Origin of the sequence: Pseudoclavibacter sp. Z016 (assembly GCF_002931215.1) — a bacterium.
Lineage (GTDB): Bacteria > Actinomycetota > Actinomycetes > Actinomycetales > Microbacteriaceae > Pseudoclavibacter.
The window spans coordinates 1082690-1138126 of the sequence record NZ_PSTU01000011.1 but is presented as its reverse complement, the minus strand read 5'-3'; the positions used below and the strand labels follow the sequence as shown (position 1 = coordinate 1138126).

The window sequence follows — 55437 nt, the reverse complement described above, 5'->3', positions numbered from 1 at the left end:
GACGGCGGCTGCCGCCTCGGGGGAGAGCTCGACGAACTCGGAGCCCGTCTGGATCGCTGCCGTGCTGAGGTCACCGGCGGCGGATGCGTCGAGGTAGCCGATGGTGCCGTTGCCGGAGGTCAGTGCCTGCTGGACACCGGGGGTCTCCTGGGCGCCTTCACCGCCCGAGATGGGCCAGTCGTCGCTGTCCTCGAAGGTCCACACGTCGGGAGCAGCTTCGACGAGGTACGACGTGAAGTTGCCCGTCGTGCCGGACGTGTCGGAGCGGTGGACCGGCGTGATGGCGAGGTCGGGGAACGTGACGCCGGCGTTGAGCGCGGCGATCTCGGGGGCGTTCCAGTTGGTGATCTCGCCCTTGAAGATCTTGGCGAGGGTCGCGGGGTCGAGGTTGAGCGAGTCGACGCCCTCGACGTTGAACGCGACGGCGATGGGGGAGATGTAGGCGGGGATCTCGACGAGGTCGGTGCCGTCGACGCAGTTGCCGAAGCCGCCTGCCTCGATCTCTTCCATCTTGAAGGCGCGGTCGGAGCCGATGAAGGCCGAGGTGCCGTTCGTGAAGTCGGTGCGGCCGGCGCCGGAGCCGCCGCCGGCGTAGTTGATCTGGATGTTCGGCTGGACGGCGGCGAAGCCGGCGATCCAGGAGGTCTGTGCGGTGCCCTGCGACGATGCGCCGGACGCGGCGAGGGTGCCCGTGAGCTGCGCTTCACCTTCAACTGCGGTTCCCGGCTCTGCTGCGGTTGGCTCGTTGCTGGCGCAAGCCGCAAGCGTGAGTGCGGCGATTGCGGCCATGGCGACCGATGCGCCTACTCGCGTGAACTTCATGGAGTTTCCCTTCGGGGACAGGTGACATTCCTTGGGATCAGTTGCGATCCGTCGGTGACGCTATGCGCGAAGGGTGACGAGGAGGGGCGGGGAAAGTGAACGGGGGGTGAACGGGCTGGGAATGCGCGCAGATTTCTTGCCGCTCCCGCTTACTTCATCTGCTCCAGGACGGGCTCGATCTGCGTCCGGAGCGCATCCGAGATGGGAGCGGAGCCGGCGGCCTCTGCCGAGGCTGACTGGCCTTCCTCGCTCACGACGAAGCTGAAGTAGGCCTTGGCGTTGGTGCCGACTGAGCTGTCGGCGTACTCGGCGCAGCCGATGAGGTAGGAGACGAGCACGATCGGGTAGACGCCAGGCGTCGTTCGGTTCAGCTCGAACGCGAGGTCGGTCGGAGCGCGTCCCGTTTCGATGGTGGAGTTGTCGACGACCGCGGCGGCCGCTTCTGGCGAGAACGGCACGAACTCGCCGCCCGTCTCGACGGAGGCGGTCGTGAGGCCGTCGGCGGCGGACGCATCCATGTAGCCGATCGTGCCGTTGGCGCGCAGGGCCTGCTGCATGCCTGCGCTCTCCTGAGCAGCCTCGCCGCTGTTCACGGGCCACTCGTCGACCTCGCCGTAGCTCCAGGCGTCGCCAGCTGCCTCATCGAGGTACGCCGTGAAGTTGCCGGTCGTGCCCGACTTGTCGGAACGGTGCACTGGCGTGATGGCGAGCGCGGGGAGGGCCGTGTCCGGGTTGAGGGCCGCGATCTCCGGCGCATCCCACGAGTCGATGTCGCCGGAGAAGATGCCGGCGATGGCGGCTGCGTCGAGTCGCAGCTCGTCGACTCCCTCCAGCGCGAACGCGACGGCGATGGGCGAGATGTAGGCGGGGATCTCGACGAGGTTGCTGCCGTCTGCGCAGGCGCGGAACGGGCCTTCCCCGATCTCGTCGATGTCGAACGCGCGGTCCGAGCCGATGAAGGCGGAGGTGCCGTTCTGGAAGTCGGAGCGGCCCGCGCCTGAGCCGCCGCCCGCGTAGTTGACGCGCACATCCGGCTCGATGGGGTAGAAGCCTGCGATCCAGGCCGTCTGCGCGACGCCCTGCGATGACGCACCGGATGCGCTCAGCACGCCGTCGAGGTGCTGCGACCGCGGATCCTTGCTGACCGAGATCTCGTTGAGCGCGCATCCGCTGGTCACGAGGGCGGTGGTTGCGAGGAGCGCCAGGGCGGCGAGTGCTCGGGAGTGGTGCATCGAGATCCTTCTGCCATCAGGGGTCAGGCGAGCCCGGGTCGACCGGGATCGAACTAGGGCCTGAATCAGTATGGACGAGAAGTGGACGCGACGTGACGTGCAGGTGAACGGCGGCGGGCGCGAGGGCTCGCAACCGCGGCCGCGGCTCAGGTGATCGGCCCGTGCGTCTCCGCCGCCACGACGCCCGCTCGCGGGTGGTTGACGGGGACGTGGATGACGGAGCACTCGCCGGTCGACAGCATGGCGTGGCGCGCGAGGGAGCTCGGGCGCGTCGCCGTGTGCAGGGCGATGGAGCGGATGATGGCGGGCATGACGGGGGAGTGGCTGCAGATGACCGTGCTGCGCCGTCTCGAGATGAGCTTGCGCACCACCTCGTCGAGCTCTTCCTCGTCTTTCGTGTACGAACCCTGGGCGATGCTGCGCTCGACCTGGGGGGTCAGGTCGAGCAGTGAGCTGATGGGGGCCACGGTCGAGCGGCAGCGGACGGCATTCGAGGTGATGACCGCTTCCGGGCCGAACGAGCGGAGGATGGGGACGACCGTCTCTGCCTGCTCCAATCCTCGGGCCGTGATGGGGCGCGAGTCGTCGTCGCCCGGCCACGACTGCGGGGGCACGGCCGTCGCGTGGCGGAGCACGAGGATCGCGAAGGTGCGGTGCAGCCCGCGCCGGTACCGGTCGGCGAAGATCTCGAGCACCTCGCGGTCTCGGTCGTAGCTGAGGAGCTTCTTGGCCTTCTTGAGCGATACCCAGTCGATGCCGTCGACCTCGTCGTTCGGCTCGAACACGTGCCCCTCGTACGCGGCGTCGTCGACCTCGGCGGTCCAGTAGTGCACCTCCTTGGGCCTGCCATTCGGCATGACGTACTCGACGTACCCGAGGGGTGCGCCGAGGGTCGCCCGGTAGCCGGTCTCCTCTTCCACCTCTCGGGCGGCCGTCTCCGGGAGCGTCTCTCCGGGGTCGACCTTGCCCTTGGGGAGGGAGTAGTCGCCGTGCCGCCCGCGGTGGATGATGAGCACCTTGAGCTTGTCGTCGGCGATGTCTTCGTGCCACAGCACAGCGCCTGCCGCGTAGACGGTGCGCGAGGCGGCAGGGATGTCGATCGTCATGCGGCTAGGCCAGCGTCGTCGGCCTGCGACGCTTGCTGATGCGTCGCATCATCTCGTCGTGCAGGTCGGTGAGCCGGTCGCCGTTCTCGTCCCTGGCGTGGCGGATCCACTCGGCGTCGGAGCCGAGGTGCCAGGTCGCGGTGGTGTCGGCCATCGCGAGGTCGAACATGCCGCCGATGTCCGCCGCGTGGTTCTCGTCGGTGATGCGCACGAGCGCCTCGATGCGGCGGTCGAGGTTGCGGTGCATCATGTCGGCTGAGCCGATGAACACGCGCTCGTCGCCGTCGTTCGCGAAGCAGAAGATGCGGGAGTGCTCGAGGTAGCGCCCGACGACGGAGCGCACTCGGATGGTCTCGCTGAGGCCGGGGACGCCGGGGCGGAGGCCGCAGATGCCGCGCACCCAGATGTCGACGGGAACGCCAGCCTGGCTGGCGCGGTAGAGCGCGTCGATGATCTCCTCGTCGACCATGGAGTTGACCTTGATGCGGATGCGGCTCGGCTTGCCGTCGAGCGCGTTCTTGCGCTCCTTGTCGATGAGGTTGAGGAGGCCGGGGCGGAGGTGCATGGGGGCGACGAGGAGGCGCGTGAACTTGCGCTCGATGGCGTAGCCAGAGAGCTGGTTGAAGAGGCGCGTGATGTCGCGGGAGATCTTCTCGTTGCACGTGAAGAGCCCGAGGTCCTCGTAGATGCGGCTCGTCTTCGGGTTGTAGTTGCCGGTGCCGATGTGGTTGTACATCTTGAGCTCGTTGTCTTCCTTGCGGATGACCTGCAGCAGCTTGCAGTGGGTCTTGAGCCCGACGGTGCCGTAGACGACGTGCACGCCGGCCTTCTCGAGCTTGCGAGCCCAGACGATGTTGTTCTGCTCGTCGAAGCGTGCCTTGATCTCGACGAGGACCAGCACCTGCTTGCCCGATTCCGCGGCCTTGATGAGGGCGTTGACGATGGGGCTGTCGCCGGAGGTGCGGTACAGGGTCTGCTTGATGGCGAGCACGTTCGGGTCGGCCGCGGCGACCTCGAGGAAGGCCTGCACGCTCGTCGAGAACGCCTCGTACGGGTGCTGCACGAGCACGTCGCGGCGGGCGATGGCGCCGAACATGTCGGCCTTCTCGTCGCTCTCGGACGTCCGGAAGGCGGCTGCGGTGACGGGCACGTGCGTCCGGTACTTGAGGTCGGGCCGGTTGATCGCCCCGAGCGCGAAGAGGCCGCCGAGGTCGAGGGGGCCGGGGAGGACGTACACCTCGTTGTGGGTGATGTCGAGCTCCGTCATGAGCAGCTCGAGGGTCTCGTCGTCCATGTCGTTGGAGACCTCGAGGCGGATGGGCGGGCCGAAGCGGCGGCGCAGGAGCTCCTTCTCGAGGGCCTGCAGGAGGTTCTCGGTCTCGTCCTCCTCGATCGTCATGTCCTCGTTGCGGGTGAGGCGGAACGCGTGGTGGTCGAGGATCTTCATGCCGGGGAAGACGTGCCCGAGGTGCTGGGCGATGAGGTCCTCGAGGAGGATGAAGCGGGCCTTGCCGTGGTCGGACTGCAGCGGGTAGAAGCGCGGCAGCACGGGGGGCACCTTGAGGCGGGCGAACTCCTCCTTCTCGCTGCGGGGGTTGTAGACCCGCACGGAGATGTTGAGGGAGAGGCCCGAGATGTAGGGGAACGGATGCACGGGGTCGACGGCGAGCGGCATCAGCACGGGGAAGATCTGCTCGTCGAAGAGGTCGCCGAGCTCGACGCGCTCGGCGTCGGAGAGCTCGTCCCAGCTGACGATGTGGATACCCTGGTCGGCGAGCTCCGGGCGCACGCTGCCGTTGAAGATCGCGGCGTGCCGCTTCTGCAGCTCGTAGGCCTTCGAGCGGATCGTGTCGAGCGCCTCCTGCGGCGGAACTCCCGCGGGGGTCGGGACGGCGAGGCCGGTCGCGATGCGGCGCTTGAGGCCCGCGACTCGCACCATGAAGAACTCGTCGAGGTTCGACGAGAAGATGGCGAGGAAGTTCGCGCGCTCAAGGAGGGGCGTCGAGGGGTCCTCGCCGAGTTCGAGCACACGCTGGTTGAACGCGAGCCAGCTCAGCTCGCGGTCGACGAAGCGGCTGCGCGGCATCTCCTGCGAGTCTGCACCGGCCTCGGGGGCGCGGAGTTCGATAGTCATGCGGTCATCCTTCCAGGTGTGCGGAGAGGAACGGCGTCTTGTCGTCCGAGTCTCGCGGGAGTTCGTCCCTGTCCTGCAGGAATCGGGGGTTCCTGCCGGTGAAGATCAGCAGAGTCACGCGAACGGATCATGAACGGGTGCGTCGGTACTGCACGTCGATCGAGAGCTGCTCGTAGCCGAGAGAGCGGTAGAGCGAGAGTGCGGCGTCGTTGTCGCCTTCGACGTAGAGGGAGGTGCGCTCGGCACCTGTCGCGTGCATTCGCTCGAGGCCTGCCTGCATGAGCGCTCGGCCGAGCCCGCGGCCGGCGGCCTGGGGGGCGACGCCGACGACGTAGATCTCGACCTCATCGCCTTCGCGCTTGAGCCAGTTGTAGCCGAGCAGCGTGCCGTCGGCGTCGCGCAGCAGGAGGAAGTCGTCGGCGTCGAACCAGTCGGTCGACTGCCGCGCTTGGAGGCCGGGGGCGTCGAGCGCGCCCTGCTCTGGGTGGCTGCGGAAGACGATGGCGTTCAGGGCCAGGAAGGCGTCGGCGTCGGCGGGGGTGAAGGGTGAGATCGAGTATCCCTCGGGGGATGGCGCCGCCTCGGCGTCCGCCGCGGTGAGGGGGCGACCGAGCTTCAGGAGCGTGCGCACGGCGTCGAGGCCACGGGAGGAGGCGAGCGCGGAGGCGCCCGCCAGGTTGCCGTGGGCCCAGAGGACCGGCGCGGCCTCGCCCTCAGCGGCGACGGCGTCGAAGAGCTCGCCGCCAAGGCCTCGCCGCCGGTGCTCCGGATGCACGACGAGCTCTCCCTCGACGGTTCCGTCGTCGAGGTCCCGCGTGAGGGCCGCGGCGATGAGCCTGCCGGCATCGTCGATGGCCGTCAGTCGCCGCTCGCCGAGCGACAGGAGCGTGTCCTCGTTGAACGGGGCGACACCGTCAGCCGCAGTTGCGGCGTCTGCGAGTTCGCGGACCTCCGCACTTCGAGGCGCAGCCGATGCGGCAGTGGAGAGATCGGGCATCGGTGCTCCTAGGGGGTGGTGGCGTCGTCGAGCGATGAGCCGCCGGTGGGGACCGGCTCGTCCCGTGCCGCTTCGCCGTTGCGCAGGAGCCGGTAGCCGACGTTGCGCACCGTGCCGATGACGCTCTCCTGATCGCCGAGCTTGGCGCGCAGTCGTCGCACGTGCACGTCGACCGTGCGCGTGCCGCCGAAGTAGTCGTAGCCCCACACCTCGCTCAGCAGCCGCTCACGCGTGAACACGTGGTCGGGGTGCGAGGCGAGATACCGCAGCAGCTCGAACTCCTTGAACGTCAGGTCGAGGGTGCGCCCTCGATACCTGGCCGTGTAGCTGTGCTCGTCGATCGTCAACGGACCGATGGCGATCGTGCCGCTCGGCTCCTCGACCGCCGCCTGGGGGCGGAGGAGACGGATGCGCGCATCCACCTCGGCCGGCCCGGCCGTTCGCAGGATGACGTCGCCGATGCCCCAGTCGGAGGAGATGGCGGGGAGGCCGCCTTCCGTGATGGCGAGCAGCACAGGAACGGACGACTCGATCGTGTTGAGCACGCCGCACAGGCGCTTCGCGCTCGGGAGGTCGCTCGTGCCATCGATGATGTTCGCGTCCGCCTGGGGAGCGGATGCGAGGGCTGACGCGGTCGGTGGGAGCACCCGGACGCGGTGCGCCAGAAGTGTGAGGGAAGGGAGAGCGTGCTCGACGCCGCCGGCGCTGAACAAGAGGACGTCTGCCAAATGTGGCCTCCTCGATGTTTGGTCGGACTCGCTGGCTAGTCTACGCACCCTCGGGACAGCTCCAGCGTGCACAATGGGGCAATGACCCGCGAACGAGTGAGCATCGGCATCGTCTGGCTGGCTGCAGTGGTCGGAGTGTTCGGCGTTGCGATCCTCGCGGATCCCTCGCGGCACCTGGTCTGGGTGAGCATCCTCATGCTCACGCTCATCTGCCTGACCTGCCTCCTGCAGCTGCGCCTGCAGGAGAGCGACGGGTTCATCATGCGGATGAGTCTCAGCCTGGTCGGAGCCCTGGTCGTGCTTGGCGTCGCCTCGCTCGGCTTCGCGATGCTCGGCGGCGACGCGGTCGTCGGAACACCGAGTCACAGCTGAACCGCGCCGCCCTTCGCGCGCGGCCGCAATGGCTAGGATGGACGGCATGGACACCGTGCTTGTTATCGAAATCATCTTCACCGGCTTGCTGGTGCTCGCGCTCATCGCCATCAGCTTCGTCTCCGTGGTTGTGCTGAAGAACCTCTTCAAGGGTCAGAACTAGCCAGCCCCGTAGGGCGCCGCAGCTGCTGGATCGAGAGGAAACCCCCGATGGTGTACGACATCCCAACTGACCTCCCTCCCGAGATCGTGCCGCTCTCCTGGCTGCTCGGCGTGTGGGAGGGCACTGGCCACGTCGAGTACAAGGTGGGCGAGGAAGTGCGCGAGCAGGCCTTCCGCCAGCGTGTGAGCTTCAGCCACGACGGCCTTCCCTACCTCAACTACTCCGCGCAGCTGTGGCTCGAGGAGGGCACGGGCGACGAGCCCGTGCAGGTGCCGCTCACGGGCGAGACCGGCTTCTGGCGGCTGGCGCGCACGAGGGACGACGGCGACGTCGGTCCCGGCTACCTTCCCCCGACGGCCCCCGCCACCATCACCGATGCGGACGGCGTCGAGGGGCTCCGCGACGACGAGCAGGCGTTCCCGCTCGAGGTCTCCATCGTGCACCCGACCGGACTCCTCGAGCGCTACAGCGGCAGCGCGCGCGGGCCGCGAATCGACTTGAAGACCGAGGAAGTCCTGCTCGCGCCCGGCGCGAAGGAGTTCACGGCGTCCACCCGCATGTACGGCTACGTGGCGGGGGAGCTGCTGTGGGCCTGGGACATCGCCGCCCTCGGCCAGGAGCTCGCGACCCACGCGTCGGCGAAGCTGGCCAAGCTTGACTGAGCACCCCGTCTCGAACGAGCCCTCGTCTGTCGCCGACGAGCCTCAGCCGGACCGTTCGCCCTTCCTCGCGCTCCCCGGCGCGGTGGATGGTGTCGGCATCGACGCGGGTGTCGCCTGGCACTACGGGCAGGTGACGGCCGACCAGCGTGAGCTCGCAGCGGGCCGCTCCATCGTGGATGCCTCGCACCTCGGTGTCATCCGCCTCACGGGCGCCGACCGGCTCACCTGGCTCGACTCGCTCACCTCGCAGCGGCTCACGACCCTCGAGCCCGGGCAGAGTGCTGAGACGCTGCTCCTCGACATCCAGGGGCACATCGAGCACGGTGCTGCCGTGCTCGACGACGGTACGGCGACCTGGCTCATCACCGAGCGCGAGTCGGCTCCCGTGTTCGCGGCCTGGCTGAACCGGATGCGGTTCCTCCTCGACGTGCAGGTCGCCGAGGTCACGGACCAGTTCGCGGTCGTCGCGACGCTCGGCCAGCTCGACCTCGGTGCGGCGGCCCCCAACGGCACGCCCCTCGTCTGGAACGACCCGTGGGCCACTCCTCCCGCACACGGCTGGAGCTACTCGCAGTTCCCGGTCATCCCCGCCGACGGCGCGGTCGACGCGCACCCCGGAGCCGACTTCCCGGTGAAGCTGCATGTCCTCGAGCGCGCGAGCCTGCAGGGGCTCGTCGACCGCGCACTGGCGGGCGAGCTGCCCGTCGCAGGCATGCACGCGTTCGAGGCGCTCCGCATCGCGGCGCTCCGTCCCCGCCTCGGGGCTGAGGTCGACTCGAGGGCGATCCCGCACGAGTTCGACTGGCTCCGCAGCGCCGTCCACCTCGAGAAGGGCTGCTACCGCGGGCAGGAGACGGTCGCGAAGGTCCACTTCCTCGGTCGTCCGCCGCGCAGGATCGTCCTCCTCGACCTGGACGGCTCGCTCGGCGAGCTTCCCGTGGCCGGCAGCACGCTTTCGGTCGAGGGCGATGCCAAGGCGCAGACGGTCGGACGCATCAGCTCGGTCGCGATCCATCACGAGGACGGCCCCATCGCGTTGGCGCTCGTGAAGCGCTCGCTCGCGGAAGACGCCTCGCTTGTCGTGGAGCTCGCCGACGGGCAGCAGGTCTCGGCGAGCGCGACGACGATCGTGTCGCCGACGGCTGGCCGCGCGGCAGACGTGCCGCGCCTGCCGCGCCTCGAGCGTCGCGGGCAGTAGACATGTCGGCTCCGGCGGCTGGCGTCGGGGCCGCGTTCGCCCGTCTGCGGGCCTCGCTTCCGGCGGTGCTGCAGATCACGGCGGCGGCCTTCGCCGCCTACGCGATCGCGCACTGGGGGCTTGGGCATCCCATCCCGTTCCTCGCCGTGACGGTCGCGATCACGAGCCTCGGCCTGCAGCGCGACGCGCGCCCGCGTCGGGTCTTCGACACGGCGCTCGGCATCACCTTCGGGGTGCTGCTCTCCAACCTCTCGCTCCTGCTCTTCGGGCGCGGCGTGTGGCAGGTGACCGTCGTCCTCGCGGTCGTGCTCCTGCTCGCGCGGCTCGTGCACCCGAGCCCCGGGTTCGCGATCGGCGCCGCCGTGCAGGCGTCGCTGGTGCAGCTCATCCCCGTCCAGGGCGTCGGCGAGTACTCGCGCCTCCTCGACGCGGTCATCGGGGGAGCGGTGGCCATCGCGGCGACCGCGCTCATCCCGCGCAACGCGTCGGCGCTCGCGAAGAACGAGGCCAAGGGGCTCATCGGCGCGCTCGCCCAGGCGCTCGGCGATATCTCGCAGGCCCTGCGCAGGGGAGACAGCGACGCAGGCCTCGCCGCGCTCGAGGAGCTGCGCATGACGCAGGCCACGCTCGACGCCTGGTCGACCGAGCTCGAGAGCGCCGCATCCATCGCCCGGATCTCGCCGTTCATGCGCCACCATCGCGGGAGGGTCGAGCGGATGGCGGAACTGCGCACGAGCATCGACCTCGCCACGCGCAATCTCCGGGTGGTCGCGCGGCGTGCCTGGTCGCTGTCGTGGGATGGTCGCCACCGCGAGGAGCTCGCCGACCTCCTCGGCGACATCCAGTCGGGGATGCTCGAGCTGCAGCTCGGTCTCGACGACGACGCGATGCTCCACCAGTCGCGCCAGACGCTGCTCATCGCGGCGGCCAGGCTGGAGCCGGAGCACCTGCATGGAGCGCAGCTCGGCGACTCGGTGCTGCTCATGCAGTGCAGGCCCCTCGTCGTCGACCTGCTCATCGCGAGCGGCATGGAGGCGGAGGCCGCTCGCACGGCCCTCCCCGAGGTCCACTAGCCGCCGCGCCGTGGCCCCGACGCGCGGACTACGAGGGTGCGAGCGCGCCGGAGGCGGGGGCAACGGCGTCCCACGAGACCGTGATCTCGCCGAGGCGCCAGCGCTTCCGCGAGTCGGCGAGCGGCCAGCCGGCCGCGCGCATCCGCTCGCACACGGCGATGAAGCGCTGCCTCGCGCCGAACGTCTGTCGTGGGGCCTCCCGCTGCCAGGCGTCGTCGAGTGCCTTCAGGTACTCGTGCACGCCTTCGCCAGGCACGTTGCGGTGGATGAGGGCCTTCGGCAGTCGTTCGGCAACCACGAGCGGAGACTCAAGGCTGGCGGTGTGCAGCGAGACCGTGAACGTCCGAGGCCCGGCCGCGTCGACGCCGATCCAGGACGATACGCGGCCGACCTCGTTGCACGTTCCCTCGACGAGCAGACCGCCTGGCGCGAGTCGACCGGTCATCCGGGCCCAGGCCTCGGCGACTTCCGACTCGTCGTACTGCCGCAGCACGTTCATGGCTCGGATGACACTCGGCTGCTCGCCGCCGGGGGTCGGCACCTCGAAGCCACCGACGGCGAAGCTCATTCGGCCCGCGAACTCTGGCCGATCGGCGAGCTGCGCTCTGGCGAGCGCCACGCGCCCCGGGTCGATCTCGAGGCCGTGCACTCGCACCTCGGGCGAGGCCCGTCGGAGGCGATCCGCCAGCTCGAATGCCGTCGCGCCGCTCGCCCCGTAGCCCAGGTCGACGACAAGCGGGCGCGGGGCGGACTGCAGCGCGGGGTGCTCCGCGATCCAGCGGTCGACTCTCCGCAGGCGGTTCGTTCCCGTCGTTCCGCGTGTGAGTCGACCCAATGGCATGCGACGAGACTATTTCAGCTTCGGTCTCCTCGCCGTCGCACGCGGGTCACCCCCACTCGGTACGCTTGGACCATGACTGAAGCGCTGACCCTCATCCTGGTCCGTCACGGACAGAGCGAATGGAACGAGAAGAACCTCTTTACCGGCTGGGTGGATGTTGAGCTCACCGAGCAGGGCCGCGAAGAGGGTGCCCGCGCGGGCCGCCTCATCCGCGAGTCCGGCCTCAAGCCCAACGTGCTCTACACGTCGCTGCTCACGCGCGCGATCGACACCGCGAACCTCGCGCTGAAGGAAGCAGGCCGCGGCTGGATCGACGTCGAGCGCACGTGGCGCCTCAACGAGCGCCACTACGGCGACCTGCAGGGCAAGGACAAGGCCCAGGTCCGCGACCAGTACGGCGAGGAGCAGTTCATGGAGTGGCGCCGCTCCTACGACACACCGCCGCCCGCCCTCGACGACAGCAGCGAGTTCTCGCAGGCGCACGACGAGCGCTACGCGGACCTCGGCGATGAGCTGCCCCGCACGGAGTGCCTGAAGGACGTCCTCGTTCGCTTCCTCCCGTACTGGGAAGAGGAGGTGCTGCCGACGCTCGTCAAGCGCGGCACCGTCATGGTGGCCGCCCACGGCAACAGCCTGCGTGCGCTCGTGAAGCACCTCGAGGGCATCAGCGACGACGACATCGCCGCCGTCAACATCCCGACCGGCATGCCCCTCGTCTACCGTTTCGACCCCGAGACGCACGAAGTCCTCGGCAAGGGCGAGTACCTCGACCCGGAGGCAGCAGCGGCAGGAGCTGCCGCGGTCGCGTCGCAGGGCAAGTAGCACCGGGCCTCGCTGCACAGCAGAACGGCGGATGCTCCAGGAGAATCTCCTGGAGCATCCGCCGTTCTGCTGCTGCTCAGAGCCGGGCCGTTTTTCACCCTCGGGCTGTCACGCCCGGACCTGAGGACCCGAGACGCCTAGGCGCCGGGGGTGACCGGGGCGACCGGAGTGGAGGGCTCCTTCTCCTGCATCCACTCGCCGCTGGTCAGGTACTGCACCTTCTGGGCGATCGAGACCGCGTGGTCGGCGAAGCGCTCGAAGTAGCGGCTCGCGAGCGTCGCGTCGACGACCTCGACGCTCTGCGCCTGGATGTCGTCGGACAGGAGCGCGTCGAACGTGCTGCGGTGCAGGTCGTCGATCTGCGTGTCGCTCGCCTTGATCTCGTCGGCGATGCGGTTCGTCTCCTCGTCGTTGCCCGCGTCGAGCAGGGCGACGAGCTGACGGGCGACGGCCACGTCGAGGCGGCTCATCTCGGCGAACACCGGACGAAGCGTGTTCGGGCCGACGCCGCCGGGGAAGCGGTAGCGAGCGAGCGCCGCGATGTGCGCCGCGAGGTCGCCCATGCGCTCGAGCGAGGAGCTGATGCGCAGCGCGCTCACGACGAGGCGCAGGTCGCGCGCGACGGGTGACTGGCGGGCGATGATCTCGATGGTGTGCTCATCGAGGGCGATGGCGAGCTCGTCGATGCGGGCATCGTCGGAGATGACCTGCTCGGCGAGGGCGACATCGGAGGTGGTGAACGCAACGGCGGCGCGCTGCATGGCGGACTCGACGTGGCGGGCGATCTCCACGAGGCCGTTGCTGACCTCAGCGAGTTCCTGCTGGAAAACTTCGCGCATGTTTATCCTCTTGTTTCGTGGCAACGGGCGATGTGCCGCTGCCCGCGTTTCTGGGCAGACCGGTCGCCCAGTCCCTCTGGGAGTGACTCTGCTCTCACGGGCGATTCTACGGAGCCAAGGTAACCGACTCGTGTACGACGGGTGTCGAGTCCGCTGGCCCATATGCTGGGCACATGGACTCGTCCGTCGCAGTGGTCCTTGCGATCGTACTCGGCTTCCTCTTGGGTGCAGGTTTTGTCTGGCTGCTCCACGTCGCCTCGGTACGTCAGGCAAAGGCAAGAGCTGCATTCTCCCCCCGCCTCCCCGAGGGCATCGAGCATCTGCTCGGCGCCCTCGACTCGATCGTGATCGTCACCGACCCGTCCAGGAACGTCTACCAGTCCTCCCCGGGGGCTACGTCGAAGGGGCTCGTCCGTGCCGGCGGGCGCCTCGACGAGCGTGTCGGGGCCGTCGTGGATGAGGCGAGGCGTCAGGGCGAGGCGGTCACCAAGGACCTCGAGATCGCCCGTGGCCCCTTCGGGCGCTCGGAGATCCACGTGAGGGTGCGTGCGGCGCCCCTCTCGACGCGGTTCTTCCTGGTGCTCGCGGAGGATCGCACGGAGGCGCTTCGCGTCGAGAGCGTGCGCCGGGACTTCGTGGCCAATGTGAGTCACGAGCTCAAGACCCCCATCGGCGCGGTCACGCTGCTCGCAGAGGCCATCGCAGAGTCTGCGGGTGACGTGGAGCAGGTCAAGTACTTCACGGGGCGGCTCAGCAAGGAGAGCCTGCGCCTCGCCTCGATCACCAACGAGCTCATCGAGCTGTCCAGGCTGCAGTCGAGCGACTCCCTCGCAGACCCGGAGCTCCTCTCGATCCACGAGATCCTCTCGCTCGCCGTCGACCAGTCGCGCGTGCCCGCCGAGGTGGCCGGCGTCGACATCGTGCTCGGCGACGACGTGGATGCGTTCGTCTACGGCGAGCGGGCTCACCTCCTCATGTGCTTCACGAACCTCGTGTCCAACGCGGTCCAGTACTCGTCGCCGAACTCGCGGGTGGGGATCGGCACGCGACTCGTCGACGACACCGTCGAGGTCGCCATCTCAGACCAGGGCATCGGCATAGCCCCGGAGGATCAGGGGCGCATCTTCGAGCGCTTCTTCCGCGTCGACCAGGCCCGTTCCCGACGCACCGGCGGCACGGGCCTCGGCCTGAGCATCGTGCGGCACGTGGCCGAGAACCACGGCGGCGACGTGCGCGTCTGGTCGCAGCCCGGGAAGGGATCGACGTTCACGGTTCGCCTCCCCTCCGCCGATTCCGTCGTCGCGGAGATCGACCTGCAGCGCTTCACCGAGCGCCGCTCAGCCTGAGACGCGTCGGGCGGCCCCGACCGACGGCACGCCGTCGAACGGGCGCGGCCCTTGGCACGTCACTCAATGTTCACGAAAGATATGCACAATGGCCTCCGTGACCCGCATCCTCCTCGTCGAAGACGAATCCGCACTGCATGAGCCGCTCTCCTTCCTCCTCGGACGGGAGGGGTACGAGGTCGCTGTCGCCGAGACGGGCCTCGACGCCCTCGACCTGTTCGACCGTGATGGTGCCGACCTGGTGCTCCTCGACCTCATGCTCCCTGGCGTCCCCGGGACCGAGGTGTGCAAGCAGATCCGCCTCACGTCGAAGGTGCCCATCATCATGCTCACGGCCAAGGACAGCGAGGTCGACATCGTCGTCGGTCTCGAGCTGGGTGCCGACGACTACGTCACGAAGCCGTACTCCACGCGCGAGCTGCTGGCCCGCGTGCGCGCCGTGCTCCGCCGCAACGAGCAGGAGGACGAGGGCGAGGATGACAGCATCATCGAGGTCGGCGAGGTTCGCATGGACCTCGACCGGCACACTCTGCAGGTCTCGGGCAAGGTGACCCCCATGCCGTTGAAGGAGTACGAGCTGCTCGAGTACCTGATGCGGAACTCGGGGCGCGTGCTCACGCGTGGGCAGCTCATCGACCGCGTCTGGGGGCCGGACTACTACGGCGACACCAAGACGCTCGACGTGCACATCAAGCGCATCCGCAGCCGCATCGAGGAGAAGCCGTCGACCCCCGTGCGCCTCGTGACGGTGCGCGGGCTCGGCTACCGCTACGAGGGCTGAGCGACTTCCAAACGGCGCAACACGAGAAGGGCGCATCCACTCACGTGGATGCGCCCTTCTCGGCATTCTGCGTGCGTCGGCTAGGCCGTGCCGCCTTCTTCCGGTACCTCGGTGGGTGCCGGCGTGGGGGCGATGCTCGGCGGTGCCGCGGGCGGCTCGGTCTGGGCGGGGCCGGGAACGAGCGTCGAGTACTCCGGCAGCGTGCCGTCGAGCACGGGGACGGTCACTGCCTGCATGGTCTGGACGCCGTCGAGGGTCGCCGTGAAGTCGACGTCGTGGGTGGAGCCCGGGGTGAAGTCCATGCCTTCGAGGAGCACGGTCGCGCCCTCGCCAAAGCCCACCTGCGTGACGCCTGCGGATGCGTCGACGGGAACGGTCACGACGACCTCCTGCTCGACGCCGTTGATGAGTCCCGTGTACGTGATGTCGAGCGAGCCGGCGCTGCCCGTGTGGTTGACGACCGAGAAGATGAGGTTCGCCCGGTCGGTCACGTCGGTGCCGACCAGCGTGTCGGTGATGAGGATGGCGTTGCGGACCTCGAGGTCGCCGACGTTGGCGTTCGTGCCGTCGCTCGCCGAGTACTGCGTCGTGGTTCGCTGGGGGGAGATGTAGTTGCAGCCGGCAAGCCCAACCGCGACTGCGGCGGCAAGGGTGACGGACGCGACGGCGCGGATCTTCACGTCTGGAGCCTCCAGGTTCGGACCGTGCGGCTGTCGCCGCACGAATTCACAGGATGCAGGAAGCCTATCTGATCCAGGTGCCCCTCCTGGACGAAGCGGCGGCGGACTCTACCACCCCAGTCCTCGAATGAGCCGTTTTGACATGGTACTCTTAGGTGCCGAAAGGGGCTTGTATTTATGCAGTTTGAGGTCGGGGAGACAGTCGTCTATCCCCATCACGGCGCGGCCACCATTTCAGAGGTGAAGATCCGAGTCATCAAGGGCGAAGAGAAGATGTTCCTCAAGTTGAACGTTGCACAGGGAGACCTCGTCATCGAGGTTCCTGCTGACAACGTCGACCTGGTAGGAGTACGCGACGTCATCGGACAGGACGGTCTCGACCGTGTGTTCGAGGTGCTGCGCGCCCCCATCACCGAGGAGCCGACGAACTGGTCCCGCAGGTACAAGTCGAATCTTGAGAAGCTCGCCTCCGGCGATGTCATCAAGGTGTCGGAGGTCGTGCGCGACCTCTGGCGACGCGATCAGGATCGGGGCCTCTCTGCGGGTGAGAAACGAATGCTCGCGAAGGCCAGGCAGATCCTCGTCTCGGAGCTCGCGCTCGCCGAGAAGACTGACGAGGAGAAGGCCGGCGACGTCCTCGACAAGGTCCTCGCTTCCTAGTCAGCACTCCGGGTGGTTCTGCGGCTCGTGAGGGTCGTTCAACGCACACCATGCGCTTTGCCGTCAGGGCCGCGCGGACGTCCATTCGTCCGCGCGGCCCTGACGCGTATGCTGGTGCAGTGAATCAGCGCATCTACGACACGCAGACGCAAGCACTCGGCGACTTCACGCCGATGGTGCCAGGCGAGGTCTCGATGTACGTCTGCGGGCCGACGGTGCAGTCAGCGCCCCACGCTGGTCACCTCCGTTCGGCGCTCGTCTACGACCAGTTCCGGTCATGGTTCGAGGCGAGCGGCCTCCGGGTGACGCTCGTGCGCAACGTCACCGACATCGACGACAAGACTCTTGCCGGAGCCACCGCTGGCGAACCGTGGTGGGCACTCGCGTACCGCGTGGAACGCGAGTTCAACGCCGCCTACGCGGCGCTCGGCATCCGCCCACCCACGTACGAGCCTCGCGCGACGGGGTCCATCCCGGAGATGCAGGAGCTCATCTCGCTGCTCATCGAGCGCGGCCACGCGTATCCGGCCGCCGACGAGAGCGGCGACGTGTGGTTCGACACCGGCAGCTGGCCGAGCTACGGAGAGCTCACGCACCAGCGCCCCGAGGACATGGCAGAGGGCGAGGCGCCGAGCCGCGGCAAGCGCAGCGCCGCCGACTTCGCGCTCTGGAAGGGGCGCAAGCCCGGCGAGCCGGAGTCGGCCGCCTGGGCGTCGCCCTGGGGCTCAGGCCGGCCGGGCTGGCACATCGAGTGCTCGGCGATGTCGACCAAGTACCTCGGGCCGACGTTCGACATCCACGGCGGTGGGCGTGACCTCCGCTTCCCCCACCATGAGAACGAGCTGGCGCAGTCGCGCGCCGCGGGCCTCGAGTTCGCTCGCACGTGGGTGCACAACGGCCTCGTCTCGGTGGCAGGGCAGAAGATGTCGAAGTCGATCGGCAACACGGTCTCGGCGCTCGACCTCCTGTCCTCCGCTCGCCCCGTCGTGGTCCGCTACTTCCTCGGGTCGGCGCACTACCGCTCGACCATCGAGATCGGCGACACCTCGCTCGAGGAGGCAGCCGCGTCGTTCGCGCGCATCGAGTCGTTCCTCGAGCGCGCGGAGCGGGCCGGCCTCCCGGTTCCAGTCGAGCCGGCGGGCACGGTGCGATTCGACGGCCTCCCCGCTGCGTTCGTCGCCGCGATGAACGACGACTTCGCGGTCCCGCAGGCCATAGCGTCGCTGCACGAGACGGTGACCGCCGGCAACCAGGCGTTCGACACGGGCGCGGCGGATGCGGCGGCCCGAGCAGCACGCGAGGTCACCTCGATGCTCGACATCCTCGGCATCAACCCACGCGCTGAGCAGTGGAGCGGGGGAGCGGATGCGGCCGGCGACACGGCCCTCGCGGCGCTCGTCGACTCGCTGCTCGTGGAGCGCAAGCAGGCCCGCGGTGCGAAGGACTTCGCCCGCGCAGATCAGATTCGAGACACGCTGGCAGCAGCCGGCGTGCAGATTGAAGACTCGCCGAACGGCAGCTTCTGGACGTTGGAGAAGGCATGAGCACGAATTCGCGCGGCAACCGCAGCAAGAAGGGCCCCACGAAGGGCACCGGCGGCAACGGCCGCAAGTCCCTCGAAGGTCGGGGCAACACGCCGCGCGCCGAGGACCGTTCCTGGCACGTGGCCGGCAAGCGCAAGGCCGCGAAGGAACGCCTGGAAGCCGCTCGCGGTGGTTCCAAGCCGCGTCCGGCGCAGCGTGAGGGCGGCGCCCCGCGCCGCGCGCGGACCGACGACAGCACGGAGCTCGTGACAGGCCGCAACTCGGTGGTCGAAGCGCTGCGCGCCGGCATCCCCGCCACGACGCTCTATGTCGCCGCGCGCGGTGAGATGGATGAGCGCGTCAAGGAGATCTTCAAGATCGCCACCGAGCGCAAGATTCCGATCCTCGAGGTCATGCGTCCCGAGCTCGACCGCATGGCGGGCCGCGACGCAGTCCACCAGGGCGTCATCATCAAGGTGCCGGCGTACACGTACGCCGACCCGATGGAGGAGCTCGACCGCGCCATCCAGCGTCGCCGGAACCCGCTGTTCGTCGCGCTCGACGGCATCACGGACCCTCGCAACCTCGGCGCCATCGTGCGTTCCGTGGCGGCGTTCGGCGGCGATGGCATCATCGTGCCGCAGCGACGCTCGGTCGGCATGACGGCTTCCGCGTGGAAGACGTCTGCCGGCGCCGCAGCGCGTCTGCCCGTCTCCATGGCCTCGAACCTGACGGCCACCATCAAGGCGTACAAGAAGGCCGGCGTCTTCGTCATCGGCCTCGACGGCGACGGCGACGTCTCGCTGCCGTCGCTCGAGCTCGCGACCTCTCCGCTCCTCGTCGTCGTCGGCAGCGAGGGCAAGGGCCTCTCGAGGCTCGTCACCGAGCACTGCGACGCGATCGTCTCCATCCCGATCGACGGGGCGACGGAATCCCTCAACGCGGGCATCGCGACGAGCATCACGATGTACGAGGTCTCGAAGCTGCGGGCCGCCAAGCGCGCCGCCAAGTAGGCGCAGCAACTGCGATCAGATGGGCCTCACCTGCGGGTGGGGCCCATCGTCGTATCTGGTCCCAGGTCGTGGAGACGGGTCAGCGGCACCACGAGGTCAGGAAGCCGGTGAGGCGGCGGAGCTCCGCGCCCGTGGCGATGTCGATGACGGTGGTCGTCGACTGCTTCATGCCGGGAAGGACGGCGTAGCCGTCCGGCCCCTGCGCGCCGAGGCCCGTCTCGACGGCGAGGTACTGGCCGTTGGGGGAGACGCAGATGTCGCGCAGCCACTCGCCGCTGTCGCCCGGGTCGAAGAGCGTGCGCTGGCCGTCGGCGTCGGCGAACTCCACCGTGACGTCGGCCAGCCCGGCCGCCGCATCCGCGACCGCGGAGATCTGGGTTCCCTCCGGGTCGAGCACGCTCGTCTGCGTGAGGTACTGCGTCTCGCTGAGCGTCATCGGAGCCGGGGTGAGCTGCTCCGCGGTCCCCGAGCTCAGATCGAAGAGGGTGTAGCCGCCGACACCGGAGGTCACGGCGGTGGCCGTGCCGGGAACGAAGCCATGGAAGTGCTGCGCCTGGCCGATCGGCTCGGCTGGGGTGCCGGCGAGCACGTTCACGAGGTACAGCTGCTCGTCGAGGGTCTGCGCGATGAGCGCCCCTGTGCGGGGCGCGAACGCCCACGTCGAGACCATGAGCGGTGTGCCGTCGGGGCCTGCCACCTGCTTGGGGCGGAACGACGTGTCGCTCGTGTCGAAGGCGAACAGCGAGCGCACCAGCTCGGTCTGCCCGTCGGCGTGCACGCCGTCGACGACGAAGCCGATGAGGCCGCTCGCCGCATCGGCGGCGAGGCTCGAGAAGCTCCCGGTCGCGTCCACGTTCAGCGGGACAGCCGGTCCGGGCTCAGCGCGGGGCGCGACGCCGACCGTGCCGAGGCCGGCGGAGTCCTGTTCGATGACGGCGACGAACGCGTCCGTGAGGGCATACTCCTGGATGCGCGGGGCGGTGAACAGGATGCTTGGCTCACCCCCGCCGGAGACGTTCGTCTCGATGACCCGGTCCTCGAGCGTCCCGCCGGTCGAGATAGCCCCGCGGACGAGTGTCGACACCTCGAGGGGCGGAGTCGTGAACTCGGTCTCGAGGGTCGATGAGACGCCCGTCGAGGAGCTCACGGCGTCCGTCACTGTGAGGGTGTAGCTCGTGTCGTAGGCGAGCAGTTGCTCGAACGTCACCGTGATCGTGCCGTTCTCCTCCGTGAGGCTGTAGTCGGCGGCTGGCTCGAGGACGACCTGCGCGGGGTCGATCTCGCGGAGGCGCTGGTTCGGTGTCAGCACGAGGCGCGTGCCCTGCTGCTCGACCGTGCCGATGGCGTTGACCGCCGTCGACGCGACTCGCGGGCCCTGCAGGATGTTGCCGACGGCGAGCCCCGCGGCGAGCAGTGCGAGCACGATGACCGCCAGGATGAACGTCCTGCGGAAGCGGCGTCCGCCCGAGGCGAGATCAGTAGACATAGGGATCGTTCGGCTGGTCGATCGCGGTGATGGTCGTCGGCATGAGTGCGACGCGCTCGGCGCTGGAGGCGCTCGGGTTCGTGACGAACGCGCCGTCGACCTCGACCCAGGAATCGACGGGGTAGCTGCCCTGCCAACCGGGCTGGTGCACGGCGACGCCGACCGGGGCGGCGTCGATCGCGCAGCAGTTCACGACGAAGCGCGCCAGGATGAAGGCATCCGGCGAGTCCGGGTCCTCGGTCACGAACCCGACGAGCTTCGCGCGTTCGCCGAGCACCTGCTGCTCCCCGTCGCCCTGGCGGAGCATCGCGGCCCAGTCCTTGACGGTGAAGGAGCTGGTGTCGCGGCCCCGGAGCGTCTCGCCCTCCGAGATCGGGGAGTCCACGGTCTGCGCGTTGGCGTTGAGGGAGCGGTTCTCCACCGCCGCGGAGCTGAGCGTCACCGGCGGCGCGATGATGAGCGCCACGAACGCCGTCGCGACGACGACGAGCGTGACGGTCATCGAGGCGATCACGGCGATGCGCTGACGTGCGCCGAGCCGGGGGCGGCGGTTGCTCCGCCGTGTGGTCGATGTGCCGAGCGCATCCGACTCATGCGAGTGGTCGTGGTCATGTCCGTGGTCGTGGTCGTCGCGACCCGGAGTGACGGCGATGGCCGCGATCGCGAGGACGCCGCCGATGACAGCCATGATCGAGGTGAACACGAAGTAGCGGGGGTGGATGTAGAGCGAGAGCCCGCCCGTCATGGAGAGCCACACCGTGGCGACGACGGTGAAGAGCGTGAGCGCGACCCCGCGCCATCTGGAGAGCAGTCGTTCAAGCAATGAGGTTCACTCCGAGTCCGAGGGTGAAGGCCGACAGCGCGACGATGAGGGTGATGCGCGCGAGGACCGCGCTCGTGTAGGTCGTGCGCATGAGCGCGAGCATCTTGACGTCGATCATCGGCCCCATCACGAGGAAGGCCACGATCCCGCCGGGCATGAACGTGCCGACGAAGGACAGGGCGAAGAACGCGTCGACGTTCGCGCAGATCGAGATGACGAAGCCGAGCGTCATGAGCACGAGCACCGAGAGCACGGGATGCTCGCCGAGCGTCGTGAGGAGATCGCGTGAGACGCCGACCTGGATGGCCCCCGCGATGGCCGACCCGATGAAGAGCGCGGGGAGCATCGTGGAGGTCTCGGCGCCGAACATCGACGCGCTCGCCCGCAAGCGGTCGCGGACGCCGGAGCGGCCCCCGTGTCCGTGCTTCGCCTCCAGCTCGCAGGTTGCGGCGAAGCTCGGCGTGAGCAGCTCCTGTGGTCTCGGGTGGCGGCTGAACAGGAAGCCGATGACGTTGGCGATGACGAAGCCGCCGATGATGCGGGCGGCCAGGATCCCGTGGTCCCAGCCGAACGCCTGGTACGTCGTGACGATCGTGATGGGGTTCAGGATGGGCGCTGCGAGCAGGAACGTGATCGACTCGGCCGGCGTGAAGCCGCGGAGCACGAGGCCGCGGGCGAGGGGCACGTTGCCGCACTCGCAGACGGGCAGGGCGATGCCGAACAGGGAGATCACGGCGCGTCGGAGCCAGGGGCTCTGCGGCAGGATGCGCATCAGGAAGCCCGGCGGGAGCCAATGCTGGACGACGATCGAGAGCAGGATGCCGAGCACGATGAACGGCATGGACTCGATGACGACGCTCAAGGAGAGCGTCACGAAGTCGCTGATCGGGCCGAGGGCCGGTGCGTCGTCGAGCGAAGCCGTGAACGTCCTGATCGCAATGAGCGTGAGGATCAGGCCCGCGCCGATGGTCAGTCCGAGCACACCGCGACTTGCGGTCGTGCGCTGAGGGCGCGGTGCGCGCTGCGCAGTCGTGTGCTCGTGCATCCAGCCGAGTATAGTTCGGGCCGCTTTCGGAACACGGAGGCAACGAGGGACTCGCGCGGGGCGGTGAGGATTCTGGAGCCGACTGCGAGGTTCGAACTCGCGACATCCGCTTTACAAGAGCGGTGCTCTACCAGCTGAGCTAAGTCGGCCTGCTGCAATCGCAGCGGCACCATCATAGCCATGCGGTGCGCGAGGCGCGCACCGCATGGCCACTCGGGTGCTGCGCTCCTTACTCGGAGGGCGTCTCGTCGTCCGGGGTAAAGGAGAGCGAGAGCGAGTTCATGCAGTAGCGGTCGCCCGTCGGGGTGCCGAAGCCGTCGGGGAACACGTGCCCGAGGTGGGACCCGCAGTTCGCGCAGCGCACCTCGGTGCGCACCATGCCGAGCGAGCGGTCCTCGAGCAGCTGGACTGCGTCGGGGCGGACCGACTCGTAGAAGCTCGGCCACCCGCATCCGGAGTCGAACTTCGTTCCGGCCTTGAAGAGCTCGGAGCCGCATGCGCGGCAGGTGTACAGTCCGGCGCGCCCCTCTTCGAGGAGCTCTCCCGTGTAGGCCCGCTCAGTGCCTGCCTCGCGCAGCACGTGGTACTCCTGCGGCGTGAGCTCAGCGCGCCACTCGGAATCGGGCTTGTTGACGGCGTAGGACACCGTGCCTCCTGGAGATCGACGAGACCGCTGGGAGCGGTCAGGGAGGAACGAGCATACGCGCGTTGCGTGAGTCCAGTCCGTGAGCCGTGCTCGTACACTTCCTGCATGGAACGGGACGTGGAGCTCAGCGACCTCGAGCGCGCCCTGCTGGATTTCGAAGACCTGAATCCGCGGCAGAACGCAGCGAAGACGGCGGCGATCAGGGATCGCTTCGGCTGGTCGACGACGCAGTACTACCGAAATCTCGCTACGCTCATCGAGACACCAGCTGCGCTCGCTCACCAGCCGATGCTCGTCGGCCGCCTACGGCGTGCGCGCGAGCGGCGGGCGGATGAGCGCCAGCTGCGGCGCGAGCAGCGCATGTCCAGCGCCTCTCCCACCTCAGGACGGATTCGGTAAAAACGTGGACTACCCCAAGGATCGCTTCGACGACATCCCACCCGGCCTCGACAGGCGCGGCGCGCATCGCGCGCCCCGAACCCGTCTCGCCAAGCTCGCCTCGTGGCTCTGGGGCCTGCTGGCCGTCGTCGTCATCGTCGCCGTCGCGGCGGTTGCCATGCAGATCATCAACGGCGCCGTCTCGTTCAGCCCGTCCGCCGAGCCCGAGACCAGCGAGACGCCGGCCGAGGCCGCCCCTGTCGAGGAGGCGCCTGCCGAGGTCGTGCCGCAGCTCGACCCGAACGTCGCCGTCCGCGTGCTCAACGGCACCGAGCTGGCTGGCGTCGCCGGCGGAACGACCACCGAGCTCGCTGACGCCGGCTGGAATGTGACGGAGACGGCGGATGCACCGACCTCCGACTACGCGACGACCACCGTCTCCTACAACGACCCCGCTCAGGAGGCTGCTGCCCTGGCGCTCGTGCAGTCGCTCGGCGGGGGCACCGCGGTGCTGGATCCGAACGTCGCTGCCGCTGGGACGATCGTCGTCATCGTCGGCCTCGACCTCGCCGGATAGGGGCGAAAGCCCCGGGGGTTCACCGGGGAATGCGCGCCTTGTGTTCCACGAATGTGAACATCTGGAGACAAAACGTCGCCAGGTGACGTGATCGCGGTTTTCGGCTTCCACGCTCAACAGGTCGCGACCTAGTATCTTGCTCGAGTCCTGGGCACCATCGTTCGTCCCCCTCGCACGCATGCAGGGCTCCGCCGGCTGGCGCTGGCGAGTACTACTGAGCAATGGAGACAAACATGGCGAACGGAACCGTGAAGTGGTTCAACGCTGACAAGGGCTACGGCTTCATCACTGTGGATGCGCTCGACGGCGCTGCTGCACAGGATGTGTTCGTGCACTACAAGGCCATCGAGATGCAGGGCTACCGCGTTCTCGAAGAGGGACAGAAGGTCGAATTCGAGATCGGGGCCGGCGACAAGGGCCCCCAGGCGGAGTCCGTCCGCGCACTCTGATCCCCGACGACAAGCGGCGTCGACCCTCTGTGGGGGTCGGCGCCGTTTTCGGTGCAGGGCGCGGGATCTCCCGTCCTCGTTCGCCCGCAGCGAGAAGGCGTCGGGGCGGCTTGCACTCGACAGGGCCGAGTGCCAATATGGACTTGCACTCGCCTCGTTCGAGTGCCAACCACGAACCTCACGAACCACGTCCGGAAAGGACGCAGTACACATATGTCGAAGATCATTGCTTTTGACGAAGAGGCCCGTCGCGGGCTTGAGCGTGGACTGAACACGCTCGCCGACGCGGTGAAGGTCACGCTCGGCCCACGCGGCCGCAATGTCGTGCTCGAGAAGAAGTGGGGCGCGCCCACGATCACGAACGACGGCGTGTCCATCGCCAAGGAGATCGAGCTGGACGACCCGTTCGAGAAGATCGGTGCCGAGCTCGTCAAGGAGGTCGCGAAGAAGACCGACGACGTCGCCGGTGACGGCACGACGACGGCTACCGTCCTCGCTCAGGCGCTCGTCCGCGAGGGCCTCCGCAACGTCGCAGCAGGCGCAGACCCGATCTCGCTCAAGCGCGGCATCGAGAAGGCCGTCGAGGCCGTCGTCGCCGAGCTGCTCGCATCCGCCAAGGAGGTCGAGACCAAGGAGCAGATCGCTGCCACCGCATCGATCTCGGCTGCTGACGCGCAGATCGGCGAGATCATCGCCGAGGCGATCGACAAGGTCGGCAAGGAAGGCGTCGTCACCGTCGAGGAGTCGAACACGTTCGGCACCACGCTCGAGCTGACCGAGGGCATGCGCTTCGACAAGGGCTACCTCTCGCAGTACTTCGTCACCGACCCCGAGCGCCAGGAAGCCGTCTTCGAAGACGCCTACATCCTGATCGTCAACGGCAAGATCTCCAACATCAAGGACCTCCTTCCTGTTGTCGACAAGGTCATCCAGGCTGGCAAGCAGCTCCTCATCATCGCCGAGGACGTCGAGGGCGAAGCTCTCGCGACGCTCATCGTCAACAAGGTCCGCGGCATCTTCAAGTCGGTTGCCGTCAAGGCTCCCGGCTTCGGCGACCGCCGCAAGGCCCAGCTGCAGGACATCGCCATCCTCACGGGTGGACAGGTCATCAGCGAGGAAGTCGGCCTCAAGCTCGAGAACACGACGCTCGACCTCCTCGGCACGGCCCGCAAGGTCGTCGTGACGAAGGACGAGACGACGATCGTCGAGGGCGCTGGCTCGCCCGAGCAGATCGCCGGCCGCGTCGCCCAGATCCGCGCCGAGATCGAGAACAGCGACAGCGACTACGACCGCGAGAAGCTCCAGGAGCGCCTCGCGAAGCTCGCCGGTGGCGTCGCCGTCATCAAGGCCGGAGCAGCGACCGAGGTCGAGCTCAAGGAGCGCAAGCACCGCATCGAGGACGCAGTCCGCAACGCGAAGGCTGCCGTCGAAGAGGGCATCGTCGCCGGTGGTGGCGTCGCCCTCATCCAGGCTGGCGCACGCGTTCTCGACAAGCTCGAGCTCAAGGGCGACGAAGCGACCGGCGTCAACATCGTCAAGGTCGGCATCCTCGCACCGCTCAAGCAGATCGCGACGAACGCTGGCCTCGAGCCTGGCGTCGTGGCCGAGAAGGTCGCCGGACTCGAAGACGGCTGGGGCCTCAACGCCGCAACTGGCGAGTACGTCAACCTCATCGAGGCTGGAGTGCTCGACCCGGTGAAGGTCACGCGCTCCGCGCTGCTCAACGCAGCTTCGATCGCTGGTCTCTTCCTCACGACCGAGGTCGTCGTCGCTGACAAGCCCGAAAAGGCTGGCGCACCGGCGATGGACCCGGGCGCTGGGATGGACTTCTAAGCACCACGCGCACGACAACAGGCGGGCGGCTCCTCACGGAGCCGCCCGCTTCGTCGTTCCCGCCTCGCCGCTCGACGCGATGGGTCGAGGCACCGGCCAGGCCAAGCCGCCGAGTGCAGAGCCGGTCAGACGCTGAAGAGCCGCCGAACATCGCCTTCCACGGTGCCGTAGCTGGCGCTCGCGCTGCCCAGAGCGCTATTGATGGTGGAGATGCTCGACTCCACCTGGGCCTGGGTCGAGCGCCACTGCTGCACCAGGCCCTGGAAGGCTGCCGCCGCCTCCCCGCTCCACGACCCCTCGAGTGCGGTCAGATTGCCGAGCAGTGCGGCGACCTCTGCCTGCACTCGCCCGATCGACGACTGCGTGTTCGTGACGGCGAGCTGCAGCTGCTCGCTGTCGACCATGTAGACGGCCATATGAGTGTTCCCCCTTCTTCGGCCACCGGGTGGTTCCGGCGGCACCTCGTGAGAAGGCTAGGAGCAGCTGCGGGGGAGCGGGGATCAGCTGTTCGGGGCTGTGGAGAGAGCGCTGTCCACAGGCGCGGACATGAGCAGCGGGAACTTGAGGCGGAACGTCGCCCCGCCTCCGGGGGTCTCGAGCACGTCGACCTCGCCATCGTGCGCCTTCATGATCGCCGAGACGATCGAGAGGCCGAGCCCGGAACCGCCGGTCTCGCGTGCGCGGGAGGTGTCTGCGCGCCAGAACCGCTCGAAGATCTTCTGCCTGATCTGCGGGGGGATGCCCTCACCGTGGTCGATGATGTCGACGATGGCGAGCTGGTTCTGCAGATCCACCGTCACGCCCACCTCGAGGGGCGACCCCTCCGGCGTGTACCGCATGGCGTTGCCGAGCAGGTTCGAGATGGCCTGCCGGACCTTGTCCTCGTTCGCGTGCACCATGGCGGGCACATCTCCGAGGTCCTCGTCGGAATCGGCGGCCTCGATCCCACTCGGCTCGGCCCCCTTGCGCCTGATGGGGAAGCCTCGCAGCGCCGGGCGCGGCAGCGAACGCCGTCGCCACAGCGCGCGCTTCGCGGCCGCACCTTCCGGAGCGCTGGCGGACTCGTCGGCCGGGACGATGTCCGCCTCGACGGCAGCAGGCAGCTCGCCGGTCGTCTCGGACCCGAGGGGCTCCGCCTCGTCGCGGGTCTCCTGGATGATGTTCACGGGGAGAGCCCGCACGACGCGATCCTTGGCGGTCGCGTGCGCATCCATCGCCGCGTCCTCCGCAATCGGCTCGAGGTCGATGACGTCCTTGACGAGCTCGCGCGTCTCGTCGAGTCGAGCGAGCTGCAGGAGGTCCTCGACGAGGCCCCCCATGCGGAGCGCCTCCTTCTCGATCCGCTCCATCGCCTGGCCGACCTTCTCGGGGTCGTTGAGGGCACCCATGCGGTAGAGCTCGGCGTAGCCGCGGACCGTGACGAGCGGCGTGCGCAGCTCGTGGCTGGCGTCGCCGACGAAACGGCGCATCTGCGCGATGGTGCGCGTGCGCTCGTCGAAGGCGTGATCGATGCGGACGAGCATGGTGTTGAGCGACCGGGAGAGGCGCCCCACCTCGGTGTTCGGGGTGCCGGCGGGCAGGCGCTGGGAGTAGTCGCCAGAGGCGAACTGCATGGCCGTGGCCTCGACCTGCCTCAGGGGGAGCAGGGTCGCGGAGACGAGGACTCTCGTGAGGGCCGCGCCGAAGATCACGACGGTCAGCCCGAAGCCGAAGAAGATGGCGAGGAAGTTCACCATCGTCGCGTTGACGCTCGTCAGCGGGGCCGCGATGAGCAGCGTGCCGCGCACCTGATCGGCGGCGTACTCTCCCTCCGGCACGGTGATGGTCCGCCAGGTCGCCCCGAGCGGGTCCTCCATGTCGAAGAGGCTCTGGCTGCCGCGGACCGCGGCGTCTGCTGGCACCTCGGGCGCGATCGCCTGCGGCCGCTGCCACTGCCCCCAGTTGTCGACGACGACCTGGCCGTCAGCATCGAGGACGGCCACGTAGATCGTGGACGGGGCGATGCGGATGGCGTCGTAGGTGATGAGCCTCGACGAGGGGTCGGCGGCGAGGAACTGGGTGGGATCACTCGCGTACACGCTCAGCTGTGAGTCGGTCTGCGAGACGAGCGTCGGCCGTAGCAGCAGCGTCGTGCCGATTCCGGCGACGACGATACCGAACGTCAGCAGCGTGATGTTGACGATCGTCAGCTTGTTGCGGAGTGAGAGCCGATCCCAGCGCCATGCCTTGAACGGCACCGCCTACTTCCCCTCGTGGTCGGGCTTGGTCACCTCTGCTATGCCTTGGCCCCGGAGACCTTCAGCATGTAGCCGAAACCGCGCTTGGTCTGGATGAGCGGCTCCTCGGTGAACTGGTCGAGCTTGCGGCGCAGGTAGGAGATGTAGGACTCGACGATGCCGGCGTCGCCGTTGAAGTCGTACTCCCAGACGTGGTCGAGGATCTGCGCCTTCGAGAGCACGCGGTTCGGGTTGAGCATGAGGTAGCGCAAGAGCTTGAACTCGGTGGGGGAGAGCTCGATCGGCTCGTCGCCGATGAACACCTCGTGGGTGTCCTGGTCCATCGTGAGCTCGCCAGTGCGGATGACCGCCTCTTCCTCGGCCTGCATGGTGCGGCGGAGGATGGCCTTGATGCGGGCGACGATCTCGTCGAGGCTGAACGGCTTGGTGACGTAGTCGTCGCCACCCGCGTTGAGGCCCTCGATCTTGTCGTCGGTGTCGTCCTTGGCGGTCAGGAACAGGATGGGGCTCGTGTAGCCAGACGCACGCAGGCGCTTGGTGACGCCGAAGCCGTTCATGTCGGGGAGCATGACGTCCAGGACGATGAGGTCTGGCTCCTCCTCGATGACAGCGGAGATCGCGGCGGCGCCGTTGCCGACGGCACGCACCATGAACCCTGCGAAGCGCAGGCTGGTCGACAGGAGTTCGCGGATGTTTGGCTCGTCGTCAACAACGAGAATCTTGGGGCCATCAGTCATGGACTAAGTATCTTGACGCCGTCTGAGTGAAGTCTGACGGCGCGCGGTGTCGCGGCAGTGCGGATGCGCTAATCTTCTGGGTCGTCCTCACGCGGGTCCGGGCGCGCGGTGCGCTACTGTGCCGACATGGACGACTCCGCAGCCCCGAGGTACACCCATGGCCACCACGCGAGCGTGCTCCGCTCGCATGGGCGGCGTACGGCCGAGAACTCCGCCGGCTACCTCCTCCCGGAGCTGCGAGAGGGCATGCACGTGCTCGACGTCGGCTGCGGGCCGGGCTCGATCACCCTGGATCTCGCGCGGCGGGTCGGCACCGCCGGCCGTGTCGTCGGCATCGAGGTCGTGGATGAGCCCCTCGAGGCGTCGCGTGCCGCCGCACTCGAAGCCGGGGACACGCAGACGGAGTTCCTGCTCGGCGATGTCTACTCGCTCGACTTCGCCGACGGCGAGTTCGACGTGGTGCACGCACATCAGGTGCTGCAGCACCTCTCCGACCCGGTCGCGGCGCTGCGGGAGATGCGCCGAGTGACGAAGCCTGGGGGACTGGTCGCGGTGCGAGATGTCGACTACGGAACGTGCGTGTGGTCGCCGCAGCTTCCGGAACTCGACCATTGGCTTGCCGTGTACGACAAGGTCGCGCGCTCGAACGACGGGGAGCCGAACGCCGGCAGGGTCCTGCGGCGATGGGCACACTCTGCGGGACTGGAGGATGTGCGTCTCTCGGCGAGCGCTTGGATCTTCACGACACCGGAGGAGCGCGCCTGGTGGGGGTCGACGTGGGCGGAGCGCGCCACCAGGTCGCGGTTCGCCGAGGACGCGAGGGCGCGGGGGATCGCGTCGTCAGGCGACCTTCAGCGCATCGCCGATGCCTGGTCGGAGTGGGCGGACGACGAGGACGCCGAGTTCGTCATGACGCACGTGGAGCTCCTCGCCCGCGTGTGACCTCCGGTCGCGCTTCGCGGCCGAGCGCGTCCACGATCGGGCATTCGGCCGTCGGATCGAGGCACGGGGCGGCGAGGAGCCCGAGGATGGCGGCCCGCGTCCGGTCAAGGTCGCGGATGCGGTCGTCGATCTCGAGGAGCTTGTCGTTCGCGGCCCGCTGCACGGCCTCGGGCTGGGCAGCTCCCGCCCGCGCATCCGCCGAGAGCTCCACGAAGTCGGTGAGCTCCCGCAGCGTGAACCCGAGCTCCTGGCCACGACGGAGGAAGCGCAGACGAGTGAGCGCCCGATCGTCGTAGTCGCGGTAGCCGCCCGTCGTGCGGGGCGGGCTGTCGAGCACCCCGCGCCGCTCGTAGAAGCGGACGGTGGAGACCTTGACGTCTGCCCGCTCGGCGAGCTCAGCGATGCGCATCTGAGGAGACTACGGCCTGGGCCGCATCTGCCGGAGCCCGGGGTCGTCGCACTCGGACGAGCACGGCCGCCTGTGCGACCCCCCACGCGACTTCGAGAGCCAGCATGACCACGATCAGCGGGCTCGCGCCTTGGGTCAGCGCCGTGATCATCGCGAGCGAGAACAGCGCTCGTGCGAGCGTGTCCGCAGCTCCCGCCGCGAGGGACGGACGGAAGATCCGGAAGAGCGCCCACGCCGTCACGACGCTGCCCATCAGGTTCACGAACATCATGGTCGAAGGAGAGCTCGCGTCGGGGAGTTCGCCGCTGAGTCCGAGCTCGGCGTGCAGGGCCTGCAGCCCGATGAAGATCAGGGACGCGGTCGGCAGGAAGGCGAACCCGAGGGTGACGACGAGGTCATAGATGGCGGACAGGCGGATCAGGCCGTGCGCCTTGGCGAGTCGGCTGTGCTTCATGTGTGGCATGACGCCAGCGTGGACCCTGCACCGTGGTGCAGAGTCAAGCCGGAGAATTGCCGGAGTCGAGCTAGGCCGGTTCGAGGATGGCGTCGGCGTCGAGGATCTCGTACGAGTACCCCTGCTCCGCGAGGAAGCGCTGCCGGTTCTGCGCGAAGTCCTGGTCGACGGTCTCGCGCGAGACGAGCGTGTAGAACGACGCGGTCACGCCGCTCGAGCTCGGGCGAAGCAGCCGGCCGAGGCGCTGCGCCTCTTCCTGCCGCGAACCGTACGAGCCGGAGATCTGCACGGCGACGGACGCATCCGGCAGATCGACCGAGAAGTTGGCGACCTTCGAGACGACGAGCACCTTCTCCCGTCCCTCCCTGAAGGCCTGGAAGAGCTCCTCGCGCTCCGCGACGGGCGTCTGGCCCGTGAGCTTCGGCACTCCGAGCTCCTCGGCGATGCTGTCGATCTGATCGAGGTACTGGGCGATGACGAGGATGTTCTCGCCTCGATGCTTGCGGATGAGGGCCTTGACGAGCTCGTGCTTCGCGGGCGCCGTCGCGGCGATGCGGTAGCGCTCGTCGTCGCTCGCGGCCGCGTACTCCATGCGCGTCTCGTACGGCAGGTCCACCCGGACCTCGTAGCACTTGGCAGGCGAGATATACCCCTGGGCTTCGATGTCCTTCCAGGGAGCGTCGAAGCGCTTGGGGCCGATGAGGCTGAAGACGTCGCCCTCGCGGCCATCTTCTCGCACGAGGGTCGCCGTGAGGCCCAGCCGCCGTCGCGCCTGCAGCTCAGCCGTCAGCTTGAAGACGGGGGCCGGCAGCAGGTGCACCTCGTCGTAGACGATGAGGCCCCAGTCGAGGGCGTCGAGCAGGGAGAGGTGCGTGTAGACGCCCTTCCGGCGCGCGGTGAGGATCTGGTAGGTCGCGATCGTGACGGGCTTGATCTCCTTGACCTCGCCCGAATACTCGCCGATCTCGTCTTCCGTGAGCGTGGTGCGGCGGAGCAGCTCGTCGCGCCACTGCCGCGCGGAGACGGTGTTGGTGACGAGGATGAGCGTGCTCGTCGATGCGGTCGCCATGGCACCGGCGCCCACCAGCGTCTTGCCAGCGCCGCAGGGGAGCACGACGACCCCGGACCCGCCCTCGAAGAAATGGTCGACGGCCGACCGCTGGTAGTCGCGCAGCTGCCATTCGGACTCGTCGAGCGCGATGGCGTGCGGCGTGCCAGGCGTGTAGCCCGCAAGGTCCTCCGCGGGCCAGCCGAGCTTCACGAGCTGCTGCTTGAGCTCACCTCTTGCCCAGGCCTGCACGCGGAATCCGGACTCGCCGGTCGGTCCCTCGAGCAGCGGTGCGACGTGCTTGGCCCTGGAGATCTGGAGGAGCACGGCAGGGTCGTCGCTCGAGACGACCAGCTCGCCCTCCTCGTCGCGGGAGATGACGAGCTTCCCGTAGCGGGCCACGGTCTCGCGGATCTCGCCCGAGACGGACGCTGGGACGGGGAACTTCGCGAAGCGCTCGAGGACGTCGAGCATCTCGTCGGCCTCGTGGCCGGCCGCGCGGGCATTCCAGAGACCGAGCCGCGTGATGCGATACGTGTGGATGTGCTCAGGCGCTCGCTCGAGTTCGGCGAAGACCGCCAACGCGTGGCGGGCGGCTTCGGCGTCGGGATGCGCCACTTCGAGCAGGACAGTTCTGTCGCTCTGTACGATCAACGGTCCAAGTGCCATAGCGGTCAATCATACCCGCCGGGTCCTGCGCGTCAGCGGTGTCGGCGACTTCTCGCAGCACTATGTCGGCGACTTCTCGCAGCACTACTGGTCTTCGGGCACCTCGGAGAGCTGCACCTCGAGGATCGCGCGGATCGGGAGGGTCCGCTCGACGTCGGCCGCGAGGTCCCTCGCCCGGAGGCGGCCTGCCGCGACGCTCATCGGCACGAGGCGCAGGGTGGTCTCCTTGCCGCCTCCCAGGTCGACCCGCACCGTGACCTCGCTCTTCGCTCGTCGCGCCACCTCGAGCTGACGCTGCACCCACGTCTGCGCATCGTCTCCCGCGTCCAGGCGTGTCGCCTCGTCGTGGAGGGCGTCCGCGAACCTCAGCGCGGCCTCGCTCGGACGCCGTTCTCGCGCGGGGGCGGTCTCCCGGGGGCGGAGCGGCACGAGCTGGCCCGTGGCGTTCTCGGCACTTGCCGGGTAGCGGGCGTCGAGCAGCATGAGCACGACCGTGTCGCGGGATGCCGAGGAGACGAGCGCGCCCTCTCCGGACTGGCGGAGACCGAGCGGCGCGACGGCCGCGTCGACCCTCAGCGCATCCATGAGTGCCGGGTCCTGACTCGTCACGATGGTGCCGGGGCGGACGGGGTGCTCGCGAACTCGCACCCGGCCGTGCCGGTTCGAGGCCTCGCGGAGCAGGTACTCGACGGGCTGGGGGATGCCGGTGAGCGAGAGCCGAGTGAGCGTGGCCTTGATCTCGCCGATCGAGAGCCCGGTGCCGAGCGCGTGCGTGACCGAAGCCTCGGAGAGCCGGTAGCTCGAGGCCAGGCCGCGTCGTTCGAGGGATGCGACGGACTGCAGCTCCTGCTCGTCGGCGGGGGCGAGCGGGCCAGGCGCGATGATCGAGAGATCCGGCTGCAGGTAGACGCCGGGAACCTCGTCCGGCAGGGAGGCTTCGAGGAGGTCGGCCGCGCCGTCGAGGTCGTCCTGTGCGAGCAGGACGCCGAGCTGGCTGAGCTGGCCCTCGACGGTGATGCCGAGGAGCTCTGTCTGCGGCGTCGCGTGCGACTTCGCGTCGACGAGCAGGCCCGTCCTGTCTGCGACGCGGAGCTCTGCGAGCCAGCAGTCGGCGAGCTGGCGCCACCGCGACAGCGGGGCGCTGAGGCGGAACACGCGCCCGAGCGAGGTGGGGCGCATGGCGTCGGAGACCGGGCTGCAGAGGCCGAGGTCCAGCATCCATTCGAAGAGGGGGGACAGCACGGCCTGTTCGGTGTGCAGCTCTGCTGCGATGCGACGGACCGTCGTCGCGCCCAGCTGGAGCCCGCCTCGTCCGTCGCGGTAGGCGCGCGGCGCGAGGTCGAGGGAGGCGATCGCGTCGGCCGCGAGCTGCGCGGCACTGTGGGCGCGCTCGGTGGCCTGGGGGAGTGGCGCGAGGTTCGACGCATCGAACTCGGCGGCGTCGGGTGATGCCGCGAGGAGCTCGGACAATGCGGAGGCGGTGGTCGAGAGGAGCTCGGGTGCCTCCGGCGTTCCGACAGCGAGGCCGCGCAGTCGAGCCGTCTGCAGCGCCTCCGGTTCGCCTGAGGCGAGTCGCGAGGCGTCTCGCCAGCCCAGCCGCGCGACGGCTTCGTTCAGGGCGGTCTCTTCTGCGAGTGCCTCGGCGATGTCCATTGCACCGCTCGAGCCGCGCATCGACAGCCTGCGCCAGGCGGCGAGGCTGGCGAGGTCGGTGCGATCCAGGCTGCGAAGGAGTTGGAGGATCCGCAGCGCGCTCGGGGAGGCGTCTATCAGCTCTCGGACCTGCCCCGCGAGCGTCGGTTCGCGACGACGCGCCAGATGATGAGCGACAGGATGAGAAGGAACGCGACGGGGAAGCCGATGTAGGTGACGAACAGCAGCGTCGGCCAGATCGGGTTGCTCGCGTCGACCTCGATGCCGAGGAGTGGCGTCGCGAGCAGGACGAGCAGCGCGATGAAGGAGATCGCCGCGATGCCGAGGGACATGAAAGCGAGGATGCGTTCGCCCTTCGCGATGGGGGCGCCGTTGGAAGAGGTCACCGAACCAGACTAATCGACATGCGCGCCACCGTAGACTGGTTCGGATCAGCCGCACGCCGCGGCCGACCAGGGGAAGCGAAGTTCGCCGCCCCGCCTGTGAAAGTTCGATCTGGTGCTTCGTGCGCCGAACAAGGAGATGGCCATGCCCACCGGCAAGGTGAAGTTCTACGACGAGGACAAGGGATTCGGCTTCATTGCGGCCGACGACGGTCAGGAGATCTTCCTGCACGCGACAGCGCTGCCAGCAGGAACCTCGTCGGTGCGCCCGGGAACGAAGCTCGAGTTCGGCATCGCCGACGGACGACGCGGTGCACAGGCGCTGTCCGTCCGCGTCCTCGAGGCCCCGCCGAGCGTCGCGCGCATCCAGCGCAAGTCGCCTGATGACATGGCAGTCATCATCGAGGACCTCGTGAAGCTGCTCGACTCCGTCGGCGGCGCGATGCGTCGCGGTCGCTACCCCGAGAAGCCGCAGGGCGCGAAGATCGCGGCGATGCTCCGTCGCGTCGCGGACGACCTGGACGCCTGATGACGAACGAGGCCGTGCTTGCAGCCCCGCTCGGGGTCGCCCTTGACGCCGTCGAGCTCGAGTCTTCGCGAAGGCTCGCCTGGTCGGCTCTGCTGGACGTGACGCCGGCCTCCGAGCTCGGCGAGCTCGTCGCCGTCGTCCCCGAGGAGGACGAGGGCGTCTACACGCTCCAGTACACGACGCGCCTGCCCGGCTACCCGGACTGGCGATGGAACGTCTCCCTCGTTCGCCTTGTCGACCAGGCCGAGCCGACGGTCCTCGAGGCCGAGCTGCTGCCCGGCGACGGGGCCCTGCTGGCACCTTCGTGGGTGCCATGGTCCGATCGGCTCGCCGACTACGAAGCGGCGCAGCTGCTCGAGGTCGGCGAGGTCGTTGACGTCGACGGCGAGAACGCAGAGGCCGCGGGCGCGGAGGCTGCGCCCAAGTCGAGCAAGCGCATCCGGCGCACGCGGACACGACGTCGCATCGGTGCAGACGGTGCGGCCGAGGCCGAGTCGACCGCAGACGGTTCTGCGGACGACGAGTCGGCTCAGGTGCCCGCGAGTGAGGATGTCGCAGCCGGTGCTGGCTCAGAGCCTGCCGTCGGCGAATCTGCAGAAGCCGAGAAGCCCAAGAAGAAGAAGCGCAAGAAGGAGAAGTCGGCCAAGAAGTCGAAGTCGGACGTCGACACCGACGGCACTCCGAGCGACACGGCTGCCGACGAGGCTGCTGTCGAGGTGACCGATGCGGAGACGCCGCCCGCCGAGAAACCCAAGCGGTCGCGTCGCAAGCGCGTCGACCAGGCGACGCCTGACGCCGCCGCGGAGGAGACGACTCCGGAAGCACACGGCGACGCCGATGGCGAGGCAGCCCCGAAGAAGCCCGAGCGTCGGAAGCGCAAGAAGGCGGGCAAGGCCGTCGACGGCGAATCCGGTGCCGACGACGCCGGTGCCGACGACACCTCAGGCCAGGAGCCCAAGGCAGGCGCGGTCGAGAGCGACGACGTTGCTCCGGAGCCGAGCGTGCCGAAGACGAAGCGGGCCGCCAAGGCGCCCGCCGCGCTCGCAGACGAGGTGCAGCCCCAGAAGAGCAGCTCACGGGGCAAGCGGCGTCGGGTCGTCGTGGTCCCTCGCAGCGAGGACGAGCTGCCAGCGCAGGAGGCCGCCGAGTTCGGTGAGGCCGCCGATATCCGGGAGTTCGCCGACGACATGGACGACGTCTTCGACGGGGTCGACTTCGAGCCCGACTCCGAGGTGTCAGCGCCCGAAGGCGACGCCAAGAGCTAGCCCGGCGGATGCTCGGTGGCCGAGGGCTGAGTTGTAGTCGTCACAACTCACCCGAAGCGACCACAAGTCAGCTCCCGGCTCGCGCGGAGACGCGCCACGCTGGATCGCGGAGCAAGACACGCAGGACAGACAAGACGCGCAGGACAGACGAGAGGAGCGTCACCAGCAGCTGCTGGTGACGCTCCTCTCGTCTGCGCTTCGATCGGGGTTGGACCCGGCGGAATCAGCCCAGGTGCTCGACGACGTAGTCGATTGCGCCCGTGAGACGGCGCACGTCGTCGGGGTCGACCGACGTGAACGTCGCGACCCGCAGCTGGTTGCGGCCGAGCTTCCGGTACGGCTCGGTGTCGACGATGGCGTTGGCGCGGAGCGCCGCCGCGACGGCAGCCGCATCCACCTGCTCGTCGAAGTCGATCGTCGTGACCACCTGCGAGCGCTCTGCAGGGTTCGCGACGAACGGAGTCGCGTACTCGGAGGCCTCTGCCCAGTCGTAGATGATGCCGGAGGAGGTACGGGTGCGGTTGTCGGCCCAGGCGATTCCGCCGTTGCCGTTGATCCAGTCGAGCTGGGCCTCGAGGAGGAGCAGCGTCGAGATGGCCGGCGTGTTGAGCGTCTGGTTCTTGCGCGAGTTCTCGACGACGTGGCTGAGCTTCAGGAAGTCGGGGATGTACCGCTCGGAGGCGGCGATGCGCTCGATGCGCTCGATCGCAGCCGGGGACGCGATCGCGAGCCAGAGGCCACCGTCGGCACCGAAGTTCTTCTGCGGCGCGAAGTAGTACACGTCGGTCTCGCTGATGTCGATGTCGACGCCGCCCGCGGCGCTGGTCGCGTCGATGACCGTCAGGGCGCCGTCGTCGCCGTGGACGCGACGGATGGGGGCCATTGCTCCCGTCGAGGTCTCGTTGTGCGGCCACGCGTAGACATCGACGCCGGCGACTGCCTCCGGCGAGGCGATCGTGCCCGGCTCGGCGGAGCGCACGTCCGGGGCCGTGAGCCACGGGGCGGCTGCAGCCTTGGCGAACTTCCCGCCGAACTCGCCGAAGGTCAGGTTCTGCGCGCGCTCGGAGATGAGGCCGAAGGCCGCGGAATCCCAGAATGCGGTGGACCCGCCGTTGCCGAGCAGTACCTCGTAGCCGTCGGGGAGACGGTAGAGCGAGGAGAGGCCTGCGCGCACGCGGCCCACGAGGTCCTTGACGGGTGCTTGGCGGTGGGAGGTGCCGAGGATGCTGGTGGCCCCTGCGACGAGATGATCGATCTGCGCGGGCCGGACAACCGACGGGCCGCAGCCGAATCGGCCGTCGAGCGGAATGAACTCTGTCGGGATGCGAATGTCAGGCATGCTGCAAGCCTATGCGCGCAAGCGGGCTCGCTCGCCGCTAGGCTTGGCGGACCAATGCAACGGAGGGTGGCGGGGCGTGACCAATCTGGTGGACACCACGGAGATGTATCTCCGCACCATTCTCGACCTCGAGGAAGAGGGCATCACCCCGCTTCGGGCTCGCATCTCCGAGCGGCTCGGGCACTCGGGTCCCACGGTGTCGCAGACGATCGCGCGCATGGAGCGCGACGGGCTCGTCTCGGTCGCCGGTGACCGCAGGCTCGTGCTGACGACCGACGGTCGTGCCAAGGCGACGCGCGTGCTGCGCAAGCACCGCATCGCCGAGGGCCTCCTCGCCAACGTCATCGGACTCGACCTCGCCCAGGTGCACGAAGAGGCCTGCCGCTGGGAGCACGTCATGAGCGACGAGGCCGAGCAGCGGATCTTCGAGATGCTCGGCCGCCCCAGCGAATCGCCGTACGGCACCCCGATTCCGGGACTCGTCGAGTTCGGTGCCGAACCCGCCGAGGAGTTCCTCGCCGGCGTCGTGAGCGTCTCGGCGCTCCTCGAGGAGTCTGCGCGCGGAGCCACCTCCACGGAGCCCGTGCTCGCGAAGGTGCGTCGCCTCGGCGAGCCCGTCCAGTCCGACCTCCAGACGCTCACGCTTCTGCGCGAGGCTGGCGTGCTTCCCGGCACCGAGGTCACCCTGCAGCGCCGTGGTGCGTGGATCGGCCTGCTGCCTGCTTCTGGCGGCATCGGCGTCGAGGTCTCGCTCGAAACCGCCGAGCACGTGTACGTGGATGCGATCCTGAGCCCCGAAGGTGCGCTAGGCTGAGATCTGGTCACGGCCAGCTGAAGATCTCCTCCGCGTTCTGCGGGCCTTCACGTGCCTGACATCCCCGGAAACTCAGGGTTCGTTACCTCGGCGTTAGGGTTCTGACACCGAAGCGTGACAATTCACAGCTTTTCCACTAGTGTTGTCCGAGTCATGAGCTATGCAGTCTGCATAGCTGGCAGGCCGAGGCGCCGTATCCCGCTCCTCGACCTAGCTCCCCCTGGTAACAGGCAAGAGCGGGATCGGCTCCCAGGAGTCAGGCGCTGGAGGAACGACTTGGAAAACTTGACGAACGCCACGGCACCGCTGACGCGACGCCAGGCTCGTGAGATCGAGCGCCGCACGGGCCAGCGCCCAGTGGCGACTGTCGGTGTCGCGGGTGTGTCCGCGCCGGTGATCGAGGCTTCGGTCGCAGAGATCAACTCGGCATCCGTGCCGACGCCCTCTGCTTCAGCATCCTTCGTGCACGACACTGCGCACATCCAGCGCAACGAGCTCGGCGCACTCGTGTCGGTGCTCCCCACGACCACTGCGCTCCCGCAGGTCGCCGGCGACGAAGCCGTCGAGCAGCTCGCAGAGGTCATCGACATCCCCGAGGCGTTCACGGGCCGCTCCGTGAGCATCCGCGCTGCGAAGCCGGCGTCGCTCGTCGCTCGTCAGCGTCGCCGCACGGCTGGTGGCTTCGCCGCTGCAGCAACCGTCGCGGCCATCGCCACGGCAGGCGTCGTCGTGCCGGCGGCAGTCGCCGATGGCAACAACGCCAGCCAGGCGCAGGCCAACCTCCTCGCCGCCACCACGGTCGAGACCGAGGCACCGACGGCTGAGGCCGACGCAACCGCTGAGGCTCCGGCAGAAGAAGTTGTCGAGCAGGCCTCCGTCGACCTCGTCGCCGCTCCAGAGGTTGCGGTCGACCGCACCGAGACCAGCGTCGTGACCCTCTCGAGCGACCAGGTCGCCGAGGTCGTCGCAACGCCTGAGCCCACCGCAACGGCAGACTCGAGCGCCTCCACGGGCGGCACGACGTCGACGGGCGGCAGCACCTCGGGCAAGACCAACACCGCATCGACCGGCGGACAGAGCGTCGACTCGTCGAGCGTCTCCGCTGCGGCCATGAGCTACGTCGGCGGCTACTTCGGCTCGTGCGACCTGCTCACCCAGGCCGCCTACGCAGCAGTCGGCATCTCGCTGCCGCGTGGCGTCTCCGCTCAGGCGGCAATGGGCACGCCCACCTCCAACCCGCAGCCCGGCGACCTCGTCGTCTGGCCTGGCGAGCACATCGGCATCTACGCCGGCAACGGCATGGTCATCGACGACCCCGGCTACGGCGGACGCTCCGTGCAGCACCGCTCGATCTCGTGGGGCAGCCCCTACTACGTGACGCTCCGCTAAGGAACGAACCACCTCGGCAAACGCGCTCAGCTTCGGCTGGGCGCGTTTCGTCGTTACTCCCGCGTGACCGCTCATGCATCCATTTGTGATCTGACCGTGACAATTCCGTGACCTTTGTGTAGGCTCGGACGCGTCGAGGATGCCGGTTCCAACGGTGTTCGAAAGCACCGAGGAGAAGTCTTGAGCACATCGAGCACGCCGCGCACGGACAGCACCACCGTGCTGACCCGCCGCGAAGCCCGCGCGATCGAGCGGCAGACCGGAGTCCGTCCCGTCGTCACGTCGGCCGTGGCCGGGGTCTCTGCCCCCGTCATCGAGGCCTCCGTCGCCGAGATCGCCTCCGCCGCCTCCACTCCTGCCGTCGCCTCTGCGCCCTCGGTGCACGACACGGCTCGCATCGAGCGCAACGGCCAAGGTGCCCTCGTTTCCGTCCTGCCGTTCTCGCAGCTCGCCGCAGATGCGACCTCGGAATCCCAGGGCCTCATCGAGCACTCGGAACCCGCCCCCGTCACCGACATCTCCGAGGCCTTCACCGGGCGCTCCGTGAGCATCCGCGCCGCGAAGCCGGCCGCCCTCGTCGCACGGACCCGCCGGCGCACCGCCGCCAGCTTCGCCGCCGCCGCAACCGTCGCAGCTGCAGCCACTGCCGGGATGGTCGTCCCAGCCGCCGTCGCAGACGGGCAGAGCGAGGTGCAGTCCCAGGCCAACCTGGTTGCGGCCACGTCGCCAGACGCAGCCGCGACGGCACCCACATCGGACCCAGTCCCAGCTGCCGAGGAAGCCGCCGTGGAGGAGGTCGCCCTCGTCGCTGCGCCAGAGGTTGCCGTCGACCGCACGGACTCCACGGTCGTCTCGATCTCCAGCGACGATCTCGCTGCCGTCGCTGAGACGCCGACACCGACTCCGACGCCAGAGGAAACCGAGGCTCCTGCAGAGTCGAGCTCGTCGACCTCGGGAAACACGTCCTCGGGTGGCAGCTCGAGCAACCAGACGTCCTCGTCCTCGGGGTCCGCCGCGCCGAGTGGTGGGTCCGGCAACGTTGACACCTCGAGCCTCATCGCGGCGGCGCACAGCTACGTCGGCTCCTACTTCCCGGCCTGCACCGACCTGACCAAGGCCGTCTACGCGACGCAGGGCATCTCGCTTTCGGGGTCCGTCAGCAACCAGATCTCGGGCGCACGCCAGACGTCGAACCCGCAGCCGGGTGACCTCGTCGTGCAGCCAGGCGCGCACATCGGCATCTACGCCGGTGACGGCATGGTCATCGACTCTCCCGGGTACGGCGGCAAGGTCGTCCAGTACCGCTCCATCTGGTGGGGCAACCCGGTGTACTACACCTTCAACTAGACATCTCGAGCTTCGGCTCACTCCGGTGGGCAACGCCGCGCGCAGCTTCTGCTGCGCGCGGCGTTCTGTCGTCGTGATCAAAATGTGATGATTTGCGACCTGACTGTGACCTGAGCGTGACATTTTCGTTATAAACGGTTACGCTCGTGGAAGTCCAGGGCACCAACGGGTGCTCAGCTCCACCCGAAGGAAATCCATGAGCACCACGCTGACTCGTCGCGAGGCCCGCGCCATCGAACGCCAGACCGGTGTGCGCCCAGTCGCGGACGCCACGCAGTCGTTGAGCGCCGCCGCGCTCGCCTCCGTCGCCGGCACCCGAGCACCCGTCGCCCTGCAGCCCGAAGAGACGGGCCGCATCGAGCGCAACGCGATGACCTCGCTCCTCTCGGTCGTCCCCGCAGACCGCGTCGCAACCGCGGCGACCGAAGCCGAGGCGCCCAGCGTGCCCGCGGCCTTCGCCGGCGAGCGTGCCATGACGGTTCGCGCTCCACGCCCCAGGCAGCTCGTCGTCCGCCGCCGCGTCGCCGGAACCCTGGCCGCCGCCGCGTCTCTCGCCGCGGTCACCGCGGTCGGAGCCGTCGTGCCGAGCACCATGGCAGCGCCCGCGCCCGCCAGCGAAGCCAGCCTCTCGAACGCGGTGGCCACATCAGATGACACCAACGCGGACGCGCAGACCGAGCAGGCGAGCGTCGAAGCGGCCATCGCCGACGCCGTCGCCGATGCCACCCCCGCCGTCGCAGCACCGGAGACCGTGACCGATCGCACGGAGACCGCGGTCGTGAGCATGAGCGCTGACCAGGTCGCCGCAGTCGCGACCCCAGAGCCCACCGCCGACGCCACCGCAGACGCCGCCGCCGCAGATACGAGCGGCGCGGGCAGCAGCTCCGCAGGCCAGAGCGTCGCCGGCTCAAGCGTCGTCGAGACCGCGTCGCAGTTCATCGGCGTCTCGCCGTACGTCTTCGGCGGGGCAACCCCGGACGGCTTCGACTGCTCGGGGCTCGTGAAGTACGTGTTCGGCCTCCACGGCATCGACGTGGCACACGGCGTCAGCGCGCAGGCGGCGGCGGGCACACGCGTCTCCGACCCGCAGCCGGGCGACCTCGTCATCTTCCCGAACTTCCACGTCGGCATCTACGCCGGCAACGGCCAGATGATCGACGCTCCCACCGAGGGCCGCATGGTCGAGCTCGGTGGCCTCGACGCGGGCGGAAGCTACTACTTCGTCCGCCTCTGAGCGACGCGTCTCCCACATGCGGGAGGGGCAGCTCCCTGTCTTCGGTCTTTCCGGCCGGTGAACAGGGAAAGCTGCCCCTCCCGCATTCTGCATCCGTGGTCTACGCTGTTGCCAGATCGACGACACTCGGGAGCGTCAATGAGGGCACGCAGCGGCATCCACGCCAAGGATGCGCGCGCGTGCTCAGCCCTCGACGTCTACCAGAGCGGTGAAGCCTGTCAGACCGTTCGAATACAGGCCGACGAGTCTCGTCCGTCCATCTACCTACTCGATTCAAGGGTGCCGCCGATCCGGGCGGTGCCCTTTTTTCGTACGGATGCGAAAGCAGGTCCAGCATGCGAACCCTCGTCCTGAACGCAGGCTACGAACCGCTCGGGGTGGTCTCCGACAGGCGGGCACTCGTGCTCGTGCTGCACGGCAAGGCCAGCGTCATCGACGTCGATGAGGACCACCCGGTGCTAGCCTCAAGCGGCGTCTGGGAGCGGCCGCGCGTCATCCTGCTGACCAGGTACGTGCGCGTTCCCATGGCCCGCATGCAGCCGGTGAGTCGCAAGGGCGTGCTGCGGAGGGACGCGAACCGATGCGGCTACTGCGATGGCTTCGCGAACACGATCGACCACATCCTGCCGCGGTCGAGGGGCGGGCGCGACAGCTGGGAGAACCTCGTCGCCTGCTGCCTCAGGTGCAACAACGTCAAGGGTGACAAGACGCCGGGGGAGATGGGGTGGCGGCTTCGCCTCACACCGAGACCCCCGCGGGCCACCGGCTGGTCGCCGCGAAGCGTCGAACGAGAGCTGCCCGAGTGGGCGGCGTACCTCCCCGCCGCCTAGCTCGTTGCTGACAGCGTCTCGCCGGCTTCCGAGAGCGCCACTGCCCTCTCCTTGAACGCGGCCGCGCGCTGGTGCAGCTCGCGGTCGAACGCTGGCTTGGTCGCCGCCCCGAGCGTGGACGCGAAGACAGGCGAGGCGAGCTTGTACGTGAACTTCCACGTCGCCTTCGTGCCGCCCTCGACGGCCTCGAATCGCCAGCCCTCGCCGAACGAGGTCAGCCAGGCCGGCCCCTTCACCATCTCGGCGGAGCTCACGAGCGGGGCGTGCACGACTCGAAGCTCGAGGATCATGCGCCGCCCTCCCGGAGTCTTCGTGAAGAAGTGCGCTCCGGAGACGGGCGCCGTGGCCCCGCGGATGAACTCGCTGCGGATGACGCCCGGATCCCAGCTCCGGGCCTCGCCGACGGTGTGCGCGAGCGCGAAGGCCGCTTCGACGGAGAGGGGCACGACGACGGACGCTTCCAACTGAGGCATGGCACCAAGTCTAGGAGTGACTAGCCTGGTGCCATGACTGATGCCGACGCCCGTATCGAAGCCGCACGCAGAGCCCTCGAGGAGGCCACCGCTGCGCTCGCGGCCGCCGAGGCCGAGGCGAAGACCGAGAGCGAGACTGCCGCTCAGGCGGGCCCGGGCGTGGTGCCCGAGCCGGCAGCACCGGCGGCGCAGGCCGAGCCGCCAGCGCCTGCGGCACCTGCTGCTCCTGCTGCTCCTGCGGCTCCCACGGCACCCTCCGGCCCGTTGGATGCGCAGCAGCTCGAGGCGGTTCGCGCCGGCTACGCGTTCGAGGGTGCCGCGCTCGAGATCGGAGCGATCGTCAACGGCGAGGCGGTCGCAGGCGTTCCCGTGCGCATCCCGCTCGCCATGACCAACCGTCACGGTCTCGTCGCCGGCGCAACGGGCACTGGCAAGACGAAAACCCTGCAGGTGCTCGCCGAGCAGCTCTCCGCCGCCGGCGTGCCCGTGTTCGCGGCCGATATCAAGGGCGACCTCTCCGGGATCGCGACGCCGGGCGAGCCGAGCGACAAGCTTCTGGCGCGCACGAAGGGCATCGGGCAGGACTGGGCCCCGGCGGCCGCACCCACCGAGGTGTTCTCGCTCGGCGGGCGAGGCATCGGCGTCCCCATCCGAGCGACCGTCTCGAGCTTTGGGCCGCTCATGCTCTCGAAGGTGCTTGGGCTCAACAAGACGCAGGAGTCGAGCCTCGGCCTCGTCTTCCATTTCGCCGACGAGCAGGGGCTTGCGCTCGTCGACCTCTCCGACCTGCGGACCGTGCTGCAGTACCTCACGAGCACCGAGGGCAAGCTCGAGCTCGAGGGGATCGGCGGGCTCTCGAAGCAGACGGCAGGCGTCATCCTTCGCGAGCTCGTGAACTTCTCCGAGCAGGGTGCCGACATCTTCTTCGGGGAGACCGAGATCGACACCCGTGAGTTCCTGCGGGTCACGAACGAGGGGCGCGGCGTCGTCAGCCTCCTCGAGCTACCCGGCGTCGCCAGCAACCCCGCGCTCTTCTCGACGTTCCTCATGTGGCTGCTCGCCGACCTGTTCAACGAGCTGCCCGAGGTCGGGGACCTCGACAAGCCGAAGCTCGTCTTCTTCTTCGACGAGGCGCACCTCCTGTTCTCTGGCGCCTCCAAGGCGTTCGTCGAGCAGATCACGCAGACGGTGCGGCTCATCCGCTCCAAGGGCGTCGGGATCTTCTTCGTCACGCAGACCCCGAAGGATGTCCCGGACGATGTGCTCGCGCAGCTCGGCTCGCGCATCCAGCACCAGCTGCGTGCGCATACCCCCGACGACGCGACCGCGCTGCGCCAGACCGTGCGCACCTACCCGAAGAGCGGGTACGACCTCGAGGAGGTCCTCACGCAGCTCGCGACGGGCGAGGCGATCGTCACCGTCATGAACGAGAAGGGCGCCCCGTCGCCGGTTGCGTGGACTCGCCTCCGCGCCCCGCAGGCCTCGATGTCGCCGACGCCCGAGGACGGCCTCCGCCAGCTCGTCGCCTCGTCGTCGCTGTACCCGCGCTATTCGCAGGTGCTCGACCCGCAGTCGGCGCACGAGGTGCTGACGGCCAAGATGAACGCCGCGGCGGAGCGCGAACGGGCCGAGGCCGCGGCGATCGAAGCGGAGAAGCAGGCGGCGAAGGACGCGAAGGAGCGGGAGCGCGCGGAGAAGGCGGCCCGCTCGCGCACGCAGACGCGCACGACCACCAGGTCACGGCCGGATGCGGGCAGCGGCAACGTCGTGAGCGACATGCTCGGGTCCCGGACCGGCCAGACGATCGTCCGCGAGGTGGTGCGCGGCGTGTTCGGCACGCTCTTCAAGAAGCGCCGCTAGCTCGGCGCGCGAGACCCCGGCGCAGCACGGAGAAGGCGGGTGACGGATCTCTTCGATCCGCCACCCGCCTCAGGCTGTGGTCTGGTCGCTAGCTGAGCGCACTCGAGCCGACATCCACAGCGAACTCGGTGCCGCCCTTGAGCGCGGAACCGGCGCGACGCCCTCAGGCCGTGGTGACGATGGGGACGCCCTCGCTCGGCTGCACGACGACGAAGCCTGGCCCGTGGAACGCGAGCTGGAACGACTCGCCGGACCCGCGGCCGATGAGCGAGCCCATCTTGAAGTCGTTCTTGATGGTGGGCTGCAGGTTCTGCGACCAGCAGATCGCAGCCTGGGGGTCGACGAAGGTCGGCTGCACGGAGCAGTCGAGGACCATGGGCGGGCCGTCGCTCGAGACGGCGACGGTGCCGTGGCCACCGACCTCGAGGTTGAAGAGGCCGCCCGTCATCATGCCCGCGTTCGCGAGCATCTTGATGTCCCACTGCAGGTTCGCGTCGAAGGCGAGCAGGTTGGCGGTGTTGATGGTGATGCCCTCGCCCTCGAGGACCAGCGTGAAGACGTCAGCAGCCTGGCGGGCGAAGAACACCTCACCCTGACCCCCGACGCGCATGAGCGAGCCGCCCTCGCCGGAGACCATCTTCTTCATGAACTTGCCGAGGCCGCCTGAGCCCTCGTGCTTGAACTCGAACTGGCCCTGGTAGGCGACCATCGCGCCCTTGGCTGCCAGCACCTCAGGTCCGAATCCGACGCGAAGCATCTTCTTCGATTGAAGCACCCAACGCTCGGTGCTCTGGCTCTCCCGGTTCGCTTCCGCGAATAGCTCGCTGCGCATGCTGAGTCTCCCTCATCTGTGGTTTCTCGGACGTCCGATGGCTGTATTCGCAGGGCCCGTGGCCCCGCTGTTCGGCATCCTATTGCCGTTCGCTGGCGTGGCGCATGGGGAGTGCTCCCCATGCGCCACTGGAGCCGTTCAGGCTCGTGCTGTATTGCCGGGGGCCTCCCGGCGTGCTCGGCCGGCTAGCTCAGCGCGATCTCGTTGGGCGCGCCGGGGAGCGTCGCGGAGCTCGTGATCTCCTCGGTCTCCAGGTTGACGGCGTGGACCGTGCTTGTCGCCGGGTCGGTGACGTAGGCGACGCCGTCCTGCACCTTGAGCGCGGGGTGCGCGTCCTGCCATTCGGCCGGCCCCTCCCACGCGTCGATCACGGGGATCGAGGTGATGGGCGAGCCGTCTTCCTCTGAGAAGAGGTGCAGCGAGCCGTCGGAGCCGAGGATGATCGCCTCGTTGTCGGAGCCGCGTGCGAGGTCGCGGAACGTGTAGCCGACGCCGTCGGGCAGCTCGGTGACCGAGATCTTGCCGCTCGCCGTGTCGACGAGCGCGAAGGCCTGCAGGAGGTAGCCCTCGGCGTCCGGGTCGGTCTTGTAGTCGCCGAGGGCGATGGCCGAGTCCTCGGTCGTGAGCATGTTGCCGATGCGGCCGAACTCGTCCGGGGAGGAGAGCTTCGTGATCGTGCCGTCCGAGTAGGCGAGCGCGCCGTTCTCGCAGCCGACGACCACGACCTCGTCCTTCACCGTGCCTTCGCCGTGCACGCCGGGGCAGTCGGTGGAGCGAGCGAGCTCGGTGCCGTCGGCGTCGGTCGCGACGATGCCGGTGCGGTCGCTCAGCGTCGTGACGAAGGTGCCGTCCGAGAGCTCGATCGAGACGCCGTGGTGGGCGGCGTCGCTCGCAACCGTCTCGGTCTCGGGCAGCTTCGTGCCGTCGTCGAGGAGCGCATCCGTGTCGAAGATCACGGAGTCGCCGCTGCCGTCGAAGAACAGCACCGTCTTGCCGGCGTGCGCGACCGCGTGGCCCGCCTTCGAGCCTTCGAAGGTGACGCCCGTGAACGCCGGCTCCTGAGTGTCGAGCACCTGGAAGCCGGCGTCGGTCGTGACGAGCACGTTGCGGCCATCGCCGACGGGGTTGACGCGGGTGAACCCGTCGATGGGGACGTCGCCGACGACCTCGAGGGTCGTCGCGTCGAGGACGACGAGTCCGCCGTCGTACGTGAGCGTCACGCGTTCGGCGGTGGCCGCTGCGCCGGGGGTCGCCGCAGCTTCTCCCGTCGCGGCGGGAGCGGTCTGGGTGCAGCCGGTGAGGGCGAGGATGCCGAGGGCCGTCACGGCGATGGCGCCGCGGGTCCTGGTGGGGGAGGCGAGGGTCATGGAGACTCTTTCTGTGTTCGGGCTTGCTACTTGGGGTATTGGCGCTCGCGGTCGAGCGGGCTACGAGGTGAGGCCGGTGGTGATGCGCTCCGTGTTGGCGCGCATCATCTCGAGGTAGGTCTCTGCGCCGCCGCCCGCGGGGGTGAGCGACTCGGTGAAGAGCTGCTCGACGCGGACGTCGATGCCGGCCTCCTCCGCGAGGGCGCGGGCGAGGTCGTCGGGGCTGGAGGAGTCGGCGAAGATCGTGGGCACGCGGGCGGCGGTGATGTCGGCGCTGAGCTCGGCGAAGTCGGCGGCGCTGGGTGCGGCGAGCGTGGTCCCGCCAGGGATCACGGTGCCGACGACCGTGAAGCCGAAGCGCTCGGCGAGGTAGCCGAACACGTGGTGGTTGGTGACGAGGCTCTTCGACTCGCTCGGGATGGTGTCGAACTCGCCCTGCATCCACTCGTCGAGTTCGTCGAGCTCGCTCTCGTAGGCGGCGACGGAGGCGTCGAGGGCCGCCGCGTCGAACCCGTCGAGGTCGGTCGCGAGTCGGGTGCCGAGCGCGTCGACGACCGCGGACATTCGGGCGGGGTCGGTCCAGAAGTGCGGATCGTCCATGCCTTCCGCGTCGCCTTCCGTGTAGGAGAGGGGCTCGAAGGCGTCGCTTGCCACGAAGTGCGGGATGCCGGCCGCATCGACCTGCTCGAGATGCTGCGCGACGCCCTCTTCCAGCCCGAGTCCGTTTGAGACGACGAAGTCCGCGTTCTCGATCGAGGCGGCCTCCTGGGCCGTGAGGCTGAAGGAGTGCGGGTCGGCGCCGGGCTTCATGAGGGTCACGACGCTCGCCTGGTCGCCGACGAGCTCGGTGACCACGTCGCCGAGGATGTTGGTGGTGACGACGATCTCGGGACGGTCATCTGCTGCGGTCGCGCTGCAGGACACGAGGCCTGCCGCGATCGCGAGCGAGGCGACGATGCCGAGTCCGTTGCGGGTGAACCGTGAGGTCGTCGATGCGCGCATGCTCAGTTTCCCGTCTCGAAGGCGAAGGCCGGGGCGGTCGGCAGCTCGAGGGTGCGGGCGACGCGCGCGCCGTCCTTGTAGTCGATCTCGTGCAGCTCGGCGGAGGCCGGCGTGCTCAGGTAGGCGCGGCTCGTGTCGACGGAGAGGTGGATGCTCGAGGCGGACTCCGGAGTGCCGATCAGCCCAGCCTGCGACCCGGTCACCTCGCCGCTCTCGCCGTCGATGACCAGCAGGGTTCCCTCGTCGTCCACGGCGACGACACGGTCGCTGTCGTCGCCGACGGCCACGGCCGTCAGGATGGGGCGTGCCGTCGGCAGGAGGGTGACCTCCTGTGAGCGGGAGGAGGCGAGCCAGATGCCGGAGTCTCCAGCGGGACCGGCCACGGCCGGGCGGTGGGGTCGGCTGTCGAGCGAGGTCGCCTGGCCGGGTGCGGTAGTTCCGGCCGCGTCTGCGGACGCGGCGTCCGGGTAGGCGACCTTCGTGATCGACGGTGCAGCGGCCGTGTCCTCGCCCTCGGCGGCCGCGGCGAACACGAGCCCATCCGCGCAGGCGAACGTCGCGCCGAGGCTCGTCTGCTGCACATCGCTCAGCCCAGGGCAGTCGACTCCCTCGCCGAGCTTCGTGCCGTCAGACGAGTAGGCGGCGAGGACGGGGGAGGCGCCCGCCGACGCGACGCTGCTCGCGACCACGGCGTCGCCCACCGGCGCGGCCGCGGCGGAGTGGGCCGCCGACTCGATGCGGGTGAGCTCGACGGTCTCGCCCTGGCCGAGGGCGTGCCGGTCCAGCACCACCGTCGTGCCGGACGTCTCGAAGCTCAGGGCGGCGATGCCCTCGTTCGAGGAGACCCGCGCAGCTCCCGTCTCGGTGAGCTCGCCGACGAGGCCAGGAGTCGCACGGTAGTAGTGAACGTGATCCCCGTGGGGCACCGTCCACACCCCGGTGTCGATGATCTCCGTCTTCCCATCGGCGGCGTCGGAGCCCGAGAAGATGAACCGGCCGTCGCTGACGGCCCACGACGCGGGCGCCACGGCATCGAGTGCGGTGCTCTCGCCGGTGAGCAGGTTGAGGACGCTCACGGAGCCGTCCGCGCCGATGCTGCCGATGCTCGTCTGGGCTTCGGCGAGCTCCTCGGCCCCCGCCACGAAGCCGTGCGCCTGCTCTTCGGTGGTCGGCGCGCTCGCGGTCGGTGCGGTCTCGGAGCCCGGCGACGTGCATCCGGCGAGGGCGAGCATGCCGACGAGGGCGAGGGATGCGCGAGGTGCGAGTCCTCGGGCGGGGACTCGGGGGAGCGGGGAGATCAGGCGTGTGCGGGGCAAGACTGGTCGCTTTCTGCTGGAGCGGTGGTTCGGGGGATGGGGCGGCTGGAGCGCGGTGCACGCAGCACCGAGGCGACGCCGACGGAGATGACGGCGGTCAGCGCGATGGCAGGACCAGCCGCGATGGCGAGATGCCACGAGGCGTAGAGGCCGACGACGACGGAGGCGATGCCGATCGCGCTGCCGAGCGCCATGATGCCGACGACGCTCTTCCTGCTGAGGGATGCCGCGGCCGGGGGAGCGAGGAGGAGCGCGGTCACGAGGAGCGTTCCGATGGTCTGGTAGGAGGCGATGACCGCGATCGCCACGAGGGCGATGAGGGCGAGGCTCGCGCGCTCCGGCCGCAGTCCGAGCGTGAACGCCTTGCGCTCGTCGAAGGCGAGCGCGGTGAAGGGCCGGTGGCAGAGGGCGAGTCCGGCGGCGGCGAGCGCGAGCGCTGCGCCGATGAGCCAGAGCTCGCCTGGCCCGATCGCGAGCACGTCGCCGAACAGCATCGCCGTGACGTCGACGGCGAAGCTCCCCGACCTGGACACGATCGCGATGCCGAGCGCGAGCATCCCGACGAAGAGGATGCCGATGGCCGTGTCGTTGGAGAGCCGTGTCCGCTTCGTGAGGGTGCGCACGCCGACGGCCATGACGGCCGCCGAGACGGATGCGCCGGCGACCGGCGGGAGGCCGAGGAGGACTGAGACGGCGACGCCGGGGAGGATGCCGTGGGCGAGCGCCTCACCGAGGAAGGCCATGCCACGCAGGACCACCCAGGTGCCGACGCAGGCGCACAGCACGGCGGCGAGGGAGCCGCCGAGGAGGGCTCTGGCGAAGAAGCTCGCCTCGAGGGGATCGGTGAGGAAGGGCACGAGGAAGGACCGTAGCATAATGAAAACGCTTCTCATTACCGATAGGGTGGCGCGCATGGCTGCCCTCATCACGCTCGCGAACGCCACTGTCCGCTACGACGCACACGCCGCGCTGTCCGACGTCTCGCTTGAAGTGCGACGCTCGGCGATCACCGTCGTCGTCGGGCACAACGGCTCGGGCAAGAGCACGCTCCTCGGCGTGCTCGCCGGGACCACCCCGCTCACCTCGGGGACCCTCGACTGGCACGATTTCGACGCCAGGCCCGGCAGCATCGCCTACGTGCCCCAGCACGCCCGGCTGCCCGAGGCCTTCCCCCTGACGGTCGGTGCCGCCGTCGCGATGGGCCGCTGGGGCAGAGCGGGAAACCGGCCGAGCGCCTCGAGCTGGCGCTGGGGGCGAGGCGCGCAGGCCCGCACCCGCGACGCCGAGCTCGTCGACGCCGCCATCGAGCAGCTCGGCCTCGAGGAGCTCCGCGGACGTCTCCTCAGCCAGCTTTCCGGCGGGCAGCGGCAGCGAGCCCTCGTGGCGCAGGGCATCGCGCAGGACACGGAGGTGCTGCTCTTCGACGAGCCGACCGCAGGGGTCGACGCGGAATCCAGTGCTCGAATCGCGGCGTGCCTCGCCTCGCTCGCCGAACGGGGCAGGACCGTTGTCGTCGCCAGCCACGACGCCGGAGAGATCGCAGCGGCGGACGCCGTCGTCGCGCTGCGCGACGGACACGTGATCCCCGGGGAATCGCGGATGACTGCGCGAAGCGCTGCATCACTAGGATGACGACTACCCCTCGCTTCACGGACGAGGAGCGTCGGCGCCGTGCACGGCGCATCCCCGTCGAAGGAGCCCGCAATGAGCCAGTCAACCCCGATCGTTCGTTTCAACCTCGACCCGAGTCTCCTCAGCCAGAGGCAGGTGAGCACGCTGCGCTGGATCTTCGGCATCGGCGGAGCCGTGGCGATCATCCTCGGCATCGTCGCGCTCGCCTTCCCGATCAAGGCCCTCACCGCCATCGCCTGGATCTTCGGGCTGTTCTTCATCTTCTCGGGCGCCCTGCGCCTCATCCGCGCCGTCGTCTCCAAGGGCATCCCCACCGGCTGGCGGGTCTTCAACGGCGTCGTCGGGCTGCTGCTCATCGCGGGTGGCGTCATCGCCCTCGTCCAGCCCGTTGCCCTCATCGACGCGCTCGGCATCCTCATCGCGATCACCTGGATCATCGAGGGCATCGCGGCGCTCGCGGATGGATCTCCCGGCCAGTCCCGCGGCTTCGCGATCTTCTCCGGCGTGCTCAGCATCGTCGCCGGCCTCCTCATTCTCCTCTGGCCTGCCGGCGTCGTCGTCGTCGCCCTGTGGATCGTGGCGATCATCCTCGTCATCGGCGGGATCACGCAGCTCGTCATGGCGTACCGCTTCGGCAAGCACGCGAAGAAGGCCTGACCCGATATGGAAACCATCACCTCCAAGATCCCTCTCGTCGACGACGCACCCTCCTCGCGGCCGCGCACCTTCACGCGCATCCTGCTCGGCGGCTTCCTCGTCTTTGCCGGGGTCACGCACCTCACGGTCGCCCGCGAGGAGTTCACGGCGCAGGTGCCGAAGTCGGTGACCAAGCACACGCCGCTTTCGACCGATCAGGTCGTGCTCGCCTCCGGCGTCGCCGAGATCGCGCTCGGCCTGTCGCTCCTGTTCGCGCGCCGCTCGGCCCGCCCGACCGTGGGCTGGATCGCAGCCGGATTCTTCACGGCCGTCTTCCCGGGCAACCTCGCGCAGTTCGCGCGTCGCCGCGACGCGTTCGGGCTCGACACCGACAGGAAGCGCTTCCTGCGCCTCTTCTTCCAGCCCGTGCTCGTCGCGTGGTCGCTGTACTCGACCGGAGGCTGGCGCCGCCGCGTGAAGTAGCGGCGTTTCTCGAAGTGCGGGCGCTCCTGGATGTGCGGACGCTCCTGCCCCCGCACCGCCTCACCCTCTGGCTATCTCGGGAAGCGCGGAGCCCATCCCGAAACCTGTTGAGGGGATGGTTCGGATGTGCGGCGTCAGACCGGGTGGGCCGAGGGGGCAGCCTTCTCGACGCGGGCTGGTGCGTCTCTGAGGTCACGAGTATGTCCGATCTGGCGAAAGTGAGTGTGCTCCGGAGGTCTCGCAGACCGACGCTGATGTTCCCCCACCGGCTCAGAAGCGTGTACATGTTCCGTCGCACTCGACGCTTCTGCGCGTCGCCCCGGTCCCGATACATCTGCGAGTGCGACACTGCAGGGGTGGATGCACACCTCCGACCATGGGTGGCCGACGATGCCCCTGCACTTGCGAATGCCATGCGAACGTCGCCCGACCTCGCCGCGCAGTTCCCGGGAGGTGTGCCCTCGACAGAGCTCGACTTCGTCTCCTACATGGCGCAGCATCTGGTCTCCGGCACCGCGAAACACGACCTGGCGATCATCGTCGACGGCATCGCGGTCGGAAACGTCGGGCTGAGCAACATCGAACACGTGCACCAGACCGGGTGGGCCTACTACTGGCTGGCGAAGGGGGCTCGCGGCAGGGGCCTCGCGACGCGGGGCCTCGCGACGATCGCGGACCTGGCGTTCACGGAGCTCGGCCTCTTCCGCCTCGAGCTCGGCCACCGGACCGGGAACGCGGCGTCCTGCCGCGTCGCGAGTCGTGCCGGGTTCAGGCCCGAGGGCATCGAGCGGCAGAAGCTCCGCTACGGGAAGCAGCGGTTCGACGTCGAGACGCACGCGCGACTGACGCTCGACCCGGTCCCCGACATCGAGCTCATCCCGCGCACCGCCTCCCTGGCGGGGCCGCGGCAGCCGGACCTCACGCGGCCGGACCTCGGCCTCGCCTGAGGCCAGGCGGGTGGCCGAGGTCGGGACCTACTCGGTGAGGATGCGCCTCGGCGGGGGAGTTCACGCGGGGTAACGCGATTCCGCGGGGCGTCGCACGGGATGGCAGGTTGGTATCTGATTTCCCCGATCTCGACTGCTGAGGACTCCCACGTGCGCATCTCCCCGACCGTTCCCGAGTCGATCGCCTCACTGAGGGCCGCGAAGCCCGAGGTGGTCGAGCAGACGCTCGCCGCCTACACGGCGCTCTACGAGAGCCCGCAGGTGATCGAGCGCGGCCTGCTCCACGGCTTCGCCAGGACGGTCGCGCGCTGGCAGGGCAACGCGCAGCTCGCCGACTGGCATCTGGCGCAGGGCGCCGATGCTCGTCTGCTCGGCGACGAGCTGCCCGCAGATGCGAAGCTGCGCGCGCTCGTGGAGCACGTGGACCTCATCACGGTGTCGCCTGCGCTGGCCACCCACGAAGACCAGCACGTGCTGCCGGTCGCCGGGGTCACCCCGGACGAGATCGTGCTCCTGAGCCAGCTCGTGGCCTTCGAGAGCTACCTGGCACGCATGCTGGACGGCGACGCGCTGCTCGCCGGAACCGCGCCGGAGCGAGTGGATGCGCCCGCCCGCGCCACGGTTGCCGCCGGTCGGTCGAAGGACCTCTCGGGTCGCACCATCGCCGGACTGGCGAAGCCGACCGAGTACACGCAGGAGCAGCTCGAGTGGTCGCCGTGGGTGGCCGCCCCCGACGAGGCGGAGCTGACGGCCGAGCAGGTCGACTCGTTCGCCGCGAAGGCGACCACCAACAGCGTCTACTTCCGGCTCCTGTCCAGGGTTCCTGTGGTGCTGAAGGCCCGCAGTGCCATCGACAACGCCGTGTTCCTCGGCAAGGGCGGGCTGCCTCGCGCCGAGCGGGAGCTCGCCGCGGCCGTCGCAAGCAAGGTCAACGACTGCATCTACTGCGCCTCGGTGCACTCCAGGAAGGCGACCTTCCAGTCGAAGCGCCACGACGACGTGCAGCGGGTGCTGGACGCGGGCCTCGCTCGCGACGCCGACTGGCAGCCGACCTCGCTCGACGCGCTCAGCGACGGTCAGGACGAACGCTGGAGCGCCATCATCCGCTTCGCCGCGAGCCTGTCGACGCTGCGCCCGAGTGCCACGCCCGCGCAGATCGACGAGCTGCGCGCGCTCGGCCTCGACGACGCCGAACTGTTCGACCTCGTTGGGTCGACGGCATTCTTCGCCTGGGCGAACCGGCTCATGCTGAGCCTCGGCGAGCCGAACTGGCCCGCCGCAGCCACCAGCAGCTGAGCATCCGCGCCACTGCGCCGCCCCTGAACGTTCTGCACGACCTGCCACCGAGAGGTACCGATATGCCCATCTCACGCCGACTGCC

Annotated in this window: 57 protein-coding genes and 1 tRNA gene (2 of these 58 only partly in view); 29 read left to right on the top strand and 29 right to left on the bottom strand. The window is 69.0% G+C overall.

Annotation, left to right across the window (positions count from 1 at the left end):
• The 6 genes from C5B99_RS11400 to C5B99_RS19645 form a co-directional block, all read right to left on the bottom strand.
• On the bottom strand, positions 1-822 hold the 5' portion of the coding sequence (locus C5B99_RS11400) for a phosphate ABC transporter substrate-binding protein PstS (RefSeq protein ID WP_104241951.1). It extends 276 nt beyond the left edge of the window; the window shows 822 of its 1098 coding nt (coding positions 1-822); its start codon is at positions 820-822; its stop codon lies beyond the left edge, outside the window.
• 149 nt (positions 823-971) lie between these two features.
• Entirely contained in the window at positions 972-2054 is a 1083-nt protein-coding gene (locus tag C5B99_RS11395; RefSeq protein ID WP_104241949.1) for a phosphate ABC transporter substrate-binding protein PstS, read from the bottom strand.
• Between the two features lie 146 nt (positions 2055-2200).
• Positions 2201-3160, bottom strand: coding sequence for an NUDIX hydrolase (locus tag C5B99_RS11390; RefSeq protein WP_104241947.1), 960 nt, complete (start codon positions 3158-3160; stop codon positions 2201-2203).
• Between the two features lie 4 nt (positions 3161-3164).
• Positions 3165-5294, bottom strand: coding sequence for an RNA degradosome polyphosphate kinase (locus C5B99_RS11385; RefSeq protein WP_228496619.1), 2130 nt, complete (start codon positions 5292-5294; stop codon positions 3165-3167).
• A gap of 127 nt (positions 5295-5421) precedes the next feature.
• Positions 5422-6291, bottom strand: a complete 870-nt coding sequence (gene mshD / locus C5B99_RS11380) for a mycothiol synthase (RefSeq protein ID WP_104241945.1) — start codon at positions 6289-6291, stop codon at positions 5422-5424.
• A gap of 8 nt (positions 6292-6299) precedes the next feature.
• A complete protein-coding gene (locus C5B99_RS19645) occupies positions 6300-7019 on the bottom strand; it encodes a winged helix family transcriptional regulator (protein ID WP_228496618.1) in 720 nt (239 codons plus the stop codon).
• Positions 7020-7100: 81 nt separating this feature from the next.
• On the opposite strand from C5B99_RS19645, the gene C5B99_RS19640 reads away from it, so the two are divergent.
• The 4 genes from C5B99_RS19640 to C5B99_RS11360 all read left to right on the top strand — a co-directional run bounded on the left by C5B99_RS19640 (position 7101) and on the right by C5B99_RS11360 (position 10487).
• Complete coding sequence (locus C5B99_RS19640) at positions 7101-7391, top strand: hypothetical protein (protein WP_228496617.1); 291 nt, start codon at positions 7101-7103, stop codon at positions 7389-7391.
• 213 nt (positions 7392-7604) lie between these two features.
• A complete protein-coding gene (locus C5B99_RS11370) occupies positions 7605-8216 on the top strand; it encodes an FABP family protein (protein WP_104242161.1) in 612 nt (203 codons plus the stop codon).
• Positions 8209-9414 (top strand): folate-binding protein YgfZ, encoded by a 1206-nt coding sequence (locus C5B99_RS11365; protein ID WP_104241941.1) that lies wholly within the window; start codon positions 8209-8211, stop codon positions 9412-9414. Before C5B99_RS11370 ends, C5B99_RS11365 begins: the two co-directional genes overlap by 8 nt.
• Positions 9415-9416: 2 nt before the next feature.
• Positions 9417-10487 carry an FUSC family protein gene (locus tag C5B99_RS11360; RefSeq protein ID WP_104241939.1) on the top strand — a complete coding sequence of 357 codons (1071 nt, stop codon included), beginning with the start codon at positions 9417-9419 and terminating at the stop codon, positions 10485-10487.
• A 28-nt stretch (positions 10488-10515) separates the two neighbouring features.
• Here the strand turns inward: C5B99_RS11360 and C5B99_RS11355 are convergent, their stop codons facing one another.
• Positions 10516-11328 carry a class I SAM-dependent methyltransferase gene (locus C5B99_RS11355; RefSeq protein ID WP_104241937.1) on the bottom strand — a complete coding sequence of 271 codons (813 nt, stop codon included), beginning with the start codon at positions 11326-11328 and terminating at the stop codon, positions 10516-10518.
• A gap of 72 nt (positions 11329-11400) precedes the next feature.
• On the opposite strand from C5B99_RS11355, the gene C5B99_RS11350 reads away from it, so the two are divergent.
• Positions 11401-12150 (top strand): phosphoglyceromutase, encoded by a 750-nt coding sequence (locus C5B99_RS11350; RefSeq protein WP_104241936.1) that lies wholly within the window; start codon positions 11401-11403, stop codon positions 12148-12150.
• Between the two features lie 137 nt (positions 12151-12287).
• Here the strand turns inward: C5B99_RS11350 and phoU are convergent, their stop codons facing one another.
• A complete protein-coding gene (phoU, locus tag C5B99_RS11345; RefSeq protein ID WP_104241934.1) occupies positions 12288-12989 on the bottom strand; it encodes a phosphate signaling complex protein PhoU in 702 nt (233 codons plus the stop codon).
• Positions 12990-13162: 173 nt separating this feature from the next.
• Between phoU and C5B99_RS11340 the strand changes: the two genes are divergently transcribed.
• Both C5B99_RS11340 and C5B99_RS11335 read left to right on the top strand, forming a co-directional pair.
• On the top strand, positions 13163-14335 hold the full coding sequence (locus C5B99_RS11340) for a cell wall metabolism sensor histidine kinase WalK (protein ID WP_104241932.1): 1173 nt from the start codon (positions 13163-13165) through the stop codon (positions 14333-14335).
• Positions 14336-14432: 97 nt separating this feature from the next.
• On the top strand, positions 14433-15116 hold the full coding sequence (locus C5B99_RS11335; protein ID WP_068479999.1) for a response regulator transcription factor: 684 nt from the start codon (positions 14433-14435) through the stop codon (positions 15114-15116).
• Positions 15117-15196: 80 nt separating this feature from the next.
• Here C5B99_RS11335 and C5B99_RS11330 read toward each other — a convergent pair whose 3' ends face one another.
• Positions 15197-15796 (bottom strand): DNA modification methylase, encoded by a 600-nt coding sequence (locus C5B99_RS11330; protein ID WP_104241930.1) that lies wholly within the window; start codon positions 15794-15796, stop codon positions 15197-15199.
• A 177-nt stretch (positions 15797-15973) separates the two neighbouring features.
• On the opposite strand from C5B99_RS11330, the gene C5B99_RS11325 reads away from it, so the two are divergent.
• The 3 genes from C5B99_RS11325 (at position 15974) to rlmB (ending at position 18992) form a co-directional block, all read left to right on the top strand.
• The gene (locus tag C5B99_RS11325; protein ID WP_104241928.1) at positions 15974-16456 is read left to right on the top strand and encodes a CarD family transcriptional regulator; all 483 of its coding nucleotides are present in this window, start codon (positions 15974-15976) and stop codon (positions 16454-16456) included.
• Between the two features lie 119 nt (positions 16457-16575).
• Complete coding sequence (cysS, locus tag C5B99_RS11320) at positions 16576-18000, top strand: cysteine--tRNA ligase (RefSeq protein WP_104241926.1); 1425 nt, start codon at positions 16576-16578, stop codon at positions 17998-18000.
• Positions 17997-18992: a 23S rRNA (guanosine(2251)-2'-O)-methyltransferase RlmB gene (rlmB, locus tag C5B99_RS11315; RefSeq protein WP_104241924.1), complete on the top strand. Its 996-nt coding sequence runs from the start codon at positions 17997-17999 to the stop codon at positions 18990-18992. The genes cysS and rlmB overlap by 4 nt, the downstream gene beginning before the upstream one ends.
• Positions 18993-19071: 79 nt before the next feature.
• Here rlmB and C5B99_RS11310 read toward each other — a convergent pair whose 3' ends face one another.
• The 5 genes from C5B99_RS11310 to msrB form a co-directional block, all read right to left on the bottom strand.
• Positions 19072-20478: a hypothetical protein gene (locus C5B99_RS11310; RefSeq protein WP_104241922.1), complete on the bottom strand. Its 1407-nt coding sequence runs from the start codon at positions 20476-20478 to the stop codon at positions 19072-19074.
• Positions 20468-21301 (bottom strand): TIGR03943 family putative permease subunit, encoded by an 834-nt coding sequence (locus C5B99_RS11305; RefSeq protein ID WP_104241920.1) that lies wholly within the window; start codon positions 21299-21301, stop codon positions 20468-20470. The genes C5B99_RS11310 and C5B99_RS11305 overlap by 11 nt, the downstream gene beginning before the upstream one ends.
• Positions 21294-22346, bottom strand: coding sequence for a permease (locus C5B99_RS11300; RefSeq protein ID WP_104241918.1), 1053 nt, complete (start codon positions 22344-22346; stop codon positions 21294-21296). Before C5B99_RS11300 ends, C5B99_RS11305 begins: the two co-directional genes overlap by 8 nt.
• Before the next feature lie 73 nt (positions 22347-22419).
• Positions 22420-22495, bottom strand: a tRNA-Thr gene (locus C5B99_RS11295).
• A gap of 80 nt (positions 22496-22575) precedes the next feature.
• Positions 22576-22992, bottom strand: coding sequence for a peptide-methionine (R)-S-oxide reductase MsrB (gene msrB, locus C5B99_RS11290; RefSeq protein ID WP_104241916.1), 417 nt, complete (start codon positions 22990-22992; stop codon positions 22576-22578).
• A 105-nt stretch (positions 22993-23097) separates the two neighbouring features.
• Between msrB and C5B99_RS11285 the strand changes: the two genes are divergently transcribed.
• From C5B99_RS11285 to groL, 4 genes are all read left to right on the top strand, one after another.
• Positions 23098-23391, top strand: coding sequence for a DUF3263 domain-containing protein (locus C5B99_RS11285; RefSeq protein ID WP_104241914.1), 294 nt, complete (start codon positions 23098-23100; stop codon positions 23389-23391).
• Between the two features lie 4 nt (positions 23392-23395).
• Positions 23396-23947, top strand: coding sequence for a LytR C-terminal domain-containing protein (locus C5B99_RS11280; protein ID WP_104307082.1), 552 nt, complete (start codon positions 23396-23398; stop codon positions 23945-23947).
• Between the two features lie 233 nt (positions 23948-24180).
• Positions 24181-24396, top strand: a complete 216-nt coding sequence (locus C5B99_RS11275; protein ID WP_068479823.1) for a cold-shock protein — start codon at positions 24181-24183, stop codon at positions 24394-24396.
• Between the two features lie 213 nt (positions 24397-24609).
• Complete coding sequence (gene groL / locus C5B99_RS11270; RefSeq protein ID WP_068479821.1) at positions 24610-26229, top strand: chaperonin GroEL; 1620 nt, start codon at positions 24610-24612, stop codon at positions 26227-26229.
• 125 nt (positions 26230-26354) lie between these two features.
• Here groL and C5B99_RS11265 read toward each other — a convergent pair whose 3' ends face one another.
• The 3 genes from C5B99_RS11265 to C5B99_RS11255 all read right to left on the bottom strand — a co-directional run bounded on the left by C5B99_RS11265 (position 26355) and on the right by C5B99_RS11255 (position 29203).
• A complete protein-coding gene (locus C5B99_RS11265; protein WP_104241910.1) occupies positions 26355-26645 on the bottom strand; it encodes a WXG100 family type VII secretion target in 291 nt (96 codons plus the stop codon).
• Between the two features lie 84 nt (positions 26646-26729).
• Positions 26730-28466, bottom strand: coding sequence for a cell wall metabolism sensor histidine kinase WalK (locus tag C5B99_RS11260; RefSeq protein WP_104241908.1), 1737 nt, complete (start codon positions 28464-28466; stop codon positions 26730-26732).
• Positions 28467-28504: 38 nt separating this feature from the next.
• The gene (locus tag C5B99_RS11255; protein ID WP_068479813.1) at positions 28505-29203 is read right to left on the bottom strand and encodes a response regulator transcription factor; all 699 of its coding nucleotides are present in this window, start codon (positions 29201-29203) and stop codon (positions 28505-28507) included.
• Between the two features lie 126 nt (positions 29204-29329).
• Here C5B99_RS11255 and C5B99_RS11250 point away from each other — a divergent pair, with 126 nt between their 5' ends.
• Positions 29330-30145, top strand: a complete 816-nt coding sequence (locus C5B99_RS11250; RefSeq protein WP_104241906.1) for a methyltransferase domain-containing protein — start codon at positions 29330-29332, stop codon at positions 30143-30145.
• Here the strand turns inward: C5B99_RS11250 and C5B99_RS11245 are convergent.
• The 5 genes from C5B99_RS11245 to C5B99_RS11225 form a co-directional block, all read right to left on the bottom strand.
• Positions 30111-30554, bottom strand: coding sequence for a MerR family transcriptional regulator (locus tag C5B99_RS11245; protein ID WP_104241904.1), 444 nt, complete (start codon positions 30552-30554; stop codon positions 30111-30113). The genes C5B99_RS11250 and C5B99_RS11245 overlap by 35 nt on opposite strands.
• Positions 30541-31017: a hypothetical protein gene (locus C5B99_RS11240; RefSeq protein WP_181062973.1), complete on the bottom strand. Its 477-nt coding sequence runs from the start codon at positions 31015-31017 to the stop codon at positions 30541-30543. Before C5B99_RS11240 ends, C5B99_RS11245 begins: the two co-directional genes overlap by 14 nt.
• A 61-nt stretch (positions 31018-31078) precedes the next feature.
• The gene (locus tag C5B99_RS11235; RefSeq protein WP_104241902.1) at positions 31079-32725 is read right to left on the bottom strand and encodes a DNA repair helicase XPB; all 1647 of its coding nucleotides are present in this window, start codon (positions 32723-32725) and stop codon (positions 31079-31081) included.
• A gap of 84 nt (positions 32726-32809) precedes the next feature.
• Positions 32810-34399: a helicase-associated domain-containing protein gene (locus C5B99_RS11230; RefSeq protein ID WP_104299342.1), complete on the bottom strand. Its 1590-nt coding sequence runs from the start codon at positions 34397-34399 to the stop codon at positions 32810-32812.
• Positions 34400-34494: 95 nt separating this feature from the next.
• Complete coding sequence (locus C5B99_RS11225) at positions 34495-34764, bottom strand: hypothetical protein (RefSeq protein ID WP_104241898.1); 270 nt, start codon at positions 34762-34764, stop codon at positions 34495-34497.
• Positions 34765-34906: 142 nt separating this feature from the next.
• Between C5B99_RS11225 and C5B99_RS11220 the strand changes: the two genes are divergently transcribed.
• Together C5B99_RS11220 and C5B99_RS19305 are read left to right on the top strand one after the other, a co-directional pair.
• On the top strand, positions 34907-35290 hold the full coding sequence (locus C5B99_RS11220; RefSeq protein WP_104241897.1) for a cold-shock protein: 384 nt from the start codon (positions 34907-34909) through the stop codon (positions 35288-35290).
• Positions 35290-36555: a DUF3027 domain-containing protein gene (locus tag C5B99_RS19305; RefSeq protein WP_181059384.1), complete on the top strand. Its 1266-nt coding sequence runs from the start codon at positions 35290-35292 to the stop codon at positions 36553-36555. Before C5B99_RS11220 ends, C5B99_RS19305 begins: the two co-directional genes overlap by 1 nt.
• Before the next feature lie 223 nt (positions 36556-36778).
• Here the strand turns inward: C5B99_RS19305 and serC are convergent, their stop codons facing one another.
• The gene (gene serC, locus C5B99_RS11210) at positions 36779-37894 is read right to left on the bottom strand and encodes a phosphoserine transaminase (protein WP_104241895.1); all 1116 of its coding nucleotides are present in this window, start codon (positions 37892-37894) and stop codon (positions 36779-36781) included.
• A 76-nt stretch (positions 37895-37970) separates the two neighbouring features.
• On the opposite strand from serC, the gene C5B99_RS11205 reads away from it, so the two are divergent.
• The 5 genes from C5B99_RS11205 to C5B99_RS11185 all read left to right on the top strand — a co-directional run bounded on the left by C5B99_RS11205 (position 37971) and on the right by C5B99_RS11185 (position 43508).
• Positions 37971-38708 carry a metal-dependent transcriptional regulator gene (locus tag C5B99_RS11205; RefSeq protein ID WP_104241893.1) on the top strand — a complete coding sequence of 246 codons (738 nt, stop codon included), beginning with the start codon at positions 37971-37973 and terminating at the stop codon, positions 38706-38708.
• Positions 38709-38984: 276 nt separating this feature from the next.
• Positions 38985-40097, top strand: a complete 1113-nt coding sequence (locus C5B99_RS19635; protein ID WP_258063157.1) for a C40 family peptidase — start codon at positions 38985-38987, stop codon at positions 40095-40097.
• 180 nt (positions 40098-40277) lie between these two features.
• Positions 40278-41444 carry an NlpC/P60 family protein gene (locus C5B99_RS11195; RefSeq protein WP_104241891.1) on the top strand — a complete coding sequence of 389 codons (1167 nt, stop codon included), beginning with the start codon at positions 40278-40280 and terminating at the stop codon, positions 41442-41444.
• 196 nt (positions 41445-41640) lie between these two features.
• Positions 41641-42678 (top strand): C40 family peptidase, encoded by a 1038-nt coding sequence (locus C5B99_RS11190; RefSeq protein ID WP_104241889.1) that lies wholly within the window; start codon positions 41641-41643, stop codon positions 42676-42678.
• 335 nt (positions 42679-43013) lie between these two features.
• A complete protein-coding gene (locus tag C5B99_RS11185; protein WP_104241887.1) occupies positions 43014-43508 on the top strand; it encodes an HNH endonuclease in 495 nt (164 codons plus the stop codon).
• Here C5B99_RS11185 and C5B99_RS11180 read toward each other — a convergent pair.
• Positions 43505-43981: a type II toxin-antitoxin system RatA family toxin gene (locus tag C5B99_RS11180; RefSeq protein ID WP_104241885.1), complete on the bottom strand. Its 477-nt coding sequence runs from the start codon at positions 43979-43981 to the stop codon at positions 43505-43507. The two genes, C5B99_RS11185 and C5B99_RS11180, sit on opposite strands and share 4 nt — an antisense overlap.
• Positions 43982-44014: 33 nt before the next feature.
• Between C5B99_RS11180 and C5B99_RS11175 the strand changes: the two genes are divergently transcribed.
• Positions 44015-45841, top strand: coding sequence for a helicase HerA-like domain-containing protein (locus C5B99_RS11175; RefSeq protein WP_104241883.1), 1827 nt, complete (start codon positions 44015-44017; stop codon positions 45839-45841).
• 163 nt (positions 45842-46004) lie between these two features.
• Here the strand turns inward: C5B99_RS11175 and C5B99_RS11170 are convergent, their stop codons facing one another.
• The 5 genes from C5B99_RS11170 to aztB form a co-directional block, all read right to left on the bottom strand.
• Positions 46005-46673: an AIM24 family protein gene (locus tag C5B99_RS11170; protein ID WP_104241881.1), complete on the bottom strand. Its 669-nt coding sequence runs from the start codon at positions 46671-46673 to the stop codon at positions 46005-46007.
• A gap of 185 nt (positions 46674-46858) precedes the next feature.
• Positions 46859-48040, bottom strand: a complete 1182-nt coding sequence (gene aztD / locus C5B99_RS11165; RefSeq protein ID WP_104241879.1) for a zinc metallochaperone AztD — start codon at positions 48038-48040, stop codon at positions 46859-46861.
• A gap of 60 nt (positions 48041-48100) precedes the next feature.
• Positions 48101-49042 carry a zinc ABC transporter substrate-binding protein AztC gene (gene aztC / locus C5B99_RS11160; RefSeq protein ID WP_104241877.1) on the bottom strand — a complete coding sequence of 314 codons (942 nt, stop codon included), beginning with the start codon at positions 49040-49042 and terminating at the stop codon, positions 48101-48103.
• Positions 49043-49044: 2 nt separating this feature from the next.
• A complete protein-coding gene (locus C5B99_RS11155; RefSeq protein ID WP_104241875.1) occupies positions 49045-50358 on the bottom strand; it encodes a hypothetical protein in 1314 nt (437 codons plus the stop codon).
• Positions 50340-51215, bottom strand: coding sequence for a zinc ABC transporter permease AztB (gene aztB, locus C5B99_RS11150; protein ID WP_258063156.1), 876 nt, complete (start codon positions 51213-51215; stop codon positions 50340-50342). Before aztB ends, C5B99_RS11155 begins: the two co-directional genes overlap by 19 nt.
• A 55-nt stretch (positions 51216-51270) precedes the next feature.
• On the opposite strand from aztB, the gene C5B99_RS11145 reads away from it, so the two are divergent.
• From C5B99_RS11145 to C5B99_RS11120, 6 genes are all read left to right on the top strand, one after another.
• The gene (locus C5B99_RS11145; RefSeq protein ID WP_181064991.1) at positions 51271-51990 is read left to right on the top strand and encodes a metal ABC transporter ATP-binding protein; all 720 of its coding nucleotides are present in this window, start codon (positions 51271-51273) and stop codon (positions 51988-51990) included.
• 72 nt (positions 51991-52062) lie between these two features.
• Entirely contained in the window at positions 52063-52647 is a 585-nt protein-coding gene (locus tag C5B99_RS11140) for an HdeD family acid-resistance protein (RefSeq protein ID WP_104241868.1), read from the top strand.
• Positions 52648-52653: 6 nt separating this feature from the next.
• A complete protein-coding gene (locus C5B99_RS11135; protein ID WP_104241866.1) occupies positions 52654-53109 on the top strand; it encodes a hypothetical protein in 456 nt (151 codons plus the stop codon).
• 356 nt (positions 53110-53465) lie between these two features.
• A complete protein-coding gene (locus tag C5B99_RS11130; RefSeq protein WP_104241864.1) occupies positions 53466-54056 on the top strand; it encodes a GNAT family N-acetyltransferase in 591 nt (196 codons plus the stop codon).
• A 150-nt stretch (positions 54057-54206) separates the two neighbouring features.
• On the top strand, positions 54207-55352 hold the full coding sequence (locus tag C5B99_RS19630; protein ID WP_258063154.1) for a peroxidase-related enzyme: 1146 nt from the start codon (positions 54207-54209) through the stop codon (positions 55350-55352).
• A 62-nt stretch (positions 55353-55414) separates the two neighbouring features.
• Positions 55415-55437, top strand: the 5' portion of a protein-coding gene (locus tag C5B99_RS11120) for an ABC transporter substrate-binding protein (protein ID WP_104241860.1). It continues 1051 nt past the right edge of the window; the window shows 23 of its 1074 coding nt (coding positions 1-23); the start codon lies at positions 55415-55417; its stop codon lies beyond the right edge, outside the window.

Excerpts from the sequence above, each read along its gene's own strand:
- C5B99_RS11395 (WP_104241949.1), bottom strand. The coding sequence starts at position 2,054 with ATGCACCACTCCCGAGCACTCGCCGCCCTGGCGCTCCTCGCAACCACC.
- C5B99_RS11390 (WP_104241947.1), bottom strand. The coding sequence starts at position 3,160 with ATGACGATCGACATCCCTGCCGCCTCGCGCACCGTCTACGCGGCAGGC.
- C5B99_RS11385 (WP_228496619.1), bottom strand. The coding sequence starts at position 5,294 with ATGACTATCGAACTCCGCGCCCCCGAGGCCGGTGCAGACTCGCAGGAG.
- mshD (WP_104241945.1), bottom strand. The coding sequence starts at position 6,291 with ATGCCCGATCTCTCCACTGCCGCATCGGCTGCGCCTCGAAGTGCGGAG.
- C5B99_RS19640 (WP_228496617.1), top strand. The coding sequence starts at position 7,101 with ATGACCCGCGAACGAGTGAGCATCGGCATCGTCTGGCTGGCTGCAGTG.
- C5B99_RS11360 (WP_104241939.1), top strand. The coding sequence starts at position 9,417 with ATGTCGGCTCCGGCGGCTGGCGTCGGGGCCGCGTTCGCCCGTCTGCGG.
- C5B99_RS11355 (WP_104241937.1), bottom strand. The coding sequence starts at position 11,328 with ATGCCATTGGGTCGACTCACACGCGGAACGACGGGAACGAACCGCCTG.
- C5B99_RS11350 (WP_104241936.1), top strand. The coding sequence starts at position 11,401 with ATGACTGAAGCGCTGACCCTCATCCTGGTCCGTCACGGACAGAGCGAA.
- phoU (WP_104241934.1), bottom strand. The coding sequence starts at position 12,989 with ATGCGCGAAGTTTTCCAGCAGGAACTCGCTGAGGTCAGCAACGGCCTC.
- C5B99_RS11340 (WP_104241932.1), top strand. The coding sequence starts at position 13,163 with ATGGACTCGTCCGTCGCAGTGGTCCTTGCGATCGTACTCGGCTTCCTC.
- C5B99_RS11325 (WP_104241928.1), top strand. The coding sequence starts at position 15,974 with ATGCAGTTTGAGGTCGGGGAGACAGTCGTCTATCCCCATCACGGCGCG.
- rlmB (WP_104241924.1), top strand. The coding sequence starts at position 17,997 with ATGAGCACGAATTCGCGCGGCAACCGCAGCAAGAAGGGCCCCACGAAG.
- C5B99_RS11310 (WP_104241922.1), bottom strand. The coding sequence starts at position 20,478 with ATGTCTACTGATCTCGCCTCGGGCGGACGCCGCTTCCGCAGGACGTTC.
- C5B99_RS11300 (WP_104241918.1), bottom strand. The coding sequence starts at position 22,346 with ATGCACGAGCACACGACTGCGCAGCGCGCACCGCGCCCTCAGCGCACG.
- C5B99_RS11285 (WP_104241914.1), top strand. The coding sequence starts at position 23,098 with ATGGAACGGGACGTGGAGCTCAGCGACCTCGAGCGCGCCCTGCTGGAT.
- C5B99_RS11275 (WP_068479823.1), top strand. The coding sequence starts at position 24,181 with ATGGCGAACGGAACCGTGAAGTGGTTCAACGCTGACAAGGGCTACGGC.
- groL (WP_068479821.1), top strand. The coding sequence starts at position 24,610 with ATGTCGAAGATCATTGCTTTTGACGAAGAGGCCCGTCGCGGGCTTGAG.
- C5B99_RS11265 (WP_104241910.1), bottom strand. The coding sequence starts at position 26,645 with ATGGCCGTCTACATGGTCGACAGCGAGCAGCTGCAGCTCGCCGTCACG.
- C5B99_RS11255 (WP_068479813.1), bottom strand. The coding sequence starts at position 29,203 with ATGACTGATGGCCCCAAGATTCTCGTTGTTGACGACGAGCCAAACATC.
- C5B99_RS11250 (WP_104241906.1), top strand. The coding sequence starts at position 29,330 with ATGGACGACTCCGCAGCCCCGAGGTACACCCATGGCCACCACGCGAGC.
- C5B99_RS11245 (WP_104241904.1), bottom strand. The coding sequence starts at position 30,554 with ATGCGCATCGCTGAGCTCGCCGAGCGGGCAGACGTCAAGGTCTCCACC.
- C5B99_RS11240 (WP_181062973.1), bottom strand. The coding sequence starts at position 31,017 with ATGCCACACATGAAGCACAGCCGACTCGCCAAGGCGCACGGCCTGATC.
- C5B99_RS11235 (WP_104241902.1), bottom strand. The coding sequence starts at position 32,725 with ATGGCACTTGGACCGTTGATCGTACAGAGCGACAGAACTGTCCTGCTC.
- C5B99_RS11230 (WP_104299342.1), bottom strand. The coding sequence starts at position 34,399 with ATGCGCGGCTCGAGCGGTGCAATGGACATCGCCGAGGCACTCGCAGAA.
- C5B99_RS11220 (WP_104241897.1), top strand. The coding sequence starts at position 34,907 with ATGCCCACCGGCAAGGTGAAGTTCTACGACGAGGACAAGGGATTCGGC.
- C5B99_RS19305 (WP_181059384.1), top strand. The coding sequence starts at position 35,290 with ATGACGAACGAGGCCGTGCTTGCAGCCCCGCTCGGGGTCGCCCTTGAC.
- serC (WP_104241895.1), bottom strand. The coding sequence starts at position 37,894 with ATGCCTGACATTCGCATCCCGACAGAGTTCATTCCGCTCGACGGCCGA.
- C5B99_RS11190 (WP_104241889.1), top strand. The coding sequence starts at position 41,641 with ATGAGCACCACGCTGACTCGTCGCGAGGCCCGCGCCATCGAACGCCAG.
- C5B99_RS11185 (WP_104241887.1), top strand. The coding sequence starts at position 43,014 with ATGCGAACCCTCGTCCTGAACGCAGGCTACGAACCGCTCGGGGTGGTC.
- C5B99_RS11180 (WP_104241885.1), bottom strand. The coding sequence starts at position 43,981 with ATGCCTCAGTTGGAAGCGTCCGTCGTCGTGCCCCTCTCCGTCGAAGCG.
- C5B99_RS11175 (WP_104241883.1), top strand. The coding sequence starts at position 44,015 with ATGACTGATGCCGACGCCCGTATCGAAGCCGCACGCAGAGCCCTCGAG.
- C5B99_RS11170 (WP_104241881.1), bottom strand. The coding sequence starts at position 46,673 with ATGCGCAGCGAGCTATTCGCGGAAGCGAACCGGGAGAGCCAGAGCACC.
- aztD (WP_104241879.1), bottom strand. The coding sequence starts at position 48,040 with ATGACCCTCGCCTCCCCCACCAGGACCCGCGGCGCCATCGCCGTGACG.
- aztC (WP_104241877.1), bottom strand. The coding sequence starts at position 49,042 with ATGCGCGCATCGACGACCTCACGGTTCACCCGCAACGGACTCGGCATC.
- C5B99_RS11145 (WP_181064991.1), top strand. The coding sequence starts at position 51,271 with ATGGCTGCCCTCATCACGCTCGCGAACGCCACTGTCCGCTACGACGCA.
- C5B99_RS11140 (WP_104241868.1), top strand. The coding sequence starts at position 52,063 with ATGAGCCAGTCAACCCCGATCGTTCGTTTCAACCTCGACCCGAGTCTC.
- C5B99_RS11135 (WP_104241866.1), top strand. The coding sequence starts at position 52,654 with ATGGAAACCATCACCTCCAAGATCCCTCTCGTCGACGACGCACCCTCC.